This is a genomic window from Myxococcus sp. AM010 (assembly GCF_013372585.1).
Classification (GTDB): domain Bacteria; phylum Myxococcota; class Myxococcia; order Myxococcales; family Myxococcaceae; genus Myxococcus; species Myxococcus vastator.
Genome location: NZ_JABXEO010000013.1, coordinates 1 through 57,671 on the forward strand (window position 1 = coordinate 1; position 57,671 = coordinate 57,671).

Genomic DNA, 57,671 nt, shown 5'->3' on the forward strand with positions numbered 1-57,671 from the left:
GACGTGGAGGCGTGGAGCCGCGGCGAGTACGAGCTGGTGATGGGCGACGCGCATGACACGGCGCTGGTGTGGGGCTGGGCGCTCCAGTTCCACGAGGCGCGCGGCCGGGTGGAGAGCGCCTTGGTGCTGGCCGTGGTGGCGGTGGTGATGGCGCGCGATGGTGACTCGAACTTCGTCAACGTGGGGCCCGGGGAGCACGTCTACGTCGGCGGCCTGCGCCACGAGCCGGGGACGGAGGTGCATGACCCGTCGGGTGGCCCGCTGCTCATCTCCACGGCGGTGGAGGGGAAGCTGCGGCGGTTCGGCACCACGCAGCAGCGCGAGGGCATCGACGTGCGCACGTTGGCGGACGCCTTGCCGGAGCCAGGCACGACGGGGCTGCTGAGCGTGACGGGCGCGGCCCCTGGCTGTGAAGTCCACGTCGGTGGCGCGATGCTGCCGGGTGGAACGCCCCTGCTGAAGGCGCGAATCGAAGCGGGCCGCGAGCTGGAGGTCCTGGTGCGCTGCCCCAGCGGCGTCAGCAAGCTGTGGGTGATGGCCGTGCCCGGACAGCAAATCGAAGTGAAGTCGCAACCGCGAAACTGAGCGGCGCGCTGCTGGGCGCCGCGCCGCGTCCCGGACGAAGGGTGCGAAACGCATGAAGGGCTGGACCCTCTTCCCTCACCTCGTGGTTCGCACCACGGGTTTCCCCTTCGATTGGCTGGAGCGGCTGGGGTGTCCGGAGGCTGCCCGGGCCGCGCGCCAGCTGGCCTCGGCGCGGCGGGCGCTGGAGGCGCTGAAGGCCCAGGGCCCTCGGGTGAAGCGGCCCTCGCGCACGGTGCTGTCGGCCCTGAAAGCCGGGCGCCCGGTGGACACCGAGGGGATGGCGTCACCCGAGCTGTTCACTGAGTGGAACGACCGTGCCCGGGCCGCGCAGGACGCGGAGGCCGCCTTCCATGCGGCGATGAAGCAGGAGTCCCTGGCGGTGGAGGACGCGCTGAGGGCCCTGCGACAGGCGCCGCGCTTCCTGGAGGCGGTGGCCAGCTCCAGCCCGCCCGTGGCGAGAGACCTGCTGGACGGGCGAGACGGCGCGCGGTTGCGGCGACAGGTGGCCAGCTACCTGCAGCGCATGTGCGCGAAGAACGAGACGATGGGCTTCTTCGGCCCCATCAACTACGGATACGCGGACGCGGCCGCGCCGACGGGCGTGACGCTGCGCTGGTCCGGGCCGGAGGTGCTGACGGGGCGGAACACCTTCGCGGCGTCGTGGCTGGTGCAGGGGCTGGTTCGCGCCATCGCCTTCGACCCCGAGGTCGCCGCGTGGCTGGTGCCGCGCCGCAAGGCCTTCGCGGAGGTGCCTTCGCGCAAGACGCTGCCCGCGCCGGAGAGCGCGGAGGCGCTGCTGCCCCGGCTGGTGGAGGCGGTGGATGGAACGCGCACGCTCGCGGGGCTCGCCTCGTCGCTGGGCGTGGCCCCGGGCCTGGCGCGCGAGGCGGCGCGGATGGGCTGCGAGAAGGGCCTGCTGACGCATCAGCTCGAGGTGCCCGCGGCCACGCACCACCCGGTGGATGACCTGGCCGAGCGCGTGGCGGGCCTGCCGTGTCCCGCGGCTCGGAGGCACGTGGAGGGCTTGAGCGCGCTGCTGGCGCTGATGGCCGGGTACGGCGCCGCGGATGCCGCGGGGAAGATGGCGCTCCAGGCGGCCTTCGCGAAGCGCGCGAATGAGCAGTGGGGCGTGGCGCCGCCGTCCGAGCGAGGCCCCGCGTCCGAGTCGCACAACTTCTACCAGGACCGGCTGGCGCTCCGGGAGGAGTGCGGCGGTGATTTGCGGCTGGAGGCCGGAGGTGAGCGGGCGCGTGAGCTGGTGACGCGCCTGGAGCCCGCGCTGGCGTGGATGGGCGCGGCGGCGCGGCGGACCCGGGAGGCCGCTCGAGCCACCGTGGCGGGGCTGGTGGGCGCGCGCACGGTGCCGTTCTGGAAGGTGGCCGCCGCGTACTCGGACCGGCCGGTGCCGTTGGATGGCTCGGTGGCGGAGCTGCTGGCTGGCGCCGTGGGAGACGCGTCCGCGCGCTGCGCGGACCTGGGCTCGGTGACGCCGCCGCCGCTGGACGGCGACGCGAAGGCGCTGCCGCTCGTCACGTCCGTGGACCTGCTCGTGGGGGCCCGGGACGTGGAGGCGTGGAGCCGCGGCGAGTACGAGCTGGTGATGGGCGACGTGCATGACACGGCGCTGGTGTGGGGCTGGGCGCTCCAGTTCCACGAGGCGCGCGGCCGGGTGGAGAGCGCCATGGTGCGGGCGCTCGGGGCCTTGAGCCGGCCGGTGCCCCTGGTGACGGTGCTGGCGTCGCGGCGCACGGGCCTGCTGCCGTCGGAGTTCCCGGGGCCCGTGGTGGAGCTGGGCGGTGTCAGCGCACGGGCCTCCGCGTGGCGGCTGCCGCTGGATGACCTGTTCGTGGAGAGTGATGGCGCGCGGGCGCGGCTGGTGTCGAAGCGGCTGGGCTCCGAGGTGTGTCTCTACAACGGCGAGCTGGACAGCCTGGTGCACACCGCCTTCTCCCTGCCGCGCATCCGCCCGCTGCGCGTGTCGCTGGGCGAGCATACGCCCCGGCTGACCCTGGGCGGCGTGGTGGTGCAGCGCGAGCAGTGGCGGCTGTCTCAGGCGGAGCGGGAGGCGCTGCTCGCGGGCCGCGATGACTCGGCGAAGCTGCGCGCGGCGGTGAGCGTGTGGCGCGAGCGCGGGATGCCGGACTGCGTCTTCGCGAAGTTCAAGGACGAGCGAAAGCCGGTGCTGGTGGACGTGCGCAGCCCGCCGCTGCTGCGCGTCTTCCTCAACCTGCTGGAGCAGAAGGAGGAGGTCCTCCTGTCGGAGATGCTGCCCTCGCCGGACCAGCTCTGGCTGCGGAGCCCCGCGGGCGGGCGCCACACCGTGGAGCTGCGTTGCACGCTGATGTGGGGCGCACAGTCCGCTGCCGGTGCGCGGGAATGAAGCTGCTCGTCCTGCCACCCCACCGCGACGTGACGCTCGTTCCGGAGGCGCCGGAAGGGTGGCGGTGCGTCGACGTGGCGCGCGAGTTCTGCCGGCGCGTCTTCGCCCGCGATGCGGTGGAGGCCGCCGCCGTCGCACGCGAGCGCGCCCCCGCTACCGCGCAGACGATGCGTGAGCTGCTGCTGGTGCGCGCCGCCCAGTCGCTGCATGCACGGGAGGACGCAAGTGTGAGCACCCACCTGCGTGCGCTGGGGGCGGTGCTCTCCGCCATTTCCGGGCCGCCCGACGGGGTACACCTCCGGCTGGATGATGTGGAGCTGGCGGGCGGCACCACCGAGCGGAGCGCGGACGTCTTGCGCTCCCTGGACCAACCCGCGTCCTACCTGGATGACCTGTCCCGCGCCGCCGAGCGCTTCGCCGGCGCCGAGCGGGTGCGGCTCTGGCTCGAACGCGACCTGCAACTGCCTGCCGCGGCCTGGCTGGCGCGAGCCTGTCCGGAGGACGTGCCGCTCGAAGTCGCGGGGCCGTTCGCCCGGGCGCACCGGGCCGTCCTGGCGCGACTGTCCGTGTTCCAGCGCGCCACCTTCGTGGACGCGGTCCCCCTGCGCTGGCGCGTGTCGCCCAGTCTGGACGAGACGTCCCCCACGTCACGCGTCTGGCTCTCCGAGGCGCTGGAGGTGAGGGCCACCACGCTGGACACGTTGCGAGCCCTCACGGGAGGCGAGGTGGGGTGGGCGGGGCATATGTCACTCGACTCGCTCCTGCATCCGGACGTGTTGGTGGCGAGCGGCTGCAAGGTGGCCGCCGTGGGGTTCTGCGCCGCGGACAACGACGCCTGGGTCGACCCGTTGGGGGCTCGCGTCTCCCGAGCGGCGCTGGCGCGGGGCGCTCGCCGGCTTCGGGACGCGGGGGTTCACCTCGTGGCGGAGTGGTGGGTCGGCGCGCCCGGGGTCGACGAGGCGGACCTCGACGCGACGCTCGCCGTGCTGGACGCGGAGCCGGTGTTCGACAAGCTCGCGGGAGTGCGTCCCTTCCACTGGCCGCGGACGCCGCCTGAGAGTGGCCGCCCGCTGCTGTGGCCGGACGTGAAGGTCGGCGCGCCACCCGATGACCGGGACCTCGCGAGGAGCCGGCCCTTCGAGCACGCCCGCTCCATTCCCAGTGCCCGCGTTCCGCAGGTGCTCGAGGGGCTCGCGACGCGGCTGCTCGCGCGAGGACCGCTGAATCCGGGCCGGGTCGCCGCCGCGTGTCTTCCCGAGGTGCCCCGGCCCCGTGCAACGGACGCGAGCGCGGCGGCCATTCGACTCGACGCGGACTGTGCGTGGGTGCAGCTCCCGGCGGGACTGGATGGTGCGCCGAAGCCGTCGTGGTTCGCGGCGAACCTCCGCACGGGCTCGGTGCTCGCGATGGACGCGCGGCTGGCGCCGAAGCTCGCCGGGCTCGTCCGGCCCATGGAAGTGGCCAGCGTGCTGGGGGCCGTTCCCCAGGCGCAGCGGGAGAAGCTGGTGGACACACTGGTGGCCAGGTCGGTGCTGACGAGGGTGAACGGATGAGCGAGCCCTGGACGTTGGGCGAGGTATTCGTGCTGCGGCACGCGGGCTTTCCCTTCGACTGGCTGGAGTCGCTGGGGATGCCTCAGGCGGTGCTGGACGACGTCGCCCGGTTGCTCGAGGCCGAGGATGCGCTCGTGGACGCCGTGCGCGCGGAGAAGGGCGCGTCCGGCGCGCAGGCGCTCCTCGATGCGTTGGCCCAGGGCCGTGAGCCCCGAATCGACGCACGGCTGGGCCCGCCGTGTCAGGATGCATGGGCGCGCTACCAGGCGCGTCGCGAGTCCGTCCAGGCGCTCTATGCGGCGGAACGCAAGACGCTGCGACAGCGCCTGCGCGAGCGAGCGGCGGACCCCGCCATCCAGGAGGCAGTGTTCCTCTCCAGCCCGGCGATGTTCGACAACGTCTGGGTGCGCTACCTGCGCGGCGGGGAGCGGCCGGACACGTCCGATGCGCGCCGGGTGGAGCGGCAGGTCTACACGTACCTCCAGCGCTTCTGCGCGAAGAACGAGACGACCAGCTTCTTCGGCCCCATCTCCTACGGCGAGCGCACCCACGATGACGGCTATGACGTGCGCACGGTGCCCAGCGGAAGCACGCGCCGCCGCACGTTCTTCTCCTTCTGGGCGGTGACAGAGCTGGCTCGCGCGGTGGGGCGGGAGCGCACGCTGCGCCCGCACCTGCCGCTGCGCCTCAATCCGCTCTTCACGGTGACCCCGGGCCGCGCCCTCTGCGAGCCGCTGAAGCTGGACGTCACCTTGTCACCCGAGGCGGAGCGCCTGCTGTCGGTGCTGCGCGAGCACCCCACACCCGCGCAGGCGGCCGGGGTGCTCGGCCTCCCGGTGGTGGACGTCGAGCGCCAGGCGCTGCCGCTGGTGAAGACCGCGTTGCTGCTCTGGGGCCTGCCGTTCCGGCCCAACGACTTCGGCACCTTCGAGAGCGTGCGGGACGCGGTCGCGGCGCTCCCCGACCTGGAGGCACGCACCCGCTGGCTGGAGCGGTTGGAGTCACTGGCGCGTCTCAAGGCGGACTTCGAAGCCGGGGACCTGACCCAGCGGCGCGAGCTGCTGCCGCGCCTGGAGGCCGCCTTCACGGAGGTCACGGGCAAGCCCGCGCGCCGAGGTGACGGACAAGTATACGCGGACCGCCTCATCCTCTACGAGGAGGCGAGCTCGCCGTTCCGGCTGCGCTTCGGTGCGCGCTTCACCGCGGAGCTGGAGGCCGCGCTGACGGGCGCGCTGGAGCTGTCGGCCGCCTATGGCGAGAAGGTGCAGCAGGGCTTCCGGGAGCAGGTCCGCGACGCGCTGGGCCCGGACGCGGGCCCCATGGACCTGCTGGACTACGCCGTGAGGCTGCGTCCCGACGGCGTGACGGGCAGCCGCTTCTCACCCGTGCCGCCGGTGATGCTGGAGCCGGAGGATGGCCGCGCGCGCGCGCTGCCCGTGGACTTCCTGGGCACGTCCACGCCGGGCGGGCGCTACGCCTTGCCGGACGTGTGCCTCGCCGCGAAGCCAGACGGAAGTGGCTTCGAGGTGATGCTGGCGCGTGTCCACCACCACCTGCTGCTGTGGAGTTGGCTGAGCGCGTTCCAACCCGAGCGGGAGCGTTATGCCTCGGTGGCCTCGCGCTGGCTGGAGCAGGACGCCGCGGCGCGGGGGCTCGTGGGGCTGGCCATCCGCAGGCGCAACAAGGGCTTCTACGTCTATCCGGGGCGGCGGTTGGTGTACTCGGTGTCGGACGTGCTGGACGTGGACGAGGGCGCCCTGACGCCGGGGGACGTGAAAGTCCGGCCGGCGCCCGACGGCCCGGTGTTGGTGGACGGGAAGGGGGAGCGCCTGAGCTTGTACCTGCCGCTCGATGACTTCTCTTCCTATCCGCCGTTCGCGGCGCTGGCGCATCCCCAGGTGCTGCACGCGCCGCTGCGGACGCAGGGCGGTCACCTGCCGCGGCTCAGCGTGGGCGGCGCGGTTTACCAACGCGAGCGCTGGAACCTGGCGGCGGAGCGGCTGGGGAAGCCCACGGGCTTCGAGCTCTTCCTCGCCGTGCAGCGGGAGCGGCGCGCGGGTGGGTGGCCTCGCTTCGTGTTCATGCGCAGCTCGAAGGAGCGCAAGCCGTACCTCATCGACACCGCGAGCCCCTTCGCCATGGACCTGCTGTCACACCTGGCCCGGGACGCGGAGCGCCTTTCCGTGGAGGAGATGTACCCGGCGCCGGAGCAGCTCTGGCTGCGGGACGAGCGGGGCCGCTACACCTGCGAGCTGCGGATGCAGTTCACCCGCTGGAGCGAAGTACCGGCTTGACGCCCTTTGACATCCGGGGCGCTTCGGTTACCAGAATGGTCCCTTCCCCGGCCTGGCGGTGCTTCCCGCCTTGCCAGGATTTCGGGTCCTTTTCTGAGGAGACAGTCAATGTCCGGTGAAAACGTCGTCGCTCCCCCCGTCAAGAAGCTGAAGCGGCCGGTGGAGGAGGTTCGCGCGGAGCTGCTGGCCGACGCGGACGTGAAGGAGCAGGCCCGTCTGCTCAAGCTCCCCGTCGAGGAGTACGTCGAGAAAATCATCGACTACGCCCTCAACCCGGAGAAGCCGCCCCAGCTCCAGATCGTCCCCGACGAGGAGCTGAAGGCCAAGGACCCCAACGTGCCCACCATCGAGGAGCTTCAGGGGCACCTGCAGGCCATCGTCGACGGCCGCGTCGTCATCAGCCGGGCGCATCAGCGGGACGGCTTCAGCGACCAGGACGCGGACGCGCGCTACAAGGCGGCGCTCGCGTCCGACGCGGCGCAGCAGGGTGCCCCCGAGAGCCGCAAGGGGACGTCCGCCAGCGAGCTGCACGCCACGGAAGGCAAGAAGCCTGGCACCGACAAGAATTGATCGGCGGAGGAACAGGCCCGGGGATCATTTCCTGGAATCTCCGGTGCCTTGCCCCTGAGCCAAGTCCTTGAATTCAATGGGGTCCCGAAATGGCGTCCGGTTTTTTCGGGTAACAGGGAAACAAATACGCCCATCCCCCGACAATTTTTACATCGGACGCACTTGATGGCTGCACCGCAGCCATCTTTCAAAGGGGAATTACCATGGGTGGCCTCAAGAAGATCGTTAGCAAGGTGCTGGACGTCGTCAAGCCGTTCGTGTCCGCGGTCAACCCGCTGCTGGGCGCGGCGATGGGCTTCGCCAGCGGCCTGATGCAGGGCAAGAACCCGCTGCAGGCGCTCATGGGCGCGGCGACGGACCTGATTCCGGGTGGCGGCGCCCTGAAGAACACGGTGGGCAAGTTCGCCAGCCAGTTCCTGATGGACGGTACGGGCGGCAACAGCCTGCTGAGCGGCGCGCTCAACCTGGCCACCGGCAAGAGCAAGGTCACCGACGTGCTGGGCGACCTGATGAAGAACACGGCGAAGACGGGCCTGAGCCAGCTGGGCATGAACAACGCGGCCGAGCTGTCCGCGCAGCGCATGTCGCAGTTCCTGGTTTCGTAATATCGTCGCCGGATGACGCCCATCCCCTACGTTCCAGAGCTGCACTTCGCTCAACTGCAGGAGTGGCTGCGGTTCTGGAACGATGCCGTCACGCCAGAGACGCTTCCGCAGACGGGCTTCATCATTCCTGGCAAGGCGGCGGGGTTCCTCTACCGGACCGACAGCTCGCTGGCCATGATTGAGACCCTGGTGGCCGCACCGGGGTTGTCCAAGGAAGAGCGGAGCGCGGCCGTCGACCTCGTGGTGGCTGCCATCTGTGAGGAGTCCACGAGGCTCGGGTTTCAATTGCTGGTGGGCTACACCCAGCTGGACGCCGTGGTGAAGCGCGCCGAGCGGCACGGCTTCGTCTACGTGGAAGGTGGCTTTCACGTCATCGCCAAGCGGCTCAGGTGAAATGAGGCCTGGCGCCGACATCTTGATTCTCGGAGCCGGTGTCGTGGGCCTTTCGGCCGCGCGCCGGCTCTCTGCTTTGGGCGCGAGCGTCACGGTGCTGGACGCCGTGGACCCAGGCGGCCGGGGCTCGCGCGCCGCCGCCGGAGTCGCCATCCCGTCCGTGCGGCTGTTCGATGACCCGGTGATGCTGGCGTTCGCCCGGGCGGGCCGCGGCGCGCTGGCGGAGGACCTGGCCTCGCTCCCGGGCGGCGACCAGCTCCGCCGAGGCAACGGCATCCTCCGCGTCGTAACGGACGCGAAGGCGCGCGATGCGCTGGCGGCGAAGGCGGTGGCGGACGCGGAGGGGCTGGGCACCTGGCGGGACGCCGCGAGCCTGGTGTCGCTGGAGCCGGCGCTGGAGGGCACGCCGCTCTTCGGCGCCTTCGAGACGGACCAGGGCCACCTGGTGGACACGGACGGCTACGTCGACGCGCTCCTGAAGGCCGCTGCCCACGTGGGCGTGCGGCTGCGGCTGGGCGTGGCCGCGCGCTCCGTCTCCGAATCGTCCACGGGAGTCGAACTCCAGACGGAAGGGGAGACGCTCCGGGCGGACCGGTTGCTCGTGTGCGCGGGGCCCTGGTCGGCGGGCGTGGCGGGGTTGCCTTCGTTGCCGTTGAAGCCCTTGCGTGGGCAGATGCTGGTGGTGCACCAGCCGGGCTTGCACCTGACGCGCGTCGTCTCGGGGCCCTCGTACCTGGCGCCGTGGCGCTCGGGTGAAATCGTCGTGGGCGCGACGGAGGAGGACGCGGGCTTCGTGGAGCAGGTGACGCCCGCGGGCCTGCTGCACCTCAGCGCCACCGTCGCGAAGCTGGCGCCGCGTCTGCGTGACGCCCGGTTCGTCCGCGCATGGGCGGGGCTGCGTGCCGCGACGCCGGATGGAAGGCCCTACATCGGCTCATACCCGGGAACGCAGCGCACGTTCGTCGCCACGGGGCTGGGGGGGCAGGGCATCCTGACGGGTGCGTATACCGGTGCCTTGCTCGCGGAGCTCGTGGCGCGGGGGCACAGCGCGGAGGCCGAGCCCTTCGCTCCGATGCGTCACCTGGGCGGCGTGGCGACGGAAGGACGCTGAGGCGGGCTCGGCCCGTTGCCGGTCGCGGCGGGGGCTGACGTAAGGCGCGGCGCCGGAGGCTTCGTCGCCGGCGCGCCGCGTCTCAGCGGGACGTCAGTACAGGTTCACCGGGTCGAACGGGCGGTTGAGCTTTGTCCGGGCGCGAGGCAGCACCTCATGCACCGCCTTCGCCTCACCCTGCGCGAGCGCGGCCTTCAGCGCCTCTGTCTGCTTCGGCCACGTCGTGCTCGCCTCGGCGCACCGCACCGCCTCCGGCCAGTCCGTGCGTCCAGCCGCCACGGCCTGTCCGGCCAGGCTCTCCGCCGTCTTCAGCGGGTCTCCAATGGCGCGAGCGTGCTCCTCCGCGCGGGTGAACCAGTCCACGGCGACAGCCGGCTGCCGCTCGTCCAGGAACAGGCGTCCCAGCTCCGCGGCAATCACCTGCCGGTGGAACGAGTCGCCCAGCGCATCGGCGTTGGCGAACGCCTCGGTGAAGTGGGCCACCGCCGCGTCACGCTCGCCTGCGGCCAGCTCCAGCCCCGCCAACCGGTAGCGGTGGTGCTTGGCGAAGTTCACGCCCCAGCTCTCGCTGATCTTCTCGAACCGGCGCCACGTGGAGATGGCGTCGCCGTACTGGCGCGCCGTCTCCTGCAGATAGCTGGCGTTGGAGATGAGGTTGATTTTCAGGTGGGTGGCGCTGGCGTCGTGCAGGTCCCCCACGCAGCGCATGGCCTGCTTCTCCTCCACCAGCGCCTTGTCCAGCTTGCGCTCCTGGAACCACGTCAGCGCGCAGACATTGCGCAGCCAGCCCTCCTGGAGCGCGCGGTCCGGCGACGCGCTGCGCTCCAGCGCGGCCAGTCCCGCGGCCACCTCCGTCCGCGCGTTGGGAAGCTGTCCGAAGCGCTTCGTCAGGGTGAGCGCGCGGAACATGTGCAGCCGCGCCACCAGCTCGGGAGGAATCCGGCATTCCAGCCCCCGGGCAAACGCCTCCATGGCCGCGTCGTGTGCGCCGGTATAGACGTGGACCACGCCCATGCTGCGAGCGAACAGGGCCTTGAGCTCGTCGACGTCACCCAGGCTGGCGCGCTCAATCTCGATTGCGGGCGTGGCGAAGCCCGTGTCCAGCGTCTCCCAGGCCTGGACCACGCGAGCCGCCAACGCCGCGTCCGCGTTCGCCGCCAACACCGCCAGCCCTTGCTCGGCGGCCAGCATGGCGCCTTCGTAGTTGGTGGTGAAGAAGCAGCTCCGGATGGCGAGGATGGCGGCGGCCACCCGTGTCTCGGGCGCCTGGGCCGCGTCCACGGCGACCTGGAGATAACGGCCTTCCAGGTCCACCGGCGCCTCCAGCGCGCGCGACGACACCGGACCGGGCGTCGGCGCGCGGGGCGCGCGCATCCGGTCGCATAGCGCATCCAGGTAGGCCTGCCGCCGGGCCTCGAAGGACTCCGCGCCATGGGGCCGGCGCACGTTCCACCCGGTGAACAACAGGGTGCCCTCCAGCCCTTCCAGCCGGCTCCACTCGGCGGCCCGCATCACCGCGCGCAGGCTGACCAGGTCGCACTCACCCGCGCCATGGAGCACCAGGGGCCGGCTGCTGACGCGCAGCGTCTCCATGATGGCCTTCGCGGCCACGTTGAGGACCCAGAACATCTGCTCCGACTCGCGGTGGAGGCGGCGCTCGGAGGGCGTCAGCGCCAAATCGCCGAGGTCCGGCACGCCGTCGATGGTGCCGGGAAACAGCCGGTTCCATTCGGAGGGATGGGCGCGGGACAGGGCGTGGACGACCTGGGGCGCGGCGGCTTCACACGCGCGAAGGACCTTCCTCAGCCCGCCGAACGCGACAGGCAGGGCCACCCCCACGTCGACTTCGATGGCGTGCGACGGCGGCGCGGCGCGCGGCGACGTCTCCACGGTGACAGCCAGCTCGCGGGGACGCGCGAAGGGGGGACTCACGGGAGGTTCCTCGGAGGGGCTCAAGGTGGGGGTGAGACAAAAAATCTGTCTCACACGCATCCTCACACCCTCTCAGGAACTGAGCAATCGGGCCTGCCCGGAAAATACCAGGTGAAGCGTCATTTTCCAGGCGTGGCCGGGTGCGTCGAACCCGGCGCCTGGAGATCCGTTCCCAGCGGACAACGGGAACGTCAGTCATGCGTGCCGATGTGTTGATCGCCGTGGTGAGCGCAAACCCAGTGGAAGGCGCAGGAGCAGGCCACGGCGCGGGCGCGGGTGCAGCACCGGCCGCCGAAGTGCTCGGGGAGGGCCGTGGCCTCGTCGTCCTCGGGGGGCTCTGGCAGGCACCGGGGCGCCGAGCGGCCGGATTCGGCGGGCTCGCTGTCGCAGCAGCCGCGCTCCATGCAGCGGGGGCACAGGGACAGCTCGCAGTGGGCGCACCAGTCGAACACTTCACCGGCGCTTCCGCGGCGCTCACATCCTCCACAACTGTCGAACATGGACGACCTCCAGGCGCATGCGGATGAAGGTAGAGCGGGGGTCTGACAGGCGAAGCGTCCAATCCGTCACGCTCCAGGAGCGAAGGCTTCCATCGGTGAACGCCCGGCGGGGGGGAATGTGGGGCAATGAACCGTCGTGAGAGGAACCCAGCGCGCGGTTGGAACAAGCTGGAGGGCGGGCCCGTCATACCGGGGGAAGGAGCGAAGCCCATGCGCAGGCCACGGCGAATCATCGGTGTCTTCGGTTCTGGCAAGGAGGACCACGCGGAGCGGGTCGTCCCGCTGGTCCGGTGGATCGCCGAGGCGGGCTTCGACCTGCTCACGGGCGCGGGCAGCGGGGTGATGCGGACGGCGGCGGACGCGTTCGTCCAGGTGGCGTACCGGCACGGCATCTCCATTGGCATCGTCCCCGGCACGGTGGAGGGCGGCGAGTACCGACCCCGCCCGGGCTACCCCAACCCCAACGTGGAGCTGCCCATCTACACGCACCTGCCGCTCAGCGGCGTGCAGGGGACGGAGCCGCTCAGCCGCAATCACATCAACGTGCTCACGCCGCACGCCCTGGTGTCACTGCCCGGGGGCGCGGGCACGGTGGCCGAGGCGGCCCTGGCCCTGCGCTATGGCAAGCCCGTCATCCTCTACGGGCCGCCGGAGTCGTTCCGGCGCTTCCCCACGGAGCTGGAGCGGACGGACTCCCTGGAGCGGGTGGCCGAGTTCCTCCGGGCCGCGGTGCGTGATCCGCTCCGCCTGACGGCGCCGTAGCCGCTGGAAAACGTCTAGGATGATGCACTCGGGGGAACGGGCGGGGGCCACCCAGGCAGGGCGGGCCGCGTCGTCTCGAGTGCGCCATCATGATCAGTCCCGACCATCCGCTCGCCAGCTGGTTCCTCGTCATCGCCGGGACGCTCTTCCTGGTCGTCATCGCGCTTCCCCTGCTGCTGATGCCCCTGACGTGGGCGCGCTGGTTCGGGTGGCGGCTGCCAGAGGGGAACAATCACCTCACGGTGTACTTCGGGCGCTGCCTGGGCGCGGTGGCGCTGGCCATCATCCTCACGGCGGCCCGCTTCGTGTCACGGCCGGGCCCCGCCATCTTCGACCTCATCGGCTGGGTGTGTGCGGGAATGGTGGTCGTCCACACCTGGGGCGCCCTGAAGAAGGCGCAGCCGGTGTCGGAGACGGTGGAGATTGGCTTCTATGCGGTGGTAGGCGTGCTGGCCATGTGGATCCGCTTCAACGCCCTGAGCTGAGCGCACGGCCATGTCTCCGGTGGACATCGACCCCATCCTCGCGACGTTGGCGCCCTACATCCCCGGCGCCGTGCTCCGGCGTCTGGAGCACACGGAGGCGCACGCGCTGCCGCTCGTGGAGCCGGTGCGCGGCGCCATCCTCCTGCTGGACATCGCGGGCTTCACGCCCATCGTCGTCAGCCTGAGCGGCGCGGGGCCCCGGGGCATCGATGCGCTCCAGCGGCTCCTGACGAGCTACTACACGGAGATGATCGACGTCGTGAAGGACCACGGCGGCGACATCTACCAGTTCGCCGGCGACTCCATCCTGGCCTGCTTCGAGGTGGAGCCGGGCATGGACGCCAGCGGCGCGGTGCAGCGCGCGGCCCGGTGTGCGTTGGACGTCCAGCAGCGGCTGTCCCACTTCGCGCGACTGGAGCTGCTGGGCCAGCGCTTCAGCGTGTCGTCGCGCATCGGCATCGGGTTCGGCGAGGCCCACCGGGTGGTGCTGGGCGCCACGGGGATGTGGATGCACCCCGCACTCATCGGCCAGCCGCTGGCGCAGGCGGTGGCGGCGGAGAAGCGGGCCACGGTGGGGGAGGTGCTCCTCAGCCCGGAGGCGTGGGCCCTGCTGCCGGAGCCGGCCCGTCAAGGCGAGGCTCGCGGCGACGCGTACCACCTGGCGCCCACCGCGCCGTTGCGTGTGCCTCCAGCGCCCGCCTTCGTGTTGCCCTCGGGGCCGGAGCTGGTGGCCCGGTGCTCGCTGCTGCTGCACCCGGTGCTCTTCACGAAAATCACGACGGCGCACCAGGAGTTCAGCGGCGACTTCCGCGACGTCACCTGCTTCTTCCTCCGCTTCGACAGCCAGCGCGCGTCCGCGCGGCCGGAGGACTTCACCCGCGAGCTGAACGCCTTCTACGAATACGTCCAGCGGGAGAGCGCGCACCACGGCGGCGTGTTGCTGATGACGGACTTCACCGACAAGGGGAACGTCCTCTACGTCATCTTCGGCGCGCCCACGGCCTTGCAGAGCAAGGAGGTGCTGGCCTGCCGGCTCGCGTGCAAGCTGATGCGGGAGCGGGAGTCCTTCCCCTTCGTCGCGTCGCTGCAGATTGGCATCGCCACCGGCCCGGCCTACTTCGGGGACATGGGCTCGCCCTGGCGCAAGGGCTACTCCGCGCTGGGCGAGGTGGTGAACATGGCCGCCCGCCTGATGACGCACGGGCAGGGCAGCGGCATCCACATCGACGCGCAGACGGAGCGCAAGCTGCACCAGGGCGGCTTCGACACCGAGTTCGTGGAGGATGCGCGGCTCAAGGGCGTGTCGCGCGCGGTGCCCGTCTACCGGCTGTCTGCGGAGGTGCGCCGCAGCCTGTTCCTCAAGGGCAAGGGCGACATCGTCGGCCGGCAGCAGGAGGTGGAGGCGCTGCGCCAGGCCGTCGACGAATCGCTGCGGGGCCACGGCCGCATCTGCGTGGTGTCGGGCGAGGCGGGCATCGGCAAGTCGCGGCTGGGCGCGAAGGTGGTGGAGGTGGCGGAGGCGCGGGGGGCCCACAGCCTCTACGGCATCTGCTACTCGTACGAGATGTTCACGCCCTTCTTCCCGTGGAAGGAGGTGCTGGTCCAGCTCTTCGGCCTGCACGAAGGCGACGACGTGGAGACGCAGCTGTCCCGGCTGCGCCAGGGCTTCGCGGGCCTTGAGGACACGGGGCCGGAGTGGATCCCCGTGCTCGCGGGCATCCTGGGGCTGCCCGTGGAGGAGTCACCCCTCACGCGCGACCTGGATGCCCGGCGGAAGAACCAGAAGCTCTTCCAGGTCATCCTCCAGCTCCTGGAGAAGCTGTCGCGCCAGACGCCGGTGCTGCTCTTCTTCGAGGACCTGCACTGGGCCGACAACATCTCCGTGGACCTCATCGAGTACGTCGCCGCGCGGCTGTCCCCGCTGCGGGTGACGCTGCTGGTGACGATGCGGCCGGGCGAGCACCTCAAGAGCCTCAAGGGGCTGCCCGGGCTGCGGTGGTTGGACCTGTCCAGCCTGGATGACGAGGACACGCGGGCGCTGCTGCGGTTGCACCTGCGCATGGAGACGCCGGACACGGCGCTGGAGGATTTGCTGCTGGCCAAGGTGCAGGGCAACCCGTTCTTCACCGAGTCCATCGTCCAGGGCATGGTGGAGAAGGGCTACCTGGGGCCGGTGGCGCCGGGCGCGGACCGGCTGGAGCTCAAGCGCAGCCTGCAGGGGCTGGAGCTGCCGGACTCCATCCAGGACGTGGTGCTGACGCGCATCGACCTGCTCACGGAGACGGAGAAGCTGGTGGTGCGCGTGGCCTCCGTGGTGGGCCGCATCTTCACGCTGGAGGCGGTGGCCGCGCTGGCGCCCGGCTCGGTGTCCCCGGAGCGGATTCGGGAGGCCATCGACACGCTGACGCGGCTGGGGCTCATCCTCCTGGAGCTGGAGGAGCCGTTCACCTGCATCTTCAAGCACATCGTCATCCGCGACGTGGCGTACACCACGCTGCTGGTGTCCGCGCGCGAGGACCTCCACCGGCGCATGGCGCGCTTCATCGAGGCCCGCGCGGGGGACAACCCCGTCAAGTCCGCGGGCATCCTGGCCTACCACTCGCTGGCGGGAAACGACGAGGTGAAGGGCCTGGAGTACACGCTGATGGCGGCGCGCAGCGCGCGCGAGCAGTACGCCAACGACGACGCCGTCCACCACTACAACCGGGCCATGGAGATTCTGGGGGGCACCGTCGCGCTGGACCCGGAGGAGGTCCTGCAAAAGACGCACGTCGTGATGAAGGAGCTGGCGGAGACGCTGCTCAGCGCGGGCAACTACGCGGGCGCCATCCTCATGTTCGAGCAGTGCCTGGCGGACGAGGAGCAGGTGCCGCGCCGCGCGGAGATTCACCTGGGCCTGGGCCGGGCCCACCAGGAGAAGGGCGAGTCGAAGCGCGCCATCCAGGAGCTGGAGACGGCGCTGGAGCTCATGGGGCGCACGATGCCGCGGAGCCTGGCGGCGCTGGTGCTGCGCGCGGTGCTGGCCATGGGGCTGCACCTGCTCTACGGCCTGTTCCCCTGGCTGGTGCGGCCGCTGGGCGCGCGCCTGCCGCTGTACCTGAAGCAGCTGTCCACGCTCATCTCGCTCATCAAGATCTACTACTTCGCGGACATCGGGAAGCTCACCTGGGCCACGCTGGTGGCCACGACGATGGCGGAGCGCTCGCGCAGTGAGTACGGCCTGAGCCTGGCGACCAGCTACTACGGCTCACTGCTGTTCGGCTCGGGGCTGGTGGGGCGCTCGGGGTACTGGTGCCGGCGCGCGCTGGAGCATGCGCGGCGCTCACGGGATACGGCGGCGGAGGGCGTGGCGCTGAGCCGGTTGGCCACGCAGTCCATCTTCACCAACGCGCAGGCCCGCGCCACGGAGTACGGCGAGCAGGCCGTGGCGCTGCTGCGGCAGGTGGGGGACATGTGGGAGGTGCAGACGGGGTTGATGATGCTGGCCACCAGCCAGTTCCTGGCCTCGCGCTTCGAGGACGCCGAGCGGGCCTACCGGGAGATGGGCCGCGTGGGCGTGGAGCTCAACGCGCTGATGCACCAGGGCTGGTCGCACGCGTGGGTCCCCATGTGCCGCTACCTGCGGGGTGACGGGGACGTGGGCGAGCTGTGCGCGGAGCTGGAGGAGGGCCTGCGCATCAGCATCGACGTGCAGGACCTGGCCAACCAGTGCGCCAGCCTGAATCACCTGGTCAACGTGGCGGTGCGCGAGCACCAGGTGGAGGAGGCGGCGCTGATGGCGGTGCGCGCCGACGAGGCGCTGTGGCGCTACCACGTGCTGGTGCCCTTCCTCCAGATTGGCCTCGTGGACGCGGCGGAGGGCGCGCTCTTCGCGCTGGAGCAGGGCGCCGTCTCCGTGCCGCGCGAGCAGCTGTGGGCCCTCTATCGCCGCTGCGCGCTCAAGGCGCGGGCCCTGGGGGCGCTCTATCCGTACCTGCGCGGCCCGGCCATGCGGGTGATGGCGCGCGCGAAGGCGCTCAAGCGGGGGGCGAAGGCCGCGGAGCCGCTGTTCGACCGCGCGCTCGAGGTGCTGGAGGCCACGCCCAACCGCTGGGAGACGGGCGTGGCCTACCTGGACGCGGCGGCGGCGTTGCCGCACCGGCGCACGGCGTTGCTGGCCCGTGCGCGTGACATCTTCACCGCCATTGACGCGCGGGCGGAGCTGCGGCGGGTGGAGCGGCTGGAGTCCGGTCCCCAGGACGCCGCGCCGCACCTGTCCGCTGCGGCGCTCACGTGAGCCGCTGCGGCTGGAGGCCGAGCTGGGCCATCTGTTGCGTGTCCCAGTACTCCAGGGCGTCCTGCCCGGCGATGTAGCGGCGCGCCGTGTTCTTCAGCGGGTTTCGGATGCTCACGATTTCGGGCCCGGAGAAGAGGATGGTCTGCTTGTAGCGGGGCATGTCGCTCATGGAGAGCTTGGACCAGTAGTGGCGGGCGATGTTGGGCAGGCTGCCGAGCTGCGCGCAGAGCCGGTGGAAGTGCTCCACCACCTCCGACGTGTGCAGGTGCTTGGGCTGGTGGCAGAGCGTGTAGCCGTCATAGTCGCGGCTCAAGGTGCCCGGCAGCAGGCGGTGCTCCGCCTGGAGCTCGCGGAAGAAGGGCGTCTCCGGGTAGGGGCAGACGATGCCCAGGAAGGTGACGGAGAAGTACTGGAGGTCGGCGAGGTACTCGGGGAGCTTCTCCAGGTAGTCGTTGGTGTCTCCGTCCGAGCCCACGATGAGGCCGAAGGACAGCAGGATGCCGGCGGAGAAGACGCGGCGGATGACGGCGTCCACTTCGCTCAGCTTGTTCTGGCCCTTGTTCATGGCCTTGATGGAGTCGGGGTTGAGGGACTCCAGGCCGGTGTAGACGTAGCGGCAGCCCGCCTTGGCCATCAGCTTCACCAGCGACTCGTCCTTGAGGACGTTGAAGGTGAGCGCGCAGCCCCAGGTCTTCTTGAGGGGAATCAGGGCCTCGCACAGCTCGCGCAGGTACTTCGGTGAGCCCCCGAGGTTGTTGTCCAGGAACATGAAGGCGTCATCCATCAGCCCCATGAAGTTGGGGTTCCAGCGCATGTGACGCTGGATTTCGTCGATGACGTGGGCGACGGGGCGGTAGCGGTAGCGCTCGTTGCCGGTGAGGACGCAGAAGTTGCAGGAGAAGGGGCAGCCGCGCGAGGCCTCGATGCCGGGCAGGCGCAGCTTGTTGTGGGTGAAGTCGATGAGCTCGTAGCGGTAGGGGCGGATGGCGGCGGGGCCCAGCGGCGGGCGCTGGTAGCGCGGCTGGAGCTGGCCCTTCTCGAAGTCCTCGATGAGCGCGGGCACGTTGGCCTCGGGCTCGCCGGTGATGACGGCGTCGAAGTACTGCTGGGCGTCGTCGGGGAAGTAGCTGGCGTGCCGGCCGCCGGCGACCGTCGTCATGCCGCGCTGGCGGAAGAGGGTGGAGAGCACCTTGGTGTGCTCGTAGTAGGAGTGCAGATAGGAGAAGAAGACGAGGTCCCAGTGGCGGTCCAGGGGGAGGTCGCACTCCTTCTCGTTGAAGATCTCCACCTCCGCGTGCGCTGGGCACAGGCCGGCGATGAGCTCCGGCACGGAGGACTGCATGATGGAGGGCTCTTTGAGGCGCAGCCGGGTGGGGTGCGTGTACGTGGCGATGACAGCAATCCGCATGCGATGACGTGGCTCCAAGACGAGGCGGCGCGGCCACGTTCCGGCAAGGAGCACTCGTCACCTGGTTCGGCTCCCCCCGGCCTGGCCGTGAAAGCAGAATCCCCCTGTTTCACGCTTCACGCAAAATGACAGCGGTTCGGCGCGTCCGTGTTCGTGATTCCTAGACTGTCGTGTTTCGCAGGCGACCCGCCGTGCCCTCGGCTTCGTCACACCGTGTGCATGGAGTTTCAATGAGTGGGTCATTATTTAGTCAGGGTCCGCTTGCCGACCCACCCCGGCTTGGACTGAGTGCCCCCCGTCCCCTCATCCGCCGAGCGCCCCCATGTCTGTCAGTACCTGGAACATCGACGCATCCCACTCGTCTGTCCTCTTCGTCTCGCGCCACATGGTGGTGGCGCGCGTCCACGGTCGCTTCGAGCGCTTCTCTGGAATCCTCCGTGTGAATCCCGAGCAGCCCACTCAGGGTGAAGTCGAGATGTCCGTGGAAACGGCGAGCATCTACACCGGCGCGCCAGACCGGGATGCGCACCTGCGTTCTCCGGATTTCCTCGACGCCGAAGCCTCGCCCAGGCTCACGTTCCGCAGCACCCGGGTTGAGCCCGTGGGCGGCGCCAGCTTCCGGCTCATGGGGGACCTCACCATCCGCAACGTCACGCAGCCGGTGGCCTTCGATGCCCGCCACACCGCCACGTCGAAGGACCCCTGGGGCAACTTGCGGCTCATCTACTCGGCGCGCACCACCCTCAATCGCACCGACTACGGCATCCGCTGGAACAAGACGCTCGACAATGGTGGCTGGCTCGTCGGTGAGAAGATCGACCTCGAGCTCGACATCCAGGCCATTCCCGCGACGGCTTGAGCCGCGCTCAAGGCGCGGGCATGAAGTCCGCGTATACGGCGGCGTGGTCCGACCCGCCATAGCCGCCTCGCGGGTCCCTCGCCGTGCGGAACGAGCCAGGCACATACGCGCCCCCGCCGCGCGCCAGGTACAGGTGGTCAATGGCCTGGAGGTCGCCGTAGTAGGCATACGTCCACGTCTCGCTGTCCGGCCGGTCGCTGGCGACGCGCAGCAGCGCGCCGTCGCGCTCCAGCGCGGTGATGGGCTCCGAGCCCGGCACGTCGTTGAGGTCTCCCCCGAAGACGACCAGCGCGTCTGGCGCCGCCTGCGCCGCGCCCGCGACGATGTCCCGCGTGGCCACGGCCTCGGCGAAGCGGCGCCCGGCGTCGTCGTTGGACTTGGAGCGGAAGTGCGCGGAGAAGACGATGACCTTCTTCCCGTCCACGTCCAGGTGGACCTCCAGCAGCTCGCGGGAGAACCGGGTGGCGGAGCCATCCGGGCGCCAAAGCGTGCGCTCCCGGTGCCCCCGGACGTCGGTGATGGGGTGAACGGAGAGGACGGCCACGTCCACGGACGCCGGGGCGCCCGTCTCGCCCAGCTCCGAATAGCCGAAGCGGGGGAGCCGTGACGTGAGCGCGTCGAGCGAGGCCTGGGTCTCCACCTCCGCCAGCAGCACGACGTCCGCGTTCAGTCGCGAGATGGCGGACGCGAGCCGGTCCGCCTGGAGGCCGAACTCAGACGGGGTGGGCAGCGCCTCATAGCTGTTGCCGCCGCACTCACCCGAATCACACACCGTGTCGAAGAGCCGCTGCACGTTGAAGGCCGCGATGCGCACGCTGCCTTCGACCGCGGTGTCGGGCGGCTGCGGCGGCACACAGGCCGCCCCGACACACGGCTCCTCCAGCCCAGGCCCCGGTGGCGTCTCACGCCCCTCGCAGGCGGACAGCGAGAGGAGGCCGGCCAGCAGGGCAGCGGCACGGAGGCGCTTGCGGTCCCGCGACGGAGGAGGGAAGGGGCGTGACATGGGGCCGCGAGATTACCGCATCGCGGGCCAGCAGGCGGGGCGTCGTGCTGCTGGCAGGCGTCCTGTCCTTCCGCGCATTGCTTCCCGTGGGGTGTTGCGGCATGACAGCGCGTGGCGGTGGGTTTCGGGCCTACCGCACGGACTGTGAGCGGAGGGGAGTGCGCGACATGGTGTTCGAGATTCTGATTGGCGCCGCGGTGATGACACTCATCACCGTGCTCTTCACCGGGCCCGGCATGTGGAGCTCCACCTGGGGCTACCGGAAGCGGGAGGGCCAGGACGCGCCGAAGTCCCCCGACGAGGAGCGCAAGAAGCCGTAGTCCCCCCGCGCCCAGCGTCACTGGCAGATGCCGGGGCAGTCCGTCGCCCCCGAGCCAGGCGAGCATGCATCCAGCGGGTCATCCACGCACCGCGTCCCCGCCGACACGCAGTCGCCGTAGAACCCACCGCAGCATCCGACGTACCCCTGGGGCACGTCGCACGGCGTCGCGAAGCTCCGGCACTCGGCGTCGCCCGAGGCGGGCCTGGCGAACACCCGCACCTGTGTGCAGGCCTCGCCGTCAGCGTCGGAGCCTCCGCTGCAAGCCGTGAGCAGCAGCGGGGTCATGATTGCGAGCGCGGCCTTCATTCGTCGGTCCATGTCCGCTATCTGGCCAGGACTGGCGCGCGCGTCCAGTCCCCCGCACCGGAGGTGTCGGGGGATGAAACGTGGGGCGCGCGTCACTCCACCAGCAGCCGCTTCACCGGTGCGGGGTCCACCGCGACCATCAGCGGCCGGGTGAAGTTGCTGAACGACACCAGCGCCTGCCCGGGTGCCAGCCGCGACACCCGGCTCCAGAGGCTCTCGTCGATGCTGCCCACCGACTTCTGCATGCGGGCGATGACGGAGCTGTCGGCGATCTTGTGGATGACGAAGTTGTTGATGAGCCCCAGCACCTCGTTGGGCAGGTGCTGCGGAAGCTGGGTGACGAAGACGAGCCCCATCCACCGCTTGCGGCCCCGCTTGGCGATCTTCGCCACCTGCTCGAAGAGCACGGGCATCTGGGCGATGCGGCTGGCGGAGAGGAATTCGTGGGCCTCTTCGATGATGATGAGGACCGGCGTGACGGCGGAGTTCGTCGCCCGGGCCCGCTGGTATCGCGCTTCCTGCGCGTCCTGGAGGCCTCGCAGGATGTCGGCGATGACCAGGTTGTTGAGCTGCGGCGAGTCCGTGTCCGACAGGTCGATGACGGAGACCCGGCCGGGCTTGAGCATGGACTCGTAGGCCACGCCCTGCGCATTGCTGACGTCGAAGATGCCCAGGCGCTTGAGTCCCCGCAGCTTGCTGGACAGGGTCCTCCAGCTCACCGAGTGACGGCTCGGGTTGGCCCTGACTCGGCCGATGACATTGCCGAAGTCGCTCTTGAACTCAGTCTGGAGGACGACGCCGCGGGTGCGCGGCTTGGGCGCGTCCTCGGCCTCTTCGTCATGCTCGTCGCTCTCTTCGACGGAGCCTCCCTGCTTCCGGGCCGGCGTCCGGGACTTCTTCTCAGGTGCCTCCGTCTTCCCTTCATTGCTGAGGCTGTAGATGTACGCGCTGACCACGTCCAGTACGTGGTCGATGGTCATGTGCGGATAACCCGTCGTCAACTCATCCACTTCCAGGGCCTTGCCGCGCTCGTCTTCCGTCTTCGGATAGATTTTGAAGTCTTCAAGCAGTTGCTTGGTGACGTCGTAGGCCTTGAGGAATCGCTCCTGCTGTGCGTCTGTCAGGTTGAGAATCTCAGCGAGCGCATAGGGGGACAGGCTGGAGAACTTCAACGAGAAGATGCGACTGTTCCGGTGCTGTTCGTTGAGGCTTTCGCGCCCGATGAGGTGGTGGATGTGGAGATCCTTGACGCCCTCGGCCCGTTGGCCGCGCCGCTTCAGCGCCTCGAGCATGGCGGCCTGGTCCGTGGGCTTGTCAACGTGCGTGTATTCCCCCTCCACATCGAAGACGATGGTGGCGATGCCTTCCAGCTGCGCCCGGTGGATGAGCGTGGCGACCGTGGTCGACTTGCCTCCACCTGTCGTACCGATGATGCCCGTGTGGCGCGGGAGGATGGACTTGTCGCGGGGATTGAGCCGGGCCTCCATCTTCTCGTAGCCCACGACGAGCCCCAGGCACAGGTCTCCGCTGGTGCCCAGCACTCGCGTGCTCTCCGCCTCGTCGAGCAGGAAGACGGGGCTCTGCGGGCGGGGCCGGAAGCGGGGCGGCTTCAACGTCCCATCGACTTCTTCGCCGACAATCTCTATCTCCGCGCGCCCGTGATAGTCGAAGGTGTACGCCAGCTTCTTGCCATGCGTGACGACACCAATGGCCATGGTGGAGTTGGCGGGCACGGCGTTGGGTTCCGCGAAGGGCCCTCGCACCACCACGCCGAGATAGGCGCGCTGGTCCTCCCGGGATTTCACCCGGACCAAGGTCTGGGAGGCGAGCTGGTGCAGGTCTTCGCGCGTCAGCAGGACGGTGATGAGGTTGTCCTGGCTGGCCGACACGTCGAAGTGGGTGAAGCCGACCGCCGTTTCCAACTCGGGGTCCAACTGGGCGTTGGCCTTGACCTGCTGCTTGAGCGCGTCCAACGCCTGGAGGGTCTCCGCCGGCGTCTGCTGGAAGGCTCCGTCGGAGGCCGGTGCGGGGATGGGGGCCCTGCCATTCATTGCCGGCGCGGCCTGGCCGGGCGTGGCCCGTGGCTGGCCACTCATGCCGACGGAGGGCCGGGCTGCGCCAGGGTTGGGGCTGGATGCGGTGGAGGCGAGTGGCACCTTCCCCGAGCCATTTCCAGGGCGGGCACCTGCTGGGAGCGGGCTCGGCGTGGCGCGTGTCGCCTGCGCCGCGGAAGCGGGTCTGCCATTGGGCGGCGCCGACCCCGGCCGCCCGGAGGCCATGCTGGCGGGCCCGTTGCCGTGGGCCGTGCCCCGGTCACCTGCTGGCTCCTGACCCGGTGCGGGCCTGCCTGCCGCTTGCGCGGAGTGGGACGGTGGTCCCCGGAACTTCCCTGCCTCGGAAGAGCGCTGCCCCCTGCCGTCATCAGCCATTCTCATTCTCCTCCTGCCTGCTACCTGCTCTTGATCCGGTCGGTGAAGTACTCAAGGTGGGCTCCCGCCTGGGCGTAGGCGTCGTGGACCAGTCCCAGGAAGCCGTCCTCGCCGTAGGCGCTGCGGCACGCGGTCTCCGCCACGTCGAGGAGCATCGGGAAGCCTCTCTCCGGGCGGAGGATGCTGTCGGCCAGGGCCACTCGCACCGCGAAGTCGACATGTGCCCTGTGCGCGTAGAAGGCGCGCGGCGGCGTGCGTTCGGACGCACGGAACACGCCACACACGATGTCCGGGCAGCACTCCTCCACGAAGGACTGCGCCAGCCGTGAGTTGTCGCCCTCGTACTCCCACCGGTTGACGACACGCTCGCCGAAGCGCTCCAGGGTTTCGATGATGGCGTACTCTCCCGCCCGGAGCGCGTGGCCCAGCGTCAGGAAGCCGCGCTCCTCCATCTCGCTGGTGACGAAGACGAACTTCTGGTGTCGCTGAACGAGTTGCCGGAGCACCTTCAGGGATGCCACCAGCAGGCTTCGGTAGCCGGAGCCGGATAGCAGCTCGAAGGCGCAGGGATTGCCGTGCCCGATACGCCACTCCGCGCTGGCTTTCTCCACCAGGACGGCCCTTTCGGCATAGGTCCGGATGCCACGCCGGGCCAGCTTCGACAGCGTGTCCTGGCGAGGGCCCGCGGAGCGGCGCGTCCGGCTGAAGATGCAGTCCAGCGCGTCCTGCACGGGGCTGGCGCTCTGCTGGGCCATCTCCTTGCGGAACAGACGTTGGGAGAAGGTGCCCGACGTGCCTCCGTAGCCCACCAGGGCGATGCCCAATTGGGTGATGCCCAGCGGCAGGCTCTCATGGTTGGTCGTGCTGCCATGGACGGCCTCGACCTTTCCCGTGAAGAGCAGGCCGTTGTGGATGATCTCCAGCTCCTCCGCAGTGGTCTGGTAGACGCCGGCCTTCTTCGGCGCTCCGGGCCGGTTGGCGATGAGTGGGAAGACCTCACTGCGGATGATGGTCCGCGCGCGTCCTTCCTTGTCGACGGCGCCAGCAATCTCAGACCGGAACCGGTCCATGACGCCCTCGATGTCGAGCCCCTGGGACCAGGTGTCGAGGTCGAGTGTCGCGCTCAGGTCCTCGCCAAAGGCTTTGCGGAAGTCGTCGTCGCCCACGAGCTCTGCGTCGCCCTCGAAGGGGAAACCACCAGCCATGCCTGCCTCCCTGCTTCACCGATGAAATTCGACCACTGAACCCGCCTGGAGCCGCTCACGGCGCGTGAGCATCCGGGCATAGGTCCGCGCTTGTGACAAAGGCAGCCCGAACCGCGCGGCGAGCCGAGCCGGACCTCGCTCCACCTCCGACTCCTTGAGGAACGGATACGCGACGTCGGCGGGCGCCAGCAGCTCGAACGCGAGCCGGTCCGCGCGCCACTCCGCGTGGGCCACGCTGCCGGACTGGATGATGCCCTCTGCGTCCCGGTCCATCAGCTTCACCTGGATGCCAATGGGGAGCTGGTCCAGCGCCAGCGCGAGCTGCTCCGCGAGGGTAGGGGGGCGCATCGCGTCGAGCACCGCCATGAACGACGCGCCATACTTCTTGAGCACACGCGCGCGCGGCATCATGTGGTCGAGCACGAAGTGGGAGACCTCGTGCGCCAGGGTGAAGCGCTGGTCGTCTTCACTGTCATTGCTGTCGCGAAACAGCATGCCGTGGCCCTTGTTGGCCACCATGCAGCCACGGAACCGGCGAGGCGTCGCGGGGACCGAATGGTCGATTCGCATTCGGGTGAGCCAGCTCGCGACAGCCGCGGACGTCAGCCCTTTCAGGACCACCATCGTCACGACCTGGGACAACGCCCTTCCGGCGTCACGCGCGAGGTCCCGGGGGAACGACGTGGGAGGCGGGAGCCCGCATGCCGCCACCGCCTCCCTCAACCAGGGTTCAGTCATGTCTGGGGCTCGTCGTCCCGCTCGCGGTCCTGGGCCGCCATCAGCACTCCACCCTGTTGCGCCGAGCCGTCCGCGGAAGACTCCTGGAAGACCTCCACCACCTTCAACCGTCCCAGCACCTGGAGCAGCAGGTAGTCATCCACGCCGTGCCGCTCCGCGATAGCGGTCGTCTGCTCGTTGAAGTGCTCGCCCTCCGGACGGCGGCACAACGCCAGCCAGTTCAGCGTCTCCACCGAGCAGCCCAGTTCCTTGGCCAGCCCCTCTTCGGACATGCCTTCGAGCTGTCGGTACTTGTCGAACGCATGGCCCAACATCCAGGCTTCGCTCTTGCTGCGCCGGGCCGCCAGCTCAAGCCATTCAGGATTCGTCATCAGAATCCTCCTTTCCAATGCGCGCCAATCGCTTCATGAGCCGGTCCCGGTGCCGCTTCACCTCGCGCTGCTGCTCCACCTTCGGCAAGGCGCCAAGTCCGAGCACCTTCCCCAGTTCGGGAGTGCTGTTCTCGCCCTGGAGTACGAGCCCCAGGAGCTTGCGCTCCTCCGTGCGGAAGTTGATTTGCTCGAGCTTCTTCACGGCGAGGCTGGCCTCCACGGATAGCTCCATGACCTCTTTCGGAGCCGGCGCGCGAAGTGCGAATACCCCGCCAAATTTCTCTTCTCTCCGGACTCGTGCCTGGCTGGAGCGCTGCCGGTCCATGGCTCGTCGCTTGGCCGTATGCGTCAAGTATGTGGACAGCTTGGCGCGTTGGCGGTCATAGCGCAGGGGGGCGCGCAGGTAGTCGAGCACCGCATCAACCGCCGAATCGTAGGCCTCGTCGCCTTGGCAGCTCAGCTCATACCGCAGGACTCTCAGGATGGGGTCCATGAACACCCGGAACACATCCTGTGAAGCCAGCGGGTCGTGTTGAATGACCCGCTCGTGCAGCTTCAGCTCCACTTCCCATGTTGGAAAGCTCATCCCCTCACCTCGCCGGGAGACCTGCCCCGTTCTCGGTTTGAATGCGTTGGTGTGTGCTCCTTCGGAACCGATGCCACGAGTTCGACGCAAAGGGCGCTTCGCATTACCGCGCGAGGTTGTCAGTGATTGGGGGGAGTGTCTGTACCTCCCAGGTGGTATGCCCAAAAAGTCAAATAAATGGAAGGGGAGGGGCTGCGGCACGGCGCGCCACCCATGCCCATACCACTGGGGTGGTAAAGACAGCCCCGGGTCCTGATTGCATCCTTCAGGGCGGATGCAGGCGTTGAGTGGCGCCACCCAGGGCGGCTCGGGGGGGACGTTCCGGGGGTGCCACCGACGCGGGGGGCGCCATCAGGCGCGGCAGCGCGCTTCTTCGGGAGACGGGGCAGGGGGCTGCCCGGTTCCGGACGCGGGTGCTGCCGGGGCGAGGTGCTGGCGCCGGGCGGCCTGGAGCATGAGGCCGCCCGGCGTTCAGCGTTCGGCGCGAGGTGGAGGTGCGATCAATCCCCACCTCGGTGAAGCGTCTCAGCAGCCCAGGTTGGCGCCTGGGCTCACGCCCAGCATGCTGGTGAAGCGCTGATAGTTGTCGATGCGGCTCTGCACCTGGCCCGGGTTGCCACCGTTGCACTCCAGCGAGCCATTGATGGTGCGGATGGTTTCTCCGAAGCCGCGGCCGTCGACCATGGCGCGGTGCGCGGACATGGTTCCAGCGCCGGCCTGCGTGGTCCAGAACCAGAACGCGGAGCGCCACGCGGCGTTGGGGTCCTGGGCCAGCAGGTCCGGGTTGGTGTGGAGCGGCAGCCCCAGCGCGGTGCCCGCGGCGCAGTAGTTGCCGTTCCAGGACAGCTGGATGGGCCCACGTCCGTAGTACTTCTTGCCAGCGACGCAGTTGCAGCCCGGCGGGCCCCATGAGCCGCAGTAGTCACCGCGGTTGATTTCCTCGACGTACACGTAGTGCCCCGTCTCATGGGCCGTGTTGGCGAAGAAGGCCGCCACCTCGCGCTTGCGCGTCTCCAGCGAGCCCGTGTTGGCGAAGGCCGGGAAGCTGTTCGCGGCGGCGATGAGGCTGCTGTACGTGTAGAAGGGGTTCCGGTTCGGGAACATGGCGTTGAACGTGGACTCGCTCAGGATGGCCGCCAGGCCCGTGCCGGGGTTGCCTCCGCCTCCGTCGACGCGGTCAAACGTCCAGCGCTGGTTCGTGCGCTGCTCGTAGGGGTACTGCACCAGCTCCGTGCCGTTGGCCGTGCTGCCCCAGTACACGTCAATGGCCATGTCCGTGTGGCGCGCGCGGATGCTGAACTCGCTGCCCACCTCCTTCACGAAGCGGAACTGCTGGTTCGCTCCGCCGCCATAGCTCCACTGGTGGACCAGCGCGTTCGCCGCGGTGCTGACCTCCTTGATGTCCAGCGCCTTGTTGCTGTTCACGTTGATGATGCTGAAGTAGCCCCCGGACGTGGGCGTGACCCGGAAGCGCTGCGCGTTGGTGCCGTTGCAGTCCCATTGCTGCACCTTGGCGCCGTCCGCCGTGCTCGACGAGGCGACGTCGATGCACTTGCTCGTCATCACCGAACGGATGACGTAGGTGCCTTCGGTGATGGTGTCGACGATGGCGGCGGCTTCCACCTGGCCCACCGGTTCGAGGGCGGCGGGCGCTGGCTCGGCGCCACCACAGCCTCCCAGGGCGCTCAGGCCCCCACAGATTCCCAGCAGCGCCAGACTGCGTGACACGAACTTGCCGGACATGCTTGTGCTCCTTGCGGTCGAGGGGTTCTCGGGCGCTCCACGCCTGGGGCGGGCGGAGGCCTTGGCTCCGGGGGACCGGAGCCGCAAGGACTGTACGGCAAGCCGTAAAGCATGAATAACTAGACAAAGACGCGGGGCGCGAAGCGTTGAGCAGCGGACGCGCCGCGGCGGCTCAGGCTTGCGGTTGCGCGGCGGGGACGGCCTGGGGCAGCAGCGCGTCCGGGAGCTCGTCTTCCACGCCGCGCACGCGCGGAGAGGACCAGGTCAGCACGACGCTGCCCGCCAGCATGATGCCCAGGACGACGTAGAGCAGGGCGATGCCGCGGCCCGGACCGGTGCCCAGCACCTGGCCGAAGGTGCTGGCCAGGGCGCCGTCCCGCGCCATCCAGGGGTCGAAGAGCTGGTCCGTCAACGGGCCCGCGAGCAGCGCCGCGATGGGCGGGGCAATCAGGGCGAGCATCCGGCGCGTGGAGAACACGCGCCCCTGGATTGGGGGCGGCACCTTGCTCTGCCAGATGGCCTGCGAGCAGCCCATGGCCACCGGGGCGGTGAACATGAACACGAAGGCGGCGCACGCGACGACGAACACGCTGGCGGGGAGCGCCGCGGCCAGCAAGGCCAGGCCCGCGACGAGCTCCGCGCCCAGCACGCCGAAGATGCGCCGCTTCGGGCCTCCCCAGACGCCCATGGTGATTCCGCCCGCCACCATGCCGACGCCGGAGCAGGACACCACCAGGCCCAGCGTCGCCGGATCCGTGAAGCTCAGCACCAACGGGGTGATGAGCACCGTCACCAGCACGGAGACTAGGTTGACGGCGGAGCTGAAGGCCAGCAGGCCCAGCAGGCCGGGGCGCTCACGGATGAAGCGCCAGCCCAGGGCGATGTCCGTCCACAGCGACTTGCGGGCCTCGAGCTGGCCGGCCTCCTGTTCGGGCTGGGGGATGCGCACGCTCAGCAGCGTGGCCAACGCGAAGAGGAAGGTCGCCAGGTCGATGAGCAGCACGCCTTGCAAGCCAATGTTCACCACCAGCACGCCCGCCATCGCGGGGCCCAGGAGCTGGCCCGCGCTCATGGCCAGCTCCACCATGCCGTTGGCCCGGCCCAGGTTCTGCTTGGAGACCAGCAGGGGCGTGGTCGTGGAGAAGGCCAGGATGCGGAAGGTGCTGAAGGCGGCGCTCAGCGCCAGGGGCGGATAGAAGTGCCAGTTTTGAAGGGCCCACAGCCCGGCGCGATCCGCCGCGACCAGGCACCACATCAACCCAATGGCCGTCATCGCGCCCAGGTCCGCCAGCAACATCACCCGCTGGCGGTTGCGGCGGTCCACCATGGAGCCCGCGACGGGGGCGAGCAGCACCATCGGGAGGAACCCGAAGAAGGACGCCAGCGAGTACTCCGTGACGGAGTCGCTGTTCTGGTAGACGAAGACGCCCACCGAGAACTGGGTGAGCCCCGTCCCCAGCGACGAGACGAGCTGACCCAACCAGATGAGACTGAAGACCCGGGCAGGGTGTGTGACGACGTTCCTGCTTGAGAATGCCATGCCGTCAGCGGGCCTTCCGCGGACGTGTGCCGCTCGGTGTCAGATGCATCGCTAGAGTCTTCGTGAGCACGGCCAGGACGTCCATCCGGATGCCGCGTTCTTTTTATCGGGAACCGCCATCACTGTAATAATCGTTCTTATCGTTTATATGGACAAGCTGGCAACGGCGGTGGCACAAGCTGCGCTGTATCGAGGGGGCGGGCTCAAGCGTGGTGCGAGCGTGCTCCCTCTTCCGGGCGAAGCGGCATGCTGTCTCGGGGAGCCTTGGCCGGAAGCTGTCTACCGGGGGTTCTCCGTGCGCAGTCGGGTGTCGTGGCCGCGTATCAGCCCGGTCCGTGTCCAGCGCAGGAGAAGACATGACCGAGCACATCGAGCCGCGAGCTCACCGTTTCCCCACCCTGGTGGACGTGTTGTGTCAACGCGCCGAGTCCCAAGGCGACGCGCTGCTGTATCGCTTCCTGGAGACAGGAGACGTGGACGGCCCGGTGGAGGAGTGGACCTACCGGCGGCTGGACTCACGGGCGCGGTCGCTGGGGGCTCGGCTGCGCGCCCTGGGCGCGCAGGGAGAGCGGGCGCTGCTGCTCTACCCGCCAGGCCTGGAGTTCGTCGCGGGCTTCATGGGCTGTTTGTATGGCGGCGTCATCGCCGTGCCCTGTTATCCGCCGGACCCCACGCGGTTGGACCGCACGCTGCCCCGCCTTCGCGCCATCGCCCGGGACTGTGGCGCGCGCTACGTGCTCACGACGAGCACCATCCAGGAGATGGCGGAGTTCCTCACGCCGCAGGCGCCCGAGCTGGGGGAGCTGCAGTGGATTGCCAGTGACGCGGTGCCGGAGTCCGAGGCCACGGACTGGAAGCGCCCGGACCTGACGTCCGAGTCGCTGGCCTTCCTGCAATACACGTCGGGGTCCACGGGCAACCCGAAGGGCGTCAAGGTCAGCCACGCCAACATCCTCCACAACGAGTCGTTGATTACACGCGGCTTCGGGTTGCAGGAGGAGCGCTCGGTGGGCGTGGGCTGGTTGCCCATGTTCCATGACATGGGGCTCATCGGAAAGGTGTTGCAGCCGCTCTACCTGGGCTTCCCGTGCGTGCTGATGTCTCCCATCGCGTTCCTTCAGCGGCCCCTGCGCTGGCTGGAGGCCGTCTCCCACTTCAAGGGGACGTGCAGCGGTGGACCCAACTTCGCGTATGACCTGTGCGCGCGAAAGGCCCGCGCCGAGGACGTGGCCCGCCTGGACTTGAGCCACTGGGACCTGGCCTTCAACGGCGCGGAGCCCGTGCGGCGCGAGACGATGGAGCGCTTCGCGGAGACGTTCGCGCCCGCCGGCTTCCGGCGCGAGGCCTTCTATCCCTGCTACGGCCTTGCCGAGGCGACGCTCATCGTCAGCGGCGGCGTGAAGGGGACGCCCTGCGTGCAGGAGCGCTACGACACCCGCTCGCTGGAGCTGGGACGGGCGAATCCGTCGTCGGACGCGGAGGAGGGACCCACGGCGCGCACGCTGGTGTCCTCCGGTCAGGGCGCGCAGGGCCTGCGGCTGCTCATCGTGGACCCGGAGACGCGGGTGCCCCGGGCCGCGCACGAGGTGGGCGAGGTCTGGGTGTCCGGCCCCAGCGTGGCGGGCGGATATTGGGACCGCCCGGAGGAGACGGCGCATGCCTTCGGCGCGCGGCTCGCCAGCGGCGAGGGGCCCTTCCTCCGCACCGGTGACCTGGCCTTCCTGTCGCCGGCGGGCGAGCTCTTCATCACCGGCCGCCTCAAGGACCTGCTCATCGTCCGGGGCCGGAACCTGTATCCGCAGGACCTGGAGCTGACCGCGGAGCGCGCGCACCGCGCGGTGCGTCCCGGCTGCAGCGCCGCCTTCTCCGTGGAAGTGGAGGGGGAGGAGCGGCTGGTGGTGGTCTCCGAGGTGGACGTGCGCGAGGGCTTCGACGGCGCGGCGGTGGTGGGCGCCCTGCGCCGCGCGCTCGCGGACGAGCACCAGGTGCATGCGCAGACGGTGGTGCTGCTACAGGCCCGGAGCATTCCGAAGACGTCGAGCGGGAAGATTCAGCGCCGCGCCTGCCGTGAGGGCTTCCTGGCGGGCACGCTGGAGGTGGTGGAGGTGTCGGGCGAGGAGGCCGCTTTGGCGCCGGAGGCCGCGTCTTCCGCGCCGACCGCGCCCCTTCGCGAGCGCCTGGCCCTGGCGGCCGAGGAGGCCCGTCCCGCGCTGCTGGTGGACTTCCTCCGCGTGGAGGCCGCGCGGGTGCTGCGCACGGCGCCCGCGTCCCTGGCGCCGGACACGTCGCTGGCCAGCCTGGGCCTCGACTCGCTGATGGCGCTGGAACTGCACGGCCGGCTGGAAGAGGAGCTCGGTGTGTCGCTGCCCGTGGCCTTCCTCTGGCAGCACCCGACGCTGGGGGCCGCCGCCGCGCACCTGGTGGACGCGTGGAAGGGCTCCGCCGCGGCCGCCGCGCCGCCGCTGAAGGCCGGCTCGCTGGAGGGAGAGTTGCCGCTGTCTCCCGGCCAGCAGCGCCTGTGGTTCCTGGACCGGCTGGTGCCGCAGAGCGCGCTGTACAACGTCCACTTCCAGCTCCGGCTCTCCGGCGCGCTGGACGTGCCCGCGCTGGAGCGTGCGCTGCAAGGGCTCCTGTCGCGTCACGCGGTGCTTCGCGCGGCCTTCCCGGAAGTGGAGGGCCAGCCGCGCCAGCTCCTGCCGCCCGCGCGTCCGTTGGACGTGGCCCGCGAGGACCTGCGGGCGCTGTCCGCCGCCGACCGCGAGGCGCGGCTCAATCAACTGGCGCGGGCCCAGGGTGAGGCGCCCTTCAACCTGTCGGAGGACCTGCTGGTACGCGCGGCGCTGGTGGCGCTGGAGGACCAGGAGCACGTGCTCCTGATGACCCAGCACCACATCGTCACGGACGGCTGGTCCATTGGCGTGCTGGCCCGGGAGCTGGCCGCGCTGTACCGCGCGGAGGTGGCCGGCGCCGCCGCGCCGCTGGGCGCGCCCGCCTTGCAGTACGTGGACTACGCGCGCTGGCAGCGCGGGCTGGACGGCGCGCTGGATGGGCCGCGCGCCTACTGGGCGCGGAAGCTTCAGAACCTGCCGCGCCTGGAGCTGCCAACGGACTTCCCGCGTCCCCGGGAGCCGGGCTTCCGCGGCGCGCTCCACCGCTTCGCGCTGCCGGCCGAGCTGGTGGACTCGCTCAAGGCGGTGGGCCGGAGCGAGGGCTGCACCTTCTTCGTCACGCTCGCGGCGGCCTGGGCGGCGCTGCTGCACCGCTACAGCGGCCAGGACGACTTCGGCCTGGGCACCATCTTCGCGCAGCGGGACCGGGCCGAGCTGCGGGACGTGGTGGGGTTCTTCGCCAGCACGCTGGTGCTCCGCGCGGACGTGTCCGGCGCGCCTCGCTTCCGGGAGCTGCTGGGCCGCATGCGGCACACGTTCCATGAGGCCCTGGCACACGCGGACCTGCCCTTCGAGGAGGTGGTGGGCGCGTCGCGCGCGGTCCGTGGCGGCGACAACCCGCTGTTCCAGGCGAACCTGGTGCTGGAGAGCCTGCCGCCGGTGGACCTGGACGTGCCGGGCATGCAGTGGCGCCCGGTGCTGCCCGTGCCGGACGGCGCCGTGGAGGGCACGGCGAAGTTCGACCTGCAGCTCGCCGTCGTGGAGACGCCGCGGGGGCTGGAGGGCGCGCTGGAGTACCGCTCGGACCTCTTCTCGGCCGAGACGATGGCGCGGCTGGCGGGACACCTGGAGGCGCTGCTGCGGGGCATCGTCGCTGCGCCGGACGCGCGCGTGGAGGACCTGCCGCTGCTCGACGAGGCGGAGCGCCGCTCGCTGCTGGAGACCTGGAACGACTTCACGGCGCCGCTCTCCCAGGCGCCGTCGCATTGCATCCACGCGCAGTTCCGTGAGCAGGCCGCCCGCACGCCCGACGCGGTGGCGGTGGCCGCCGAGGATGGGACGCTCACCTACGCGGAGCTGGCGGGCCGTGCATCCGCGCTGGCCTTGCACCTGCGCGGCCTGGGCGTGGGCCCCGAGGTGCGCGTGGGCCTGTGCGCCGAGCGCTCGGCGGAGATGGTGGTGGGGATGCTCGGCATCCTCGAGGCCGGTGGTGCCTACGTGCCCCTGGACCCGGACTATCCCCGGGAGCGGCTCACGTACATGCTGGAGGACTCGGGCGCGCGCGTGCTTGTCACGCAGTCCCACCTGGCGGGGACGCTGCCCGTGGCCGGCCTGCACACCGTGCTGCTGGACACGGCGGAGCCCTACGCCGCGGCGCCCGCGTCACCGCTGGCACTGGAGACCACGCCCGGCAACGCGGCGTATGTCATCTACACCTCGGGCTCCACGGGCCGACCCAAGGGCGTGGTGGTGCCGCACGGGGGCGTGGCCAACTTCTTCGCGGCCATGGACGTGCGCGTGGGGCACTCGCCCGCGGGGGCCTGGCTGGCCGTCACCAGCATCTCCTTCGACATCTCCGTCCTGGAGTTGCTGTGGACGCTCACGCGCGGCTTCAAGGTGGTGGTGCAAGGGGAGGGGGCCTCGCTCAAGGCTCCAGCTCGCGCCTCGGGGGCCCGGAAGCGCCCCATGGACTTCAGCCTGTTCTATTTCGCGGACGACGCGGAGGCGTCGCGCGGGGAGAGCAGCTACCGGCTGTTGCTGGAGGGCGCGAAGTTCGCCGACGCCCACGGCTTCGCGGCGGTGTGGACGCCGGAGCGCCACTTCCATGCCTTCGGCGGCCTGTACCCCAACCCCTCCGTGGTGGGCGCGGCCGTCGCCACCGTCACGAAGCGCGTGGCCATCCGCGCGGGCAGCGTGGTGCTTCCGCTCCACCATCCGGTGCGCGTGGCGGAGGAGTGGTCCCTGGTGGACAACCTGTCCGGCGGGCGCGTGGGCATCTCCGTCGCCTCCGGCTGGCACGCCAATGACTTCGTCTTCGCGCCGGAGAAGTACGAGAAGCGGCGCGAGCTGATGATGGAGGGCATCGACACCGTGCGCCGGCTGTGGCGCGGGGAGACGGTGCGCTTCCCGGGCGGCGGCGGCGCCCAGGTGGACGTGAAGCTGCGCCCCCGGCCCGTGCAGGCGGAGCTGCCTGTGTGGCTCACCGCCGCGGGCAACCCGGAGACGTTCATCACCGCGGGCCGGCTGGGGTGCAACATCCTCACGCACCTGCTGGGGCAGACGTGGGAGGACCTGGAGAAGAAGCTGTCCCTCTACCGTCAGGCCTGGCGAGACGCGGGCCACGCGGGCGAGGGCCACGTCACCCTCATGCTGCACACCTTCATCGGCGAGGACATGGCGAAGGTGCGCGCGGTGGTGGAGCAGCCCTTCCGCAACTACCTCAAGAGCTCGGCCGACCTGATGCGGGGCCTGGGGAGCACGCTGGGCATCGACATGGATTCGGCCACGGAGGCGGACCTGGACCGGCTCGCCGGCCACGCCTTCGACCGCTACTTCGAGACGAGCGGCCTGTTCGGCACGCCGCGCTCGGTGCGAGAGCGCATCGGGCAGCTTCAGGCCCTGGGCGTGGACGAGGTGGGGTGCCTCATCGACTTCGGCATCCCCGCCGACACGGTGCTGGCCAGCCTGCCGCTGCTGGACGAGGTGCGGCAGCGCTGCGTGCGGGACAGCCGCCGCGCGGGCACGGCGAAGACGATTCCCGAGCAGCTCCGCGAGCACGGCGTGACGCACCTGCAGTGCACGCCGTCCCTGGCGCGCGCGCTGCTGTCGGAGCCCGAGTCCGTCGAGGCGCTGGGCGGCCTGCGCCGGCTGATGGTGGGCGGCGAGGCCCTGCCGGGCGCGCTGGCCGCGTCCCTGCGCGAGGCGCTGCCGGAGTCCGCCGAGCTGCTCAACATGTACGGCCCCACGGAGACGACCATCTGGTCCTCCACGGCGCGCGTGGCCACGGAGGAGACAGCGGCGGTCGTCTCCATCGGCACGCCGCTGCTGCGCACGAGCTTGTACGTCCTGGATGCACGGCTACAGCCGGCGCCGGTGGGCGTGGCGGGTGAGCTGTACATCGGCGGCGCGGGCGTGGTGCGCGGCTACCTGGGTCGACCCGAGCTGACGGCGGAGCGCTTCATTCCGGATGCCTGGGCGCGCGAGCCCGGGGCCCGGCTGTACCGCACGGGTGACCGCGCGCGGTGGCGGCCCGACGGCACCATGGAGTTCCTCGGCCGCGTGGATTACCAGCTCAAGGTGCGTGGCTTCCGCATCGAGGCGGGGGAAATCGAGGCGGCGCTCACCGCCCAGCCCGTGGTGCGCGAGGCGGTGGTGGTGGCGCGCGAGGACGTGCCCGGCGACGTGCGGCTCGTGGCCTACGTGGTGCCCGCGCAGGGCACGGCGGTGGACGCGGCCACGCTGCGCGACGCCCTGGCGCAGCGGCTGCCGGAGCACATGGTCCCCTCGCTCGTCATGGAGCTGCCGGCGCTCCCGCTGACGCCCAATGGCAAGGTGGACCGCAAGGCCCTGCCCGCGCCCAGCGTGGCGCGCGCCGCGAAGGCGGCCTTCGTGGCGCCGCAGGGGCAGTTGGAGGAGCAGATTGCCCAGGTGTGGCGCAGCGTCCTCCGCGTGGAGTCGGTGGGCGTGCACGACAACTTCTTCGACCTGGGCGGCCACTCGCTGCTGATGGTGCAGGTGCACACACAGCTCAAGTCGGTGCTGGGGCAGGAGCTCCCCCTGCTGAAGCTGCTGGAGCACCCCACCATCAGCACCCTGGCGCGCTTCGCCCGGCAGGAGCCCGCGGCGGCGCAGTCCCAGGTGGAGGCCGCGCAGGACCGGGCCAGGCGGCAGTTGGAGAGCCTCAAGCGTCAGCGTCAGCGCGGCAGGAAGTAGCGGCGCGAGGAGCGCGCGGACTACCCGCGCGTTTCAGTCAGCGCCAGCCGGATGGCGCGTGCCACGGGCGAGGCGTCATCCTCCTGCCCCTGAACCGCGAAGGGGGCGCGGGACAGCAGCGGCGGCTGGGCCATGAAGCGCGGCCGGGCTCCCCGGTGCGGCTGGGCGGAATGGACCAGGAAGGGGTGGCACAGGTACACGGTGCCGGCCTCTCCCGTGGCGAGCGTGAGCGGCCGGTGGGCCGACACGCCCAGCTTCCCGGCGAGCGCCATGAACGTCAGCCCAGCGTCTCCCTCGGGGGCCAGCACGCGGGCGATGTCCCGGTGGGAGCCCACGCGGATGCGGGTGGGGGCGTCGTCCTCGCCCACGTCGGAGAAGAGGAAGAGCATCAGCAGGGCGCGGCCTTTCGAGGCCACGTTCACCCGCCAGGAGAAAAACGAACCCGGGTCGTCACCTGGGAAGCTGGCGTCGACATGCCAGCCGTCGTCTCCGGGCGCGTCCGGGCTGGGGAAGCGGACGGGGAAGGTGCCCAGGCTGCCTCGGGGGAGCCAGCGTCCGGGCCCCACCAACTGGTCGAACGCGCCTCGCAGCCGGGGGGTGTTCGCCGCCTGCCGGAAGGGCTCCTGCGCATAGTCCCCAAGCCGGATGACCGGCTGCTTCCAGGTGGCCGGATTGTCCGGAGCACAGCCTGTGTCGCGCCAGAGCAGCTCGCGGCACGTATCCGCCAGCTCGCGGGGGAAGGCCTGGTCCAGTCGGACGAATCCACTCTCGATAAATTGCGCCACTTCCCTAGGGGAAAGTTCCACTCGGGTTGCCTCCTCGCGGTCCAGGCCCGTGGACGTCCGGCAGCGGATTCCCTGACAGATTTGCCTGTGCGGGGCCGGTCGCCCGCGGCGCGGTGCTGTATCGATTTATCATAAGAATTCATGCGCCAGATGATTGCTTCGGGGGGCGGGGTACGTGGCCCTGCTGTCCGTCAGGTGGAGCTGGCTGGCGTGTGAAGGAAACATCCAGGTTATTGCGTTTGCTGTTGGACTCCCCTGGGTATCGTCCCCGCGGACGCTGGGCCACGGATAGATTTTATGTGTATGAGTCCTCGCTTCCCCCCGGAATGAAGGTGGCGCGTGCTCCGTCCAATGGGTGCGCCATGCCTTGGGAGCGCCCTATCTGGAATTAGTTTCGCTGAGGCATTCCATGTGATTGGTTTGTTGATTCTTGAGTCAAAAGACGCTGTTCGAAGTCTTGATGATTGAGAGATTCCAGAGGCTCCGTTTGGAGTGTCCGGTTCTCGTGAGGTTGCACGAAGTGATTTTGTGATGATTGGCTTGCGCCAATACTGTTAATTGGGCATTGATCTGTTTTTCCTTGTATCGGGTCTATCGTGCTCGTTCGTCGAGGCAATGCCCGGCTTTCGCGCGTGCCAGTCAGAGGTCCGGGTGTCGTCACAAAGTGGGTTGTCGAAGGCGGGTTTTGCCGAAGTGCGTGCTCGTTTGACAGCGGTCCTTGCTCAGCGGTTGGGAGTCGAGGCGCACACCCTGGATGTCAGAGAGCGTTTCAGTCTGTATGGGCTTGATTCGCTGAAGGCCACCGGCTTCATCGCAGAGGTGGGGGCGATGCTGGGCCGTTCATTGTCTCCCACGCTTGCCTGGGAACACCCCACGTTGGATGCGTTGGCTCGCTACCTCGCGGGTGAGCAGGATGGCGCGCCTTCACATTCCCTGGCACCTTTCGCCCGGGCCCACGAGCCCATCGCCATTGTTGGATTGGCCTGCCGCTATCCCCAGGCGCCGGATCCGGAGGCCTTCTGGCGTCTGCTCGTGGGGGGGACGGATGCCATTACGGAAGTGCCGCCGGACCGGTGGGACGTCAACCGCCTCTATGACCGAGACCCCGCGGCGCCTGGCAAGGTGGTCTCCCGCTGGGGCGGCTACCTGGACCGCGTGGATAGCTTTGACCCGCTCTTCTTCGGCATTTCGCCGAAGGAGGCGCTCCACATGGACCCGCAGCAGCGGCTCATGCTGGAGCTGAGCTGGGAGGCGCTGGAGGACGCGGGTATCGCCGCGGACCGGCTGCAGGGCTCACCCACGGCGGTCTGCTTCGGCGCCGCGTGGATGGACTACGAGATGATGCTGCAGCGCTTCGGCATGAAGCGCATCTCGTCGTATACGTCCACGGGCTATCACCACAGCGTCCTGGCCAACCGGGTCTCCTACGTCCTGGGGCTGCGGGGGCCGAGCTTCTCCATCGACTCGGCCTGCTCGTCCTCGCTCACGGCGGTGCACCTGGCCTGTGAGAGCCTGCGCAGGGGCGAGTCGACGCTGGCCCTGGTGGGTGGTGTGAATCTCACCATCGCCCCCGAGAGCACGGTGTCCCTGTCCAAGCTGGGGGCCCTCTCTCCAGACGGGCGCTGCTACACGTTCGATGCACGGGCCAACGGCTTCGTGCGCGGCGAGGGGGCGGGCGTGGCGGTGCTCAAGCCGCTCTCCCTGGCGCTCGCGGACGGGGACGCCATCTACTGCGTCATCCGCGGCAGTGCCATCAACAACAATGGTGGCAGCAACGGCCTCACCGCGCCCAACCCCAAGGCGCAGGCGGAGGTCATCCGCCAGGCGTGCGTCAGCGCGGGGATCGAGCCGGCGGAGGTGCAGTACGTCGAGGCGCATGGCACGGGCACGCAGCTGGGAGATCCGCTGGAGGCGCAGGCCCTGGGCGAGGTGCTCGGCGCGGGACGGCCTGAAGGCAAGCCCCTGCTCATCGGGTCCTGCAAGACGAACATCGGGCACCTGGAGGCCGCGGCGGGCATCACCGGGCTCATCAAGACCGCGCTGTGCATCAAGCACCGCGTGCTACCGGCCAGCCTCCACTACGAGAAGCCCAATCCGCTCATTCCCTTCGAGGCGCTGGGCCTGTCGGTCCACCACACCCTGGGGGACTGGCCGGAGCCCGACCGGAAGCTCCTCGCGGGCGTCAGCTCCTTTGGCTTCGGGGGCGCGAACTGCCACGTGGTGCTGGAGGAGGCCCGCCTCCCGGAGGCGCGGCTCCTCCACCTGTCAGGTGAGACGGCGGAGGCGCTGCGGGGCGCCGCGCGGGGGCTGCTCGACCGCGTGACGGCCCGGGAGCACCTGCCGCTGGGCGAGGTGCTCGGCGCGGCCGAAGCGGACGCGGGCGCGCATGCGCACCGCCTGACGGTGACGGTCCGGACCCGGAAGGACCTTCGGGTGGGCCTGGAGCGCTTCCTGGAGGGAGCGCCGCGGCCGGGTGTGTCCGTGGGGATGGTGGCGAAGGACGCGGTCCGCAAGCCGGTGTTCGTCTATTCGGGGCACGGCTGCCAGTGGCCCCGCATGGGCCTGCCGCTGCTGGACGCCGAGCCGGTGTTCCGGGAGACCTTGCTGCGCTGCGACGCGCTCATCCGGGAGTACGAAGGTTGGTCGCTGCTGGAAGTGCTGGCCGCTGATGACGCGGCGGCGCGGCTGAGCCGGCTCGATATCGGGCTGCCCGCGATTGTGTCTGTGGAGGTGGCCCTGACGGACCTCTGGCGCTCGTGGGGCATCGAGCCCGGCGCAGTGGTGGGGCACAGCATCGGTGAGGTGTCGGCGGCGTATGCGGCGGGCGCCCTGGACCTCGAGGACACCCTCCGCGTCGTCTGCGCCGAGAGCAGGCTGATGCACACGCAGGCGGGCAAGGGCAGCCTGGCCGTCGTCGGCGTGCCCTGGACGGAGGCCGCCGAGCTGCTCGTGGGCTACGAGGGGCGGTTGTTCCGCGCCATCGACTCGGGCGCGGGCTCCACGGTGTTGTCGGGGGATGTGGACGCGCTGGTGGAGGTGCTCGCGTCGCTGCAGCAGCGCGGAGTCTTCTGCCGGCAGGTGGACATCGACGTTCCGGTGCACAGCCCCCGCATGGACGTGCTGGCGGACGCCCTCTCCGAGGAGCTTCGGGGCATCCGCCCCCGCCCGACGCGTGTTCCCCTGATTTCGTCCATCACCGGCGCGGAGTTCGACGGCAAGCGCGCGGACGCCTCCCACTGGGTGCGGAACATCTCGTGGCCCACGCTCTTCACTGGCGCGCTCTCCCACGCCATCCAGGAGGGCTACGACACCTTCCTGGAGGTCAGTCCGCACGCGATTCTGCGGCACCCCATCGACGCGACGCTGAAGCACCTGGGGCGGCAGGGCCGCGTGGTGCCCTCCCTGCGGCGGCAGGAGGATGAGCGGGCCACGCTGTTCGACTCGCTGGGTGTCCTCTACGTATCGGGACAGTCGGTCCAATGGGACGTGGTCGCAGCGCATGCGGCTGACGGTGAGGGGGACGCGGTGCACCTGCTGCCCCTGTCGGCGCGGAGCCCGGAGGCGCTCAAGGCGCTGGCCGCGGAGTGGCGCGACTTCCTGGGCAAGGAGTCGGGCGCGCCGCTTGACGACGTCACCTACACCGCGAGCGTGCGCCGGGGCCACCTGTCCCATCGGCTGTCGGTGGTGGGCGGCTCGCGACGGGAGCTGGCGGAGGCGCTGGACGCCGTCACGCGGGGGGCGCTCCCGCCAGGCGTGAGTGAGGGACGGGTGAGTCCCGAGGGCCGGGCCAAGGTGGCCTTCGTCTTCCCGGGGCAGGGCTCCCAGTGGCTGGGCATGGGGCGTCTGCTCCTGCGCGAGGAGCCGGTGTTCAAGTCCGCCATCGAGGCGTGCGAGCAGGCCATGCGGCCGCACGTGGACTGGTCGCTCACGGCGGAGCTGCTGGCGGACGAGCAGCACTCGCGTCTGCAGGACATCGACGTGGTGCAGCCGGTGCTCTTCGCGATGCAGGTGGCGCTGGCGGCGCTGTGGCGCTCCTGGGGCGTGGAGCCGGACGCGGTGGTGGGGCACAGCATGGGCGAGGTGGCCGCCGCGCACGTCGCGGGCGCGCTCTGCCTGGAGGACGCGGCGGCCGTCATCTGCCTGCGCAGCCAGCTCCTGCGCCGCAAGAGCGGGCAGGGGGCCATGGCGGTGGTGGAGCTGGGGCTGGAGCACGCCCGCGAGGCGCTGGCTGGCTACGAGACGCGGCTCTCTGTCGCGGTCAGCAACAGCGCGCGCTCCACGGTGCTCTCGGGTGACACGGACGCGCTGGAGTCGCTGCTGCCGAAGCTCGAAGGCCAGGGGGTGTTCTGCCGCCGGGTGAAGGTCAACGTCGCCTCTCACAGTCCGCAGATGGACTCGCTGAAGGACGACCTCCTGCGGGTGCTCGACGGTGTCGCGCCGCGGAGCGCCCCCGTGCCCATCTACTCCACCGTGACGGGGCGGACGAGCGACGGCGCGGGCTTCCACCCGGCCTACTGGGTCAGCAACCTGCGCGAGCCGGTGCTGTTCCACGGCGCCGTCGAGCAGCTCCTGTCGGATGGCTTCACGGTGCTGGTCGAAGTGAGCCCGCACCCGGTGCTGCTCGCGCCCATCGAGGAGACGCTGCGCGAGTCGAAGCAGGGCGCCATCGCGCTCGCGTCCTTGCGGCGACAGATGCCCGAGCGCCGCAGCCTGCTGGAGTCCCTGGCGGCGCTGTACGCCTGGGGCTGCGCGGTGGACTGGAAGGCGCTGCACCCGGCGAAGGGCCGTGTCGTCGCGCTCCCAAGGTATCCGTGGCAGCGAGAGCGCTTCTGGCTCCCGGACGAGGTGGAGGTGGAGTCGCAGCCGGGGGGCATGACTGCCGCGGACGGGAAGGGACATCCCCTCATCGGTGGTTCGCTCTCTTCGTCCGTGCAGCCCGGGACTCACTTCTGGGAGCGGACCGTGAGCACGGCGGCGTTCCCATATCTGGCTGACCACTGCGTGTGGGGGGACGTCGTCTTCCCGGGCGCGGGCTACGTGGAGATGGCGCTGAGCGCCGGCGCGGAGGTGCTGGGCGAGGCGGGGCTCGTGCTGGAGGACGTCTCGTTCAACGAGATGCTCGCGCTGGAGCCGGGCCAGTCGAGGCGCGTGCAGGTGGTGCTGAGCGAGGAGGAGGCGGGTCGAGCCACCTTCCAGATTGCCAGCCGCGCGGAGGGCGAGACGGCCTGGCGCAAGCACGCGGCGGGCACGGTGCGGCGGGAGGCACGCGCGGACGCGGCCGTTGAAGCACCGGAGGCGATCCGAGCGCGCGTCACGGTAGAGGTCTCCGCCGAAGCGCACTACCAGCGTCGGCGGGCGCAGGGCCTCATGTATGGCCCGACGTTCCAGGGCCTGCGGGGTATCTGGCGCGGCGAGCAGGAGGCGCTGGGACGCCTGGAGGTCTCCGACACGGTGGCCTCGGAGGCGGGGGCGTACCGGCTCCACCCCGCGTTGCTGGATGCGGGGCTGCAGGTGGCGGTGGAGCTCCTTGCCCCGCTGACCGCGACGTCCGCGCCAGCGACGCACGTGCCGGTGGGCATCGGGCGGATGCGTTTCTTCCAGCGCCCCGGGCGCGCGGCCTGGGCGCGGGTGAAGGCCCGTGAGGAGGGGGCCGCGAGCGAGCGCGAGCGCACCTTCGACTTCTGGTTGCTGGATGCGCAGGGCCAGGTGCTGCTGGAGCTTGAAGCGCTGCGCCTGTACCGCCTGGATGCGGGCGCCTCCGCCCGCGGGGAGCTTGGCGCGTGGCTCTACCAGGTGGCCTGGGAGGAGCGTCCGCTGCCGACGGAGCTGGCGTGGCCCGAGCGCACGGCGGGGAGCTGGTTGATTCTCCAGGACGGCGGCGGCGTGGGGCAGCGGCTGTCCGCGCAGCTCCGGAGTCGGGGTGAGACGTGCGTGCTCGTCGCGCCCGGTGATGCGTACCGACTGACCGGGCCGGGGAGCGCCGAGGTGGAGCCCCGGAGTCCGGAGCACTGGCGCAGGCTGCTGACCGAGCTGTTGGGCGCGGGCGTGCCGCCATGCCGCGGCGTGGTGCACCTGTGGAGCCTGGACATGGCCTCCACGGAGACCCTGACGCCACAGGCGCTGGAGGACTCGCGGCGGCTGGGGACCACCAGCGTGCTGCACCTGGTGCAGGCGCTTTCGGATGCGGGCTGGCGGGATGCGCCCCGGCTCTGGCTGGCCACACGCGGGGCACGCTCCGCGGGCAAGGCGGCGGAACGTGTCGCGGTGGCGCAGGCGCCGCTGCTGGGGCTGGGGCAGGTGTTGGCGGTGGAGCAGCCGGAGCTGCGCTGCACCCGCGTGGACCTGGAAGGCGGCGCGGACGTCGCCGCGGATGCGCTGCTGCGGGAGCTGTCATCGACCTCGTTCGAGGACCAGACCGCGTGGCGGGGCGGCACGCGACTGACCGCGCGGCTGTCTCGGGCGGCGGAGGCGTTGTCCGCACACGAGCCGGCGACGCTGGTGCGCGAGGAGGGCACCTGCCTCATCACGGGTGGCCTGGGCGGGCTGGGGCTGGAGCTCGCGCGCTGGCTCGTTTCCCTGGGCGCACGTCACCTGCTGCTGATGGGCCGCCGCGCTCCCTCCGCGGAGGCGGAGCAGGCGCTGGCGGCGCTTCGTGAGGCCGGCGCTCGGGTGGAGTTCTTCCAGGGCGACGTCGCGCGGCCGGAGGACGTGGCGGGCGCGCTGGCTCGGGTCGCTGAAGTGATGCCCCCGCTGCGTGGCGTGTTCCATGCGGCGGGGCTCCTCGAGGACGGCCTGTTGCTCAACCTCACCGAGGCGCGCTTCGCCTCGGTGTCGGCACCGAAGGTCCTGGGCAGCTGGAACCTGCACGCGCAGACGCGGCACCTGCCGCTGGAGCACTTCGTGCTGTTCTCCAGCGTGGCCGCCTCGCTGGGCACGCCGGGGCAGTCGAACTACGCGTCGGCGAATGCCTTCATGGACGCGCTGGCCCAGGCTCGCCGGGCGGAGGGGCTGCCCGCGTTGAGCATCAACTGGGGCACCTGGACACAGGTGGGCCTCGCGGCGGCGCAGTCCATCCGCGGTGACCGCCTGGAGGCTCGTGGCCTGGGCGGCATGGCTCCGGACAAGGCGCTGGCGGTGCTCGGCATGCTGCTGGGACAGGCGCGGCCGCAGCTCAGCGTCATGGCCTTCGAGCCGCGCCAGTGGCTGGGCTTCTATCTGGCCGCGGCGCAGTCGCCCTACTTCACGAAGCTGGCGCAGGAGCCGTCCAGCCAGCCCGCCGTGAGCGCGGGCAAGCGCCGGATTCGAGAGCAGCTCGAAGCGGCCCGGGCGTCCGAGCGGCGCGGCCTGCTGGATACGCACCTGCGCGAGCTGATTGGCGGGGTGCTGCGGATGGCGCCCGCGCGCATCGAGCCACGGACACCGCTGGTGACCTTCGGGCTCGATTCGCTGATGAGCATGGAGATTCGCAACCGCCTGGAGGCGGCGCTCGGGCTGAAGCTCAGCGCGACGGTGGTGTGGACCTATCCGACGGTGGCCGCGCTGGCGCCTTTCCTGGCGGAGAAGTTGTCGCTCCCGCTGGAGGACGCCCCCTCCGAGCCCGAGCCCGCGCCGGAGGTGGCGGCGGCGAAGGCCCCGGCGGCGGACGTGACGGCCAGCGAGATTGACGACCTGTCGGAAGAAGAAGTCGAGCGGCTGTTCGCTCAGAGGATGGCGCAAGGCTCATGACGACGTTCGCGGAGAAGATCGCGCAGTACTCCCCCAAGCGGCTCGCGCTGCTGGCCATGGACCTCAAGTCCCGGCTCGACGCGGTGGAGGGCAGCCGGTCGGAGCCCGTGGCCATCATCGGCATGGGCTGCCGCTTCCCGGGCGGAGGGAACGACCCGGCTTCGTACTGGAACCTCCTGTGCAACGGCGTGGACGCCGTCACCGAGGTGCCGTCCTCGCGGTGGACCCGTGAGGACATGGCGCGGATGGACCCCGAGGCCCAGGAGAAGCTGGGCGCGAAGTGGGGCGCCTTCATCAACGCGGTGGACCAGTTCGACGCGGACTTCTTCGGCATCTCTCCGCACGAAGCGCACCGGATGGACCCGCAGCAGCGCATCCTCCTGGAGGTGGCGTGGGAGGCGTTGGAGAACGCGGGCCAGGACATGGCTCGGCTGGCGGGGAGCCGCACGGGCGTGTTCGTGGGCGTGTACAGTGACGACTACGCGCTGTTGCAGGTGGGCAACCCGTCCGCCCGCGACTCCAGCAGCGTGACGGGCGCCATCAACTGCGTGGTGCCGGGGCGGCTGTCGTACCTCCTGGACTTCCAGGGCCCCAGCCTGTCCGTGGACACCGCGTGCTCGTCCTCGCTGGTGGCGCTGCACCTGGCCGCGCAGAGCCTCCGCCAGCAGGAGTGCTCCATGGCGCTGGCGTGTGGCGTCAACCTCATCCTGTCGCCGCTGTCGTCGAGCCGGGTGTCTCGCGCGCAGGCGCTCGCGCCGGATGGACGCTGCAAGACCTTTGATGCCCGCGCCAACGGCTTCGTGCGGGGCGAGGGCTGCGGGGTGGTCGTCCTCAAGCGGCTGTCGGATGCGCTGGCGGCGGGGGACACCGTCCTCGCGCTCATCCGGGGCTCCGCCGTCAACCAGGACGGCAAGTCAGCGGGGCTGACGGCGCCCAACGTGCTCGCGCAGAAGGCGCTCATCCGCCAGGCGCTCCAGAGCGCGAACCTGGAGCCCGCCGACATCGACTGCGTCGAGGCCCACGGCACCGGGACGTCGCTGGGGGACCCCATTGAGATGGAGGCGCTCCACGAGGTGTATGCCCAGGGGCGCACCGCGGAGCAGTCGCTGGTGGTGGGCGCGGCGAAGACGAGCATTGGCCACCTCGAGTCGGCCGCGGGCATCGCGGGCATCATCAAGATGGTCCTGTCGATGCAGCACGGGGCCGTCCCGCCGCTCGCGCACTTCCAGCGGCTCAACCCGCGCATCGACTTCGGGGGTGAGGCCCTCACGGTTCCCACGAAGCTGCACCTCTGGCCCGCGCGGGAGACGCGCAAGCGCAGGGGCGCGGTCAGCTCGTTTGGAATCAGCGGCACGAATGCCCATGTGATTCTCGAAGAGGCCCCCGTGGCCGCGCCCGCTGCGCCTTCTCGTGGGGCGTATCTGCTGCCGCTGTCCGCGCGCTCACCCGCCGCGCTTCAGGCGTTGGCCCGGAAGTACGCGGACGTCCTCGCGTCGTCCCCGGAGGTGTCGCTCCGGGATGTCTGCTTCACCGCGGCGCTGCGGCGGACCCACCACGAGTACCGGACGGCGGTCGCGGGGGACTCGGCGGAGGCGGTGGCGCGGCAGCTCCGTGAGTTCGCCTCGGAGGGGCCTGCTCCGGCGGCGACGGACACGGACACCCGGCGCAAGGCGGTCTTCGTGTTCCCGGGGCAGGGCTCGCAGTGGGTTGGCATGGGGCGGCAGCTCCTCGAGCAGGAGCCTGTCTTCCGTGAGGCCGTGGAGCGCATCGACGCGGCAATGCGGCCCCACGTCACGTGGCGTCTGGTCGACGTGCTGCGCGCACCCGCCGACGACTCCCGTCTCCAGGACATCGACGTCGTGCAGCCGGTGTTGTTCGCCATGGCGGTGGCGCTGTCCTCGCTGTGGCGCTCCTGGGGCGTGGAGCCGGACGCGGTGGTGGGGCACAGCATGGGCGAGGTGGCCGCGGCGCACGTCGCGGGCGCGCTCCGCCTGGAGGACGCGGCGGCCATCATCTGCCTGCGCAGCAAGCTGCTGCGGCGCATCAGCGGCCAGGGCGCCATGCTCGCGACGGAGCTGGCGCTGGAGGACGCGCGCAAGACGCTGGCGGGGCGCGATGACCGCGTGGCCATCGCGGTGAGCAACAGTCCAACCTCCACGGTGCTGTCGGGGGAGCACGCCGCGCTCGAAGCGATTCGCTCCGAGCTGGAGTCGCGCAACGTCTTCTGCCGCTGGGTGAAGGTCGACGTGGCCTCGCACAGCCCGCAAGTGGACCCGCTGCGTGACGAGCTGCTCTCCGTGCTCTCCGCGGTGCGGCCCGGACGCGCCAGCGTGCCCATCCTCTCCACGGTGACCGGCGCCACCAGCGACGGCTCCGGCTTCGATGCCGCCTACTGGGTCCGCAACCTGCGCGACCCGGTGCTCTTCTCCTCGGCGGTGCTGCGACTCGCCGAGGCTGGACACTCCGTCTTCCTGGAGATGAGCCCGCACCCGATTCTGCTGCCCGCCGTGGAGCGGTGCCTGCAGCACGCGGGCCGCGAGGGCGTGACGCTTCCGTCACTGCGCCGCGACGAGGCCGAGCGGACGGCGCTGCTGGAGTCCGTGGGCGCGCTGTACCGCGCCGGGGGCCCCGTGCAGTGGAAGCGCCTCTTTCCGGAAGGCGGGACGTCGCTCCCGCTGCCGACCTATCCCTGGCAGCACAAGCGGTACTGGCTGGACGCGGTGGTCACGCCCGTGGTCGCGATGGTCGAACCCGTGACGTCCCTCAAGGGTCGGCCGGTGAACGTGGCTCACGGCGTCGATGGCCAGGTCTTCGAGCTTGAGCTGGGGAGCGACTCGCTGCCGTGGCTGGGCGCGCACCGGTTGGGCGGCGTCGCGGTCGTTCCTGCCTCGGCGCTGGTGGAGCTTGGGCTGAGCGCCGCGGCCAACGCGCTGGGCACAGGGGGCAGGGCGCTGTCCGGCGTCGAGTTCGAGCGGGCGCTGGTGCTGACGGAGGCCACGCGGCGGCTCGTGCAGGTCCACCTCTCTTCCGAGGCAGGGGGCCGGCACGAGTTCCACGTCCACAGCCGCGCGGTGGGAGGGGCCTCGTCCGAGGCGGGATGGGTGAGGCACTGCCGGGGCCACGTCCAGGTGCTCGGTGCCTCGATAGGCGCATTGGCGTCCATCGACGCAATCCGCGCGCGCTGCGGGGAGCATGTCCCGGGCGCGGCGGTCTACGGTGAGCTGGAGCACTGCAACGTCCAGTACGACGAGGCGCTGCGGACGCTGGGCGAGGCGTGGCGGCGGCCGGGGGAGGCGCTGGGCCGGGTGGTGCTGGGGGCGGAGCGAACCCAGGAGGCGTCCCAGTATCAGCTTCATCCCGCGTTGTTGGACGCCGGCCTCCAGACGTTGGCGCTCGCGCTGGCGGCCGAACCGGGGCAGGCGGCGCTCTTCATGCCCCTGGGCATCGAGTCGTTCGAGTGCGCCCCTGGCGGTGCGGACGTCTGGTGGGCTCACGTGTCGATTTCCCCCGCGTCTCGCCCCGAGGAGCGGCTGGGCACGCTGTCCCTGCTCGACGCGGATGGCCGCCCGGTCGCGGTGGCGCGCGGCGTCCGGTTGCGGCACGTGGCCGCGGAGCGGCTGCTCGAGGTGTTGGGGGAGGTCCGCGCGCAGGACTGGTTCCACGATGTGACGTGGGAGCCGCGGCCGGTGGGGACCGCCCAGCCGGTGCCTGCCGACTGGCTCGTGTTCGCCGACCGGGGTGGCTGGGGCGCGGCATTCGCCGAGGAGCTGCGGCGTCAGGGTGCCTCACTTGTCACGGTGACCTCGGGAGAGGCCTTCCAGCGCCAGGGAGCGCGAAGCTTCGTGGTGGACCCGCGGCGGCCGGAGGACATGGCGCGCCTGCTGCGAGAGCTTCCAGCGCTCCCGGCAGGGCATGAAGGCCGGGCGCTCTTCCTGTGGGGCCTCGACGAGACGCTGGATGGGAAGACGGCGGCTCCCGCGTCCACGGTGGCGGCGCTGCACCTGGTGAAGGCCCTCATGGACGTGCCAGGGCGTGCGCGGCTCTGGGTGGTGACGCGGGGCGCGCAGGTGACGGGCGTGGGGACCGAACGGGTGTCGCTGGCCCAGGCACCTCTGTGGGGCATGGGCCGGAGCGTCTCGTTGGAACAGCCGGGCGTGTGGGGCGGCCTCATCGACCTGCCGCCGACGCGGTCGCCGGATGAGCTCGCCTCGGTGCTGCGGGAAATCTCCGCGTTCGGCGCGGACGGCGAGGACCAGCTCGCCTTCCGCGAGGGACGTTCACTGGTGCCCCGGCTCATCCGTGGAAGGGCAGGGACGGCCGAGGAGGCGCTGCGCCTGCGCTCGGACGCGACGTACCTTGTCGCGGGAGGCCTGGGCGGGCTGGGGCTGAAGGTGGCGCGGTGGCTGGTGGAGCGGGGCGCGCGGCACCTGGTGCTGCTGGGCCGCGGTGGGGTCTCCGGTGCGAACGACGCGGCGTCGGTGCGGCGCCGCGAGGAGCTCGAGTCGATTCGGGCGCTCGGGGCGACTGTCACGCCCATGGCCGCGGACGTGGCGGACCGCGAGCGGATGGCGGCACTCCTGCGCGACACGGCGGCGACGCTGCCTCCGCTGCGCGGCGTGATTCATGCCGCCGCGCTCATCACGGAGTGCCGGCTGGAGGACCTGGATGTCGCCGCCACGGCGGCGATGATGCGTCCCAAGGTGCTCGGAAGCTGGGTGCTGCACGAGCTGACGCGCGGGCTCGAGCTCGACTTCTTCGTGATGTTCTCGTCGACGTCCACGCTGTGGGGCGCCTCCGGCCTGGCGCACTACGCGGCGGGCAACCAGTTCCTGGAGGCGGTGGCGCACCACCGCCGGTCCGAAGGGCTGCCCGCGACCACCATCCATTGGGGCACGTGGGACGAGATTGGCGGGGAGCGCGCCGACGACGCACGAGGCTACGCCCGCTTCGGGTTGCGGCCCATGGCCTCCACGCGCGCGCTCGATGCGATGGGGCAGGTGCTGCGTTTGGGCGTGAGCCACAAGACGGTCGCCTCGGTGGATTGGTCCGTGCTCAAGCCCATCTGGGAGGCGCGGCGTCGCCGGCCCTTCCTGCTGCACATGGGCGCGGCTTCGCATGCCACGGGCGGTGGCGCTCCCTCGCGGGCACGGTGGCTCGCGGAGTTGAAGGCGCTCCCTGTCGACCGCCGGTTCGACACGCTCGTGCAGCGCATCCAGGGCGAGGTGGGGCGCATCCTCGGCTTCGCACCCACCGACCTGCCCCCCGCGGACCGTGGCTTCTTCCAGATGGGGATGACGTCCCAGATGTCCGTGGAGCTGCGCAACGTGCTGCAGCGCGGACTCGAGAAGGAGCTGCCCGCGAGTCTCGCGTTCGACCACCCCACCGTCCTGGCGCTGGCGAAGCGTCTGGCGGGGAGCGTCACCGCGGTGGACATCCCGCTGCCCACGGTGGCGGCGGCGCCCGTGCAGAAGTCGGCCCCGGTGCCTTCGGACACCGGTGACCTGTCGGAGCGGCTGGCGCAGGTCTCAGAGCTGTCGGACGACGAAGTCGAGCGGTTGATTGCCCAGAAGCTGAGCTGAATCGGACGGCTGCGATGAGCAAGGAATTCTACGAGAAGATCTCGAGCCTCTCTCCCAAGAGGCTCGCGTTGCTGGCGCTCGAGCTGCACGCGGAGGGTGAAGCCCTCAAGCGCGCGCGCTCGGAGCCCATCGCCATCGTCGGTGCGTCCTGCCGCGTGCCCGGTGGCGCACGGACCCCCGAGGACTTCTGGCGCCTGCTGAGCCAGGGCGTGGACGCCATCACCGAGGTGCCGCGAGCGCGGTGGGACGCGGAGGCGCTCTTCGACCCCGACCCGAGCAAGCGTGGCCGCACGTATGCGCGCTGGGGGGGCTTCATCGACGGCGTGGACCAGTTCGACGCCGCCTTCTTCGGCGTGTCGCCCCGGGAGGCCTCGCGCATGGACCCGCAGCAACGGATGTTGCTGGAGGTCGCGTGGGAGGCGCTGGAGCGCGCGGGCCAGCCGCCGGACCAGCTCGCTGGAAGCAAGTCTGGCGTCTTCCTGGGAATCATCGGCAGCGACTACGCGCAGCTCCAGGCGCGGCAGCTCGGCGATGCGCCGGACATCTACCACCTGACGGGGACCTCGCTGAACGCGGCGGCGGGCCGGCTGGCGTACACGCTGGGCCTCCAGGGGCCGTGCATGTCCATCGACACGGCGTGCTCGTCGTCGCTGGTGGGGCTCCACGTGGCCTGCCAGAGCCTGCGCAACCGGGAGTGCGACCTGGCGCTCTCCGCCGGCGTCAACCTCATGCTGATGCCGGACCCGACGGTTGCTCTCTCCAGCAGCCGAGGGCTGTCGCCGGACGGACGGTGCAAGAGCTTCGATGCCTCCGCCAATGGCTTCGTGCGCGCCGAGGGCTGCGTCGTCCTGGTGCTCAAGCGGCTCTCGGATGCGCTGGCCAACGGGGATGAGATTCTGTCGCTCGTCGCGGGCTCGGCGGTGAACCAGGACGGCGCCAGCAGCGGGCTCATGGTGCCCAACGGACCGGCGCAGGAGCGGGTCATCGAACAGGCGCTGGCGAGCGCCGGGCTCAAGGCCTCGCACGTCTCCTTCGTCGAGGCGCACGGGACGGGGACCTCGCTGGGAGATCCCATCGAGCTGCAAGCGCTGGCGCGGGTGCTGGGCGCGGGACGGCGCGCGGACGCGCCCCTCTACGTGGGTTCGGTGAAGACGAACGTCGGGCACCTCGAAGCGACGGCGGGCCTCACGGGCGTGCTGAAGACGGCCCTGGCGCTGCGCCACGAGGCGATTCCTCCGAACCTGCACTTCCACCGCCTCAACCCGGACATCGTCCTGGACGGGGCGCCCGTCGTCATCCCCACGGCGCCCCAGCCGTGGCCCCGCTCCGAGCAGCCTCGCCTCGCCGGCGTGAGCGCGTTTGGCATCAGCGGCACCAATGCCCACGTCATCTTGCAAGAGCCGCCGGTGCAGGCCCCACGGCCCGCCGTCCCCGCTCGGGGCGCGGAGCTGCTCGTGCTGTCAGCGCGCGGCCCGGAGGCGCTCCAGGCCATGGCCGGCAGCCACGCGCATTGGCTCGCCACGCATCCAGAGGTGTCACTCCGCGACGTCTGCGCCACGGCGGCCCTGTCGCGCTCCCACCATGAGCACCGCCTCGCGCTCGCGGGCCACACGCACTCTGAACTCGAGGAGAAGCTGGGCGCCTTCGCGCGTGGAGCGCCCGTGCCGGGCGCGGCCACGGGGCGGGCATCGGTGCAGACCCGGCGCCGGCTCGTCTTCGTGTTCCCGGGACAGGGCTCGCAGTGGCTGGGCATGGGCCGAAGGCTGCTCGCGGAGGAGCCGGCGTTCCGAGCGGCGATGGAGCGCTGCGACGCGGCCATCCATGCGTGCGCGGGCTTCAGCGTCCTGGGGGCGCTGGCCGCCGAAGAGGGCGAGGGGCGCCTCCATGAAATCGACGTCATCCAGCCCGTCCTCTTCGCCATCGAGGTGGCGCTGGCGGAGCTGTGGCGCGCCTGGGGCGTCGAGCCGGACGCCGTGGTGGGGCACAGCATGGGCGAGGTGGCCGCGGCGCAGGTGGCCGGAGCGCTGAGCCTGGAGGACGCGGCGAAGGTCATCTGCCGCCGCAGCCGGCTGCTGCGAGGCGTGAGCGGGCAGGGCTCCATGCTGCTGGTGGACCTGACGCTGGAAGAGGCGAAGCAGGCCCTGCACGGCTGGGAGTCGCAGGTCTCCGTCGCGGTGAGCAACAGCGTGCGCTCCACGGTGTTGTCGGGCGCGCCCGCGGCCTTGGAGGACGTCGCCCAGAGGCTCAAGCAACGGGACGTCTTCTGCCGCTTCGTGAAGGTGGACGTGGCCTCGCACAGTCCGCAGATGGACCCGCTGCGGCCCGACTTGCTCGCCGCGCTCCAGGACCTCGCGCCGCGCGCGTCCCGTGTGCCCATCTGCTCGACGGTGACGGGGCGGATGACGGATGGCGCGGAGCTCCGTGCCGGCTACTGGGCGGACAACCTGCGCGAGCCGGTGCTGTTCTCGACGGCCATCGAGAAGCTCGCGGTCGACGGCCATGACATCTTCATCGAGCTGAGCCCGCATCCCATCCTCCTGCCCGCCGTGGAGCAACACCTGCGGCACCTCGGGCGCGAGGGGACGGTGCTGCCCTCGCTCCGTCGTGACGAAGACGAGCGCGGCGCGATGCTGTCGTCCCTGGGCGCGCTCTACGCGGTGGGGCACGAGGTGGACCTCAAGCGCCAGCACCCGGTGCGAGGCCCGCTCGCGGCGCTGCCCACGTACCCGTGGCAGCACGAGCGCTTCTGGATTGAGTCGTCCACGCGCACCCGTCGTGCCCTGGACGCGGGCCACCACCCGCTGCTGGGCACGCACCTGTCCCTGGCGGGGCAGGACGGCGCGCACCTGTGGCAGACGGAGCTGTACGCGGACAGTCCTTCCTATCTGTCGGACCACGTCGTTCACGGGGAGGTCGTGCTCCCCGGCACCGGCTACCTGGAGATGGCGCTCGCGGGAGCCGCCGAGGCCTTTGGACCGGCACGGCTCGCGCTGGAGGACGTCATCTTCCAGGAGATGATGGTGCTACCTCGGGAAGAGGCGCTGTCGGTGCAGATGCGCGTCATCCCAGAGGCGGATGGCACCCGTCGCTTCCAGGTCTTCAGCCGTCCGGTGGGAGGCGCCGGGGCCTGGACACTGCACGCCGAAGGGCGGCTGGGAGAGCGCACGGCAGCGGAGCCCTTCGCGCTCGACGAGGCGCGGGCGCGGTGCCCCGAGCTCCTGGAAGGCGAGCAGCACTACCAGCTCATGCTGGAGCGGGGCGTCGACTTCGGCCCCAGCTTCCGTCTGGTGAAGGAGCTGTGGAAGGGGGAGGGCGAGGCGGTGGCACGCCTGGAGTTGTCACCTTCGGTCTCGGCGGAGCTGACGGCGCACCAGCTCCATCCGGCGCTGCTGGATGCCTGCCTGCAAGCCATCAACGGCGCGGGGCTGGGGGACCGCAGGGGGGAGACCTTCGTCCCGGTGGCGGTGGACACGCTGCGCATGCACGGGCGACCTGGACGCGCGCTGTGGAGCCACGCTCGCGTCCGGCCGGGCACGGGCAGTGGCCCGGGCTCGGTTGAGGCCGACGTGACGTTGCTGGACGCGGAGGGCAACGTCCTGATGGAGGCCCGTGGCCTGATGGCGCGCCGTCTGGATGCGGTGCGCCGCCGGTCCGCGGATGAAATCGACCGGTGGATGTACCGGGTGGACTGGCAGGAAGAGCCACGCGAGGCGCCCACGGCCGTCCCGGAGTCCGCGCCGGGCGCCTGGCTGGTGCTCGCGGACCGTGCTGGTTTCGGCGAGAAGTTGCGCGCCGTGCTGAGCGAGCGCGGGGAGCGTTGCATCCTCATCTCCCACGGCGATGAGCCCCGGCTCGTCGAGCCCGGCCACTACGTGGTGGACCCGTCGCGGGCGGAGGGCTTCACGCGGGTTCTCGATGCGGAGTTCGGCGCCGGACGGCCCGCGTGCCGTGGCGTCGTGCACCTCTTCAGCCTGGACGTGCCCGGCCTTGAGGCTGGAACGGATGCGCTGGTGAAGGCGCGCACGCTCGGCGCGGCAAGCGCGCTCCACCTGATACAGGCCCTGGTCGCGTCGGGCTTCCGGGACATGCCCCGGGTGTGGCTGGTGACGGAGGGCGTCCAGGCCGTCAAGCCAGGTGCGCAGGTGGCTCATGTCGAGCAGGCGCCACTCTGGGGCCTGGGACGGGTGCTCTCGTTGGAGCACCCCGAGCTCCGGTGTTGCAGCGTGGACCTGGGGGCTCGCGACGAGGCCCAGGCCCGGGTGCTGGCCGATGAACTCCTCGCGTCGAGCCTGGAAGAGCAGGTCGCGCTCCGGGGCCCCGCGCGGTTCGTGGCGCGGCTGTCGCGCATGGAGCGCGGCACCGCGGCGCCAGCGGAGTTTCGAGCCGATGCCACGTACCTGATTACCGGTGGCCTGGGCGGCCTGGGCCTGAAGCTCGCGGAGTGGCTGGTGGACCGTGGCGCCCGCCACCTCGCGCTGCTGGGCCGCAAGGGCGCGTCCGTGGAGGCGCAGCCGGTGCTGGAGGCGCTGCGTGCCGGCGGCGTCGAGGTCCGGGTGTTCAAGGCGGACGCGGCGGCGCGCCCGGACCTGGAGCGGGTGCTGGGGGAAGTGGCGGCGGAGATGCCTCCCCTCCGGGGCGTCTTCCACGCGGCGGCGGTCCTCGATGACGGCGTATTGGTGAACCTCACCGCCGAGCGTCTGCGCACGGCGATGGAGCCCAAGGTCCACGGCGCCTGGCACCTGCACACGCTGACGGCTTCGGCGCCACTGGAGCACTTCGTGTTGTTCGCCGCGGCGGGTTCGCTGCTGGGCTCTCCGGGACAGGGCAACTACGCGGCGGCCAACGTCTTCCTCGATGCGCTGGCGGCGTACCGGCGTGGGCTCGGCCTGCCGGCGCTGAGCGTTGACTGGGGCGCCTGGGCCGGCGTGGGCCTGGCCGCGGCGGCCGAGGCGCGCGGGGAACGCATCACCCAGCGCGGCGTGGACACCATGCCGCCGTCGCAGGCGCTGGAGGCGCTGGGCCGCATCCTGGGCAGCCCACTGCCACGCGTGGTGGTGATGCGCTTCGACCTGCGGCAATGGAGCGAGTTCTACCTGACGGCGGCGCGCTCGCCCTTCCTGTCACGGCTGGCGCGTGAGCAGGCCAGCAGCGCGAACGTTTCGTCTGTTCGCGGCGCCTTCGTGGAGACGCTCCGGGCGGCGGAGGTGCTGCAGCGAGCGCGGTTGCTGGAGACGCACGTGTGTGAACAGGCCGGCCATGTGCTCCGGCTGGCGCCTTCGCGCATCGACCCGCAGGAGCCCCTGGGCAGCATGGGGTTGGACTCCCTCATGGGGCTGGAGATTCGCAACCGGCTCGAAGCCAGCCTGGGGCTGCGGCTCCCCGCGACGCTGGTCTGGCGGCATCCGACGGTGGCGGCGCTCGTCGCGCACCTGGCTGAACAACTGCAACTTCCCATCACGACCCAGGCCGAGCCGCCGCGGGATGAAGCCGCCGCGCTCGAAGCCGCCATCGTCAACAACGTCAAGCAGCTCTCGGATGACGAAGCCGAGGCGCTCCTCGCGGAGAAGCTCGCCGCGCTGGCTGATTGAAGAGATTCCCACATGGCAAATCGCACTGACGAGTCGAACGAGCTGTCTCCCGCCAAGCGCATGCTGGTGGCGCTGGAGAAGATGCAGTCGCGGCTGAGTGCCGTGGAGGGCGCCGCGAAGGAGCCCATCGCCATCGTGGGCATGGCGTGCCGCTTCCCGAAGGCGGACGATGTGGAGGCCTACTGGCGTCTGCTCGAAGGGGGCGTTGACGCCGTGCGGGAGATTCCGCTCGACCGGTGGCCCCGGGAGGACGTCTCAGGTCTTGGGGAAGGCGCGATGCGCTGGGGCGGCTACCTGGACGCGGTGGACGGCTTCGACCCGGGCTTCTTCGGCATCTCTCCTCGCGAGGCCGTGCGGATGGACCCCCAGCAGCGCCTGCTGCTGGAGGTGGCGTGGGAGGCGCTCGAGGACGCGGGCCTGGACGTCGACAAGCTGTCGGGCAGCCGCAGCGGCGTCTTCATCGGCGCCTGCAATGACGACTACCACTGCATGCAGGTGGAGCAGCCGGAGACAGGCGACGCGTTCAGCGCCACGGGCGTCGCCGCCAGCGTCCTCTCCGGCCGCCTGTCCTATCTCTTCAACCTCCAGGGCCCGAGCCTGGTGGTGGATACGGCGTGCTCGTCCTCGCTCGTGTCGCTCCACCTGGCCTGCCAGAGCCTGCGGGCGCGCGAATGCAACATGGCGCTCGCCGGCGGTGTGAACCTGATTCTCTCGCCGCAGTCCGTGCAGCTCGTGGCCAAGCTCCAGGCGCTCGCGCCGGACGGCCGGAGCAAGGCTTTCGATGCCTCGGCCAACGGCTTCACCCGCGGGGAGGGCTGCGGCATCGTCGTCCTGAAGCGGCTGTCGGATGCGCTCGCGGACGGTGACCACATCCTGGCGACGATTCGTGGCTCGGCCATCAACCAGGATGGCAAGTCGACCGGGCTCACCACGCCCAACGTGCTCTCGCAGCAGGCACTCATCCGTCAGGCGCTGGACAGCGCGGGGCTGAAGCCGGAGCAGGTGAGCTACGTGGAGGCGCACGGCACCGGGACGCCCATCGGTGACCCCATCGAGGTGGAGGCGCTGCGCGAGGCCTACGGCGCGCCGCGCGCGGATGGTGGCGTGTGTGGCATTGGCTCGGTGAAGACGAACCTGGGACACCTGGAGTCCGCGGCGGGCGTGGCGGGCATCATGAAGGTCGTCCTCGCGATGCGTCACCAGCGCATCCCGGCGCA

Annotated in this window: 30 protein-coding genes and 1 pseudogene (1 of these 31 running past the window's edge); 18 read left to right on the top strand and 13 right to left on the bottom strand. The window is 70.6% G+C overall.

Going from position 1 to position 57,671, the window contains the following annotated elements; translation table 11 throughout:
- The 8 genes and pseudogenes from HV826_RS09490 to HV826_RS09525 form a co-directional block, all read left to right on the top strand.
- A pseudogene (locus HV826_RS09490) lies at positions 1 to 585 on the top strand (hypothetical protein); the annotation flags it as partial.
- 52 nt (positions 586 to 637) lie between these two features.
- Positions 638 to 2,965 carry a lantibiotic dehydratase gene (locus HV826_RS09495; RefSeq protein ID WP_176416682.1) on the top strand — a complete coding sequence of 776 codons (2,328 nt, stop codon included), beginning with the start codon at positions 638 to 640 and terminating at the stop codon, positions 2,963 to 2,965.
- Positions 2,962 to 4,518: a hypothetical protein gene (locus HV826_RS09500; RefSeq protein WP_176416683.1), complete on the top strand. Its 1,557-nt coding sequence runs from the start codon at positions 2,962 to 2,964 to the stop codon at positions 4,516 to 4,518. Before HV826_RS09495 ends, HV826_RS09500 begins: the two co-directional genes overlap by 4 nt.
- A complete protein-coding gene (locus HV826_RS09505) occupies positions 4,515 to 6,812 on the top strand; it encodes a lantibiotic dehydratase (RefSeq protein WP_176416684.1) in 2,298 nt (765 codons plus the stop codon). Before HV826_RS09500 ends, HV826_RS09505 begins: the two co-directional genes overlap by 4 nt.
- Before the next feature lie 108 nt (positions 6,813 to 6,920).
- Positions 6,921 to 7,382, top strand: coding sequence for a hypothetical protein (locus tag HV826_RS09510; protein ID WP_176416685.1), 462 nt, complete (start codon positions 6,921 to 6,923; stop codon positions 7,380 to 7,382).
- A 203-nt stretch (positions 7,383 to 7,585) separates the two neighbouring features.
- On the top strand, positions 7,586 to 7,987 hold the full coding sequence (locus HV826_RS09515) for a hypothetical protein (RefSeq protein ID WP_163784532.1): 402 nt from the start codon (positions 7,586 to 7,588) through the stop codon (positions 7,985 to 7,987).
- 12 nt (positions 7,988 to 7,999) lie between these two features.
- Positions 8,000 to 8,380, top strand: coding sequence for a hypothetical protein (locus HV826_RS09520; RefSeq protein ID WP_176416686.1), 381 nt, complete (start codon positions 8,000 to 8,002; stop codon positions 8,378 to 8,380).
- A 1-nt stretch (position 8,381) separates the two neighbouring features.
- A complete protein-coding gene (locus tag HV826_RS09525) occupies positions 8,382 to 9,491 on the top strand; it encodes an FAD-binding oxidoreductase (RefSeq protein WP_176416687.1) in 1,110 nt (369 codons plus the stop codon).
- 93 nt (positions 9,492 to 9,584) lie between these two features.
- Here HV826_RS09525 and HV826_RS09530 read toward each other — a convergent pair whose 3' ends face one another.
- On the bottom strand, positions 9,585 to 11,423 hold the full coding sequence (locus HV826_RS09530; protein ID WP_368670884.1) for a tetratricopeptide repeat protein: 1,839 nt from the start codon (positions 11,421 to 11,423) through the stop codon (positions 9,585 to 9,587).
- A 191-nt stretch (positions 11,424 to 11,614) separates the two neighbouring features.
- On the bottom strand, positions 11,615 to 11,923 hold the full coding sequence (locus tag HV826_RS09535; RefSeq protein WP_163787602.1) for a hypothetical protein: 309 nt from the start codon (positions 11,921 to 11,923) through the stop codon (positions 11,615 to 11,617).
- Between the two features lie 210 nt (positions 11,924 to 12,133).
- On the opposite strand from HV826_RS09535, the gene HV826_RS09540 reads away from it, so the two are divergent.
- The 3 genes from HV826_RS09540 (at position 12,134) to HV826_RS09550 (ending at position 17,446) form a co-directional block, all read left to right on the top strand.
- Positions 12,134 to 12,685 (top strand): molybdenum cofactor carrier protein, encoded by a 552-nt coding sequence (locus HV826_RS09540; protein ID WP_176416689.1) that lies wholly within the window; start codon positions 12,134 to 12,136, stop codon positions 12,683 to 12,685.
- Positions 12,686 to 12,774: 89 nt separating this feature from the next.
- A complete protein-coding gene (locus tag HV826_RS09545; RefSeq protein WP_176416690.1) occupies positions 12,775 to 13,170 on the top strand; it encodes a hypothetical protein in 396 nt (131 codons plus the stop codon).
- A 10-nt stretch (positions 13,171 to 13,180) separates the two neighbouring features.
- Positions 13,181 to 17,446, top strand: coding sequence for an AAA family ATPase (locus HV826_RS09550; RefSeq protein ID WP_176416691.1), 4,266 nt, complete (start codon positions 13,181 to 13,183; stop codon positions 17,444 to 17,446).
- On the opposite strand, the gene HV826_RS09555 is transcribed toward HV826_RS09550, so the two are convergent.
- Complete coding sequence (locus HV826_RS09555) at positions 17,439 to 18,854, bottom strand: radical SAM protein (protein ID WP_176416692.1); 1,416 nt, start codon at positions 18,852 to 18,854, stop codon at positions 17,439 to 17,441. The two genes, HV826_RS09550 and HV826_RS09555, sit on opposite strands and share 8 nt — an antisense overlap.
- A 322-nt stretch (positions 18,855 to 19,176) precedes the next feature.
- Here HV826_RS09555 and HV826_RS09560 point away from each other — a divergent pair, with 322 nt between their 5' ends.
- Positions 19,177 to 19,713, top strand: a complete 537-nt coding sequence (locus HV826_RS09560) for a YceI family protein (protein WP_176416693.1) — start codon at positions 19,177 to 19,179, stop codon at positions 19,711 to 19,713.
- A gap of 7 nt (positions 19,714 to 19,720) precedes the next feature.
- On the opposite strand, the gene HV826_RS09565 is transcribed toward HV826_RS09560, so the two are convergent.
- Positions 19,721 to 20,716 carry an endonuclease/exonuclease/phosphatase family protein gene (locus HV826_RS09565; RefSeq protein WP_176416694.1) on the bottom strand — a complete coding sequence of 332 codons (996 nt, stop codon included), beginning with the start codon at positions 20,714 to 20,716 and terminating at the stop codon, positions 19,721 to 19,723.
- A gap of 167 nt (positions 20,717 to 20,883) precedes the next feature.
- Here HV826_RS09565 and HV826_RS09570 point away from each other — a divergent pair, with 167 nt between their 5' ends.
- Complete coding sequence (locus tag HV826_RS09570; RefSeq protein WP_176409876.1) at positions 20,884 to 21,036, top strand: hypothetical protein; 153 nt, start codon at positions 20,884 to 20,886, stop codon at positions 21,034 to 21,036.
- A 17-nt stretch (positions 21,037 to 21,053) separates the two neighbouring features.
- Here the strand turns inward: HV826_RS09570 and HV826_RS09575 are convergent, their stop codons facing one another.
- The 8 genes from HV826_RS09575 to HV826_RS09610 all read right to left on the bottom strand — a co-directional run bounded on the left by HV826_RS09575 (position 21,054) and on the right by HV826_RS09610 (position 29,956).
- Positions 21,054 to 21,356, bottom strand: a complete 303-nt coding sequence (locus tag HV826_RS09575) for a hypothetical protein (RefSeq protein WP_176416695.1) — start codon at positions 21,354 to 21,356, stop codon at positions 21,054 to 21,056.
- An 80-nt stretch (positions 21,357 to 21,436) separates the two neighbouring features.
- Positions 21,437 to 23,395: an ATP-binding protein gene (locus HV826_RS09580; RefSeq protein WP_407938388.1), complete on the bottom strand. Its 1,959-nt coding sequence runs from the start codon at positions 23,393 to 23,395 to the stop codon at positions 21,437 to 21,439.
- 398 nt (positions 23,396 to 23,793) lie between these two features.
- On the bottom strand, positions 23,794 to 24,978 hold the full coding sequence (locus HV826_RS09585) for a hypothetical protein (protein WP_176416697.1): 1,185 nt from the start codon (positions 24,976 to 24,978) through the stop codon (positions 23,794 to 23,796).
- 15 nt (positions 24,979 to 24,993) lie between these two features.
- The gene (locus HV826_RS09590) at positions 24,994 to 25,548 is read right to left on the bottom strand and encodes an ImmA/IrrE family metallo-endopeptidase (RefSeq protein ID WP_255217128.1); all 555 of its coding nucleotides are present in this window, start codon (positions 25,546 to 25,548) and stop codon (positions 24,994 to 24,996) included.
- A 164-nt stretch (positions 25,549 to 25,712) separates the two neighbouring features.
- The gene (locus tag HV826_RS09595) at positions 25,713 to 26,087 is read right to left on the bottom strand and encodes a hypothetical protein (RefSeq protein ID WP_176416699.1); all 375 of its coding nucleotides are present in this window, start codon (positions 26,085 to 26,087) and stop codon (positions 25,713 to 25,715) included.
- On the bottom strand, positions 26,074 to 26,652 hold the full coding sequence (locus HV826_RS09600; RefSeq protein WP_176416700.1) for a sigma-70 family RNA polymerase sigma factor: 579 nt from the start codon (positions 26,650 to 26,652) through the stop codon (positions 26,074 to 26,076). The genes HV826_RS09595 and HV826_RS09600 overlap by 14 nt, the downstream gene beginning before the upstream one ends.
- Positions 26,653 to 27,198: 546 nt before the next feature.
- The gene (locus HV826_RS09605; protein WP_176416701.1) at positions 27,199 to 28,416 is read right to left on the bottom strand and encodes a glycoside hydrolase family 19 protein; all 1,218 of its coding nucleotides are present in this window, start codon (positions 28,414 to 28,416) and stop codon (positions 27,199 to 27,201) included.
- 172 nt (positions 28,417 to 28,588) lie between these two features.
- Positions 28,589 to 29,956: an MFS transporter gene (locus tag HV826_RS09610; protein ID WP_176416702.1), complete on the bottom strand. Its 1,368-nt coding sequence runs from the start codon at positions 29,954 to 29,956 to the stop codon at positions 28,589 to 28,591.
- Positions 29,957 to 30,312: 356 nt separating this feature from the next.
- Between HV826_RS09610 and HV826_RS09615 the strand changes: the two genes are divergently transcribed.
- Positions 30,313 to 36,777, top strand: a complete 6,465-nt coding sequence (locus HV826_RS09615) for a MupA/Atu3671 family FMN-dependent luciferase-like monooxygenase (RefSeq protein WP_176416703.1) — start codon at positions 30,313 to 30,315, stop codon at positions 36,775 to 36,777.
- A 20-nt stretch (positions 36,778 to 36,797) separates the two neighbouring features.
- Here the strand turns inward: HV826_RS09615 and HV826_RS09620 are convergent, their stop codons facing one another.
- Positions 36,798 to 37,583, bottom strand: coding sequence for a phytanoyl-CoA dioxygenase family protein (locus HV826_RS09620; protein WP_176416704.1), 786 nt, complete (start codon positions 37,581 to 37,583; stop codon positions 36,798 to 36,800).
- Between the two features lie 594 nt (positions 37,584 to 38,177).
- On the opposite strand from HV826_RS09620, the gene HV826_RS09625 reads away from it, so the two are divergent.
- The 4 genes in view from HV826_RS09625 to HV826_RS09640 are tightly spaced (at most 14 nt apart) and all read left to right on the top strand, a layout consistent with a single transcriptional unit that may run on beyond the window.
- Positions 38,178 to 45,287, top strand: coding sequence for a type I polyketide synthase (locus HV826_RS09625; RefSeq protein ID WP_255217129.1), 7,110 nt, complete (start codon positions 38,178 to 38,180; stop codon positions 45,285 to 45,287).
- On the top strand, positions 45,284 to 50,866 hold the full coding sequence (locus HV826_RS09630; RefSeq protein ID WP_176416706.1) for a type I polyketide synthase: 5,583 nt from the start codon (positions 45,284 to 45,286) through the stop codon (positions 50,864 to 50,866). Before HV826_RS09625 ends, HV826_RS09630 begins: the two co-directional genes overlap by 4 nt.
- A 14-nt stretch (positions 50,867 to 50,880) precedes the next feature.
- Entirely contained in the window at positions 50,881 to 56,454 is a 5,574-nt protein-coding gene (locus tag HV826_RS09635; RefSeq protein WP_176416707.1) for a type I polyketide synthase, read from the top strand.
- A gap of 12 nt (positions 56,455 to 56,466) precedes the next feature.
- Positions 56,467 to 57,671, top strand: partial view of a type I polyketide synthase gene (locus HV826_RS09640; protein WP_176416708.1) — the start only. Its footprint extends 14,341 nt past the window's final position; the window shows 1,205 of its 15,546 coding nt (coding positions 1-1,205); the start codon lies at positions 56,467 to 56,469; its stop codon lies beyond the right edge, outside the window.

What these genes read in the sequence shown, in the direction of transcription:
- HV826_RS09495 (WP_176416682.1), top strand. Translation starts at nt 638, where the DNA reads ATGAAGGGCTGGACCCTCTTCCCTCACCTCGTGGTTCGCACCACGGGT.
- HV826_RS09500 (WP_176416683.1), top strand. Translation starts at nt 2,962, where the DNA reads ATGAAGCTGCTCGTCCTGCCACCCCACCGCGACGTGACGCTCGTTCCG.
- HV826_RS09505 (WP_176416684.1), top strand. Translation starts at nt 4,515, where the DNA reads ATGAGCGAGCCCTGGACGTTGGGCGAGGTATTCGTGCTGCGGCACGCG.
- HV826_RS09510 (WP_176416685.1), top strand. Translation starts at nt 6,921, where the DNA reads ATGTCCGGTGAAAACGTCGTCGCTCCCCCCGTCAAGAAGCTGAAGCGG.
- HV826_RS09515 (WP_163784532.1), top strand. Translation starts at nt 7,586, where the DNA reads ATGGGTGGCCTCAAGAAGATCGTTAGCAAGGTGCTGGACGTCGTCAAG.
- HV826_RS09520 (WP_176416686.1), top strand. Translation starts at nt 8,000, where the DNA reads ATGACGCCCATCCCCTACGTTCCAGAGCTGCACTTCGCTCAACTGCAG.
- HV826_RS09525 (WP_176416687.1), top strand. Translation starts at nt 8,382, where the DNA reads ATGAGGCCTGGCGCCGACATCTTGATTCTCGGAGCCGGTGTCGTGGGC.
- HV826_RS09535 (WP_163787602.1), bottom strand. Translation starts at nt 11,923, where the DNA reads ATGTTCGACAGTTGTGGAGGATGTGAGCGCCGCGGAAGCGCCGGTGAA.
- HV826_RS09540 (WP_176416689.1), top strand. Translation starts at nt 12,134, where the DNA reads ATGCGCAGGCCACGGCGAATCATCGGTGTCTTCGGTTCTGGCAAGGAG.
- HV826_RS09545 (WP_176416690.1), top strand. Translation starts at nt 12,775, where the DNA reads ATGATCAGTCCCGACCATCCGCTCGCCAGCTGGTTCCTCGTCATCGCC.
- HV826_RS09550 (WP_176416691.1), top strand. Translation starts at nt 13,181, where the DNA reads ATGTCTCCGGTGGACATCGACCCCATCCTCGCGACGTTGGCGCCCTAC.
- HV826_RS09555 (WP_176416692.1), bottom strand. Translation starts at nt 18,854, where the DNA reads ATGCGGATTGCTGTCATCGCCACGTACACGCACCCCACCCGGCTGCGC.
- HV826_RS09560 (WP_176416693.1), top strand. Translation starts at nt 19,177, where the DNA reads ATGTCTGTCAGTACCTGGAACATCGACGCATCCCACTCGTCTGTCCTC.
- HV826_RS09565 (WP_176416694.1), bottom strand. Translation starts at nt 20,716, where the DNA reads ATGTCACGCCCCTTCCCTCCTCCGTCGCGGGACCGCAAGCGCCTCCGT.
- HV826_RS09570 (WP_176409876.1), top strand. Translation starts at nt 20,884, where the DNA reads ATGGTGTTCGAGATTCTGATTGGCGCCGCGGTGATGACACTCATCACC.
- HV826_RS09575 (WP_176416695.1), bottom strand. Translation starts at nt 21,356, where the DNA reads ATGGACCGACGAATGAAGGCCGCGCTCGCAATCATGACCCCGCTGCTG.
- HV826_RS09580 (WP_407938388.1), bottom strand. Translation starts at nt 23,395, where the DNA reads ATGAATGGCAGGGCCCCCATCCCCGCACCGGCCTCCGACGGAGCCTTC.
- HV826_RS09585 (WP_176416697.1), bottom strand. Translation starts at nt 24,978, where the DNA reads ATGGCTGGTGGTTTCCCCTTCGAGGGCGACGCAGAGCTCGTGGGCGAC.
- HV826_RS09590 (WP_255217128.1), bottom strand. Translation starts at nt 25,548, where the DNA reads ATGCGAATCGACCATTCGGTCCCCGCGACGCCTCGCCGGTTCCGTGGC.
- HV826_RS09595 (WP_176416699.1), bottom strand. Translation starts at nt 26,087, where the DNA reads ATGACGAATCCTGAATGGCTTGAGCTGGCGGCCCGGCGCAGCAAGAGC.
- HV826_RS09605 (WP_176416701.1), bottom strand. Translation starts at nt 28,416, where the DNA reads ATGTCCGGCAAGTTCGTGTCACGCAGTCTGGCGCTGCTGGGAATCTGT.
- HV826_RS09610 (WP_176416702.1), bottom strand. Translation starts at nt 29,956, where the DNA reads ATGGCATTCTCAAGCAGGAACGTCGTCACACACCCTGCCCGGGTCTTC.
- HV826_RS09615 (WP_176416703.1), top strand. Translation starts at nt 30,313, where the DNA reads ATGACCGAGCACATCGAGCCGCGAGCTCACCGTTTCCCCACCCTGGTG.
- HV826_RS09625 (WP_255217129.1), top strand. Translation starts at nt 38,178, where the DNA reads ATGCCCGGCTTTCGCGCGTGCCAGTCAGAGGTCCGGGTGTCGTCACAA.
- HV826_RS09630 (WP_176416706.1), top strand. Translation starts at nt 45,284, where the DNA reads ATGACGACGTTCGCGGAGAAGATCGCGCAGTACTCCCCCAAGCGGCTC.
- HV826_RS09635 (WP_176416707.1), top strand. Translation starts at nt 50,881, where the DNA reads ATGAGCAAGGAATTCTACGAGAAGATCTCGAGCCTCTCTCCCAAGAGG.